The sequence below is a fragment of the Sulfuricaulis sp. genome, from assembly GCF_041499725.1.
Classification (GTDB): domain Bacteria; phylum Pseudomonadota; class Gammaproteobacteria; order Acidiferrobacterales; family Sulfurifustaceae; genus Sulfuricaulis.
Genome location: NZ_JBGQKW010000007.1, coordinates 1 through 55,675, shown reverse-complemented (window position 1 = coordinate 55,675; position 55,675 = coordinate 1). Strand labels below are relative to the sequence as shown.

General features: G+C 62.2%; 58 protein-coding genes and 1 other RNA gene (1 of these 59 cut by a window edge). 36 read left to right on the top strand and 23 right to left on the bottom strand.

Features of this window, described 5'->3' with window-relative positions; translation table 11 throughout:
- The 3 genes from ACC569_RS02610 to ACC569_RS02600 all read left to right on the top strand — a co-directional run.
- Positions 1-368, top strand: the 3' portion of a protein-coding gene (locus tag ACC569_RS02610; protein ID WP_372521938.1) for a phosphate/phosphite/phosphonate ABC transporter substrate-binding protein. It extends 574 nt beyond the left edge of the window; 368 of the gene's 942 nt are visible here — the last part of the coding sequence; its start codon lies off the left edge, out of view; its stop codon occupies positions 366-368.
- Between the two features lie 87 nt (positions 369-455).
- Positions 456-1,394 carry a phosphate/phosphite/phosphonate ABC transporter substrate-binding protein gene (locus tag ACC569_RS02605; protein ID WP_372521937.1) on the top strand — a complete coding sequence of 313 codons (939 nt, stop codon included), beginning with the start codon at positions 456-458 and terminating at the stop codon, positions 1,392-1,394.
- A 226-nt stretch (positions 1,395-1,620) separates the two neighbouring features.
- A complete protein-coding gene (locus ACC569_RS02600; RefSeq protein WP_372521936.1) occupies positions 1,621-2,571 on the top strand; it encodes a phosphate/phosphite/phosphonate ABC transporter substrate-binding protein in 951 nt (316 codons plus the stop codon).
- Here ACC569_RS02600 and ACC569_RS02595 read toward each other — a convergent pair.
- The 5 genes from ACC569_RS02595 to pepP form a co-directional block, all read right to left on the bottom strand.
- Positions 2,568-3,179: a cyclopropane-fatty-acyl-phospholipid synthase family protein gene (locus ACC569_RS02595; protein ID WP_372521935.1), complete on the bottom strand. Its 612-nt coding sequence runs from the start codon at positions 3,177-3,179 to the stop codon at positions 2,568-2,570. The two genes, ACC569_RS02600 and ACC569_RS02595, sit on opposite strands and share 4 nt — an antisense overlap.
- A 9-nt stretch (positions 3,180-3,188) precedes the next feature.
- The gene (locus tag ACC569_RS02590; protein WP_372521934.1) at positions 3,189-3,716 is read right to left on the bottom strand and encodes a PH domain-containing protein; all 528 of its coding nucleotides are present in this window, start codon (positions 3,714-3,716) and stop codon (positions 3,189-3,191) included.
- Between the two features lie 183 nt (positions 3,717-3,899).
- On the bottom strand, positions 3,900-5,135 hold the full coding sequence (locus ACC569_RS02585) for a UbiH/UbiF/VisC/COQ6 family ubiquinone biosynthesis hydroxylase (RefSeq protein WP_372521933.1): 1,236 nt from the start codon (positions 5,133-5,135) through the stop codon (positions 3,900-3,902).
- Positions 5,136-5,138: 3 nt separating this feature from the next.
- On the bottom strand, positions 5,139-6,359 hold the full coding sequence (gene ubiH / locus ACC569_RS02580; protein ID WP_372521932.1) for a 2-octaprenyl-6-methoxyphenyl hydroxylase: 1,221 nt from the start codon (positions 6,357-6,359) through the stop codon (positions 5,139-5,141).
- A 133-nt stretch (positions 6,360-6,492) separates the two neighbouring features.
- A complete protein-coding gene (gene pepP / locus ACC569_RS02575; RefSeq protein ID WP_372521943.1) occupies positions 6,493-7,794 on the bottom strand; it encodes a Xaa-Pro aminopeptidase in 1,302 nt (433 codons plus the stop codon).
- Between the two features lie 180 nt (positions 7,795-7,974).
- On the opposite strand from pepP, the gene ACC569_RS02570 reads away from it, so the two are divergent.
- From ACC569_RS02570 to ACC569_RS02560, 3 genes are all read left to right on the top strand, one after another.
- Positions 7,975-8,388: a PA2779 family protein gene (locus tag ACC569_RS02570; RefSeq protein WP_372521931.1), complete on the top strand. Its 414-nt coding sequence runs from the start codon at positions 7,975-7,977 to the stop codon at positions 8,386-8,388.
- Between the two features lie 47 nt (positions 8,389-8,435).
- Positions 8,436-8,846: a PA2779 family protein gene (locus ACC569_RS02565; protein WP_372521930.1), complete on the top strand. Its 411-nt coding sequence runs from the start codon at positions 8,436-8,438 to the stop codon at positions 8,844-8,846.
- Between the two features lie 295 nt (positions 8,847-9,141).
- On the top strand, positions 9,142-10,050 hold the full coding sequence (locus ACC569_RS02560; protein ID WP_372521929.1) for a PA2778 family cysteine peptidase: 909 nt from the start codon (positions 9,142-9,144) through the stop codon (positions 10,048-10,050).
- Between the two features lie 131 nt (positions 10,051-10,181).
- Here ACC569_RS02560 and ACC569_RS02555 read toward each other — a convergent pair whose 3' ends face one another.
- Entirely contained in the window at positions 10,182-10,739 is a 558-nt protein-coding gene (locus ACC569_RS02555) for a UPF0149 family protein (protein ID WP_372521928.1), read from the bottom strand.
- 114 nt (positions 10,740-10,853) lie between these two features.
- Here ACC569_RS02555 and ACC569_RS02550 point away from each other — a divergent pair, with 114 nt between their 5' ends.
- The 8 genes from ACC569_RS02550 to ACC569_RS02515 all read left to right on the top strand — a co-directional run bounded on the left by ACC569_RS02550 (position 10,854) and on the right by ACC569_RS02515 (position 14,794).
- Complete coding sequence (locus tag ACC569_RS02550; protein ID WP_372521927.1) at positions 10,854-11,078, top strand: TIGR02449 family protein; 225 nt, start codon at positions 10,854-10,856, stop codon at positions 11,076-11,078.
- Between the two features lie 52 nt (positions 11,079-11,130).
- Positions 11,131-11,391 carry a cell division protein ZapA gene (locus ACC569_RS02545; protein WP_372521942.1) on the top strand — a complete coding sequence of 87 codons (261 nt, stop codon included), beginning with the start codon at positions 11,131-11,133 and terminating at the stop codon, positions 11,389-11,391.
- A gap of 16 nt (positions 11,392-11,407) precedes the next feature.
- Positions 11,408-11,594, top strand: a non-coding RNA gene (gene ssrS / locus ACC569_RS02540) — 6S RNA.
- 26 nt (positions 11,595-11,620) lie between these two features.
- A complete protein-coding gene (locus ACC569_RS02535) occupies positions 11,621-12,211 on the top strand; it encodes a 5-formyltetrahydrofolate cyclo-ligase (RefSeq protein WP_372521926.1) in 591 nt (196 codons plus the stop codon).
- Positions 12,212-12,244: 33 nt separating this feature from the next.
- Positions 12,245-13,057, top strand: a complete 813-nt coding sequence (locus tag ACC569_RS02530) for a TIGR00282 family metallophosphoesterase (RefSeq protein ID WP_372521925.1) — start codon at positions 12,245-12,247, stop codon at positions 13,055-13,057.
- Positions 13,058-13,077: 20 nt separating this feature from the next.
- On the top strand, positions 13,078-13,734 hold the full coding sequence (locus tag ACC569_RS02525; protein WP_372521924.1) for a glutathione S-transferase family protein: 657 nt from the start codon (positions 13,078-13,080) through the stop codon (positions 13,732-13,734).
- The gene (locus tag ACC569_RS02520; protein ID WP_372521923.1) at positions 13,731-14,213 is read left to right on the top strand and encodes an EVE domain-containing protein; all 483 of its coding nucleotides are present in this window, start codon (positions 13,731-13,733) and stop codon (positions 14,211-14,213) included. The genes ACC569_RS02525 and ACC569_RS02520 overlap by 4 nt, the downstream gene beginning before the upstream one ends.
- Before the next feature lie 2 nt (positions 14,214-14,215).
- A complete protein-coding gene (locus tag ACC569_RS02515; protein ID WP_372521922.1) occupies positions 14,216-14,794 on the top strand; it encodes a peptidylprolyl isomerase in 579 nt (192 codons plus the stop codon).
- 94 nt (positions 14,795-14,888) lie between these two features.
- On the opposite strand, the gene ilvA is transcribed toward ACC569_RS02515, so the two are convergent.
- The gene (gene ilvA, locus ACC569_RS02510; RefSeq protein WP_372521921.1) at positions 14,889-16,403 is read right to left on the bottom strand and encodes a threonine ammonia-lyase, biosynthetic; all 1,515 of its coding nucleotides are present in this window, start codon (positions 16,401-16,403) and stop codon (positions 14,889-14,891) included.
- A 150-nt stretch (positions 16,404-16,553) separates the two neighbouring features.
- Between ilvA and rpiA the strand changes: the two genes are divergently transcribed.
- Complete coding sequence (gene rpiA / locus ACC569_RS02505) at positions 16,554-17,210, top strand: ribose-5-phosphate isomerase RpiA (protein ID WP_372521920.1); 657 nt, start codon at positions 16,554-16,556, stop codon at positions 17,208-17,210.
- Between the two features lie 20 nt (positions 17,211-17,230).
- On the opposite strand, the gene ACC569_RS02500 is transcribed toward rpiA, so the two are convergent.
- Together ACC569_RS02500 and ACC569_RS02495 are read right to left on the bottom strand one after the other, a co-directional pair.
- A complete protein-coding gene (locus ACC569_RS02500; RefSeq protein ID WP_372521919.1) occupies positions 17,231-18,625 on the bottom strand; it encodes a sigma-54-dependent transcriptional regulator in 1,395 nt (464 codons plus the stop codon).
- Positions 18,626-18,733: 108 nt separating this feature from the next.
- Positions 18,734-20,479 carry an ATP-binding protein gene (locus tag ACC569_RS02495; protein WP_372521918.1) on the bottom strand — a complete coding sequence of 582 codons (1,746 nt, stop codon included), beginning with the start codon at positions 20,477-20,479 and terminating at the stop codon, positions 18,734-18,736.
- Between the two features lie 232 nt (positions 20,480-20,711).
- On the opposite strand from ACC569_RS02495, the gene ACC569_RS02490 reads away from it, so the two are divergent.
- Complete coding sequence (locus ACC569_RS02490; RefSeq protein WP_372521917.1) at positions 20,712-20,957, top strand: hypothetical protein; 246 nt, start codon at positions 20,712-20,714, stop codon at positions 20,955-20,957.
- A gap of 77 nt (positions 20,958-21,034) precedes the next feature.
- Here ACC569_RS02490 and ACC569_RS02485 read toward each other — a convergent pair whose 3' ends face one another.
- Entirely contained in the window at positions 21,035-21,580 is a 546-nt protein-coding gene (locus tag ACC569_RS02485; RefSeq protein WP_372521916.1) for a hypothetical protein, read from the bottom strand.
- Positions 21,581-21,896: 316 nt separating this feature from the next.
- On the bottom strand, positions 21,897-22,862 hold the full coding sequence (locus ACC569_RS02480; protein ID WP_372521915.1) for a YbgA family protein: 966 nt from the start codon (positions 22,860-22,862) through the stop codon (positions 21,897-21,899).
- A 127-nt stretch (positions 22,863-22,989) separates the two neighbouring features.
- Here ACC569_RS02480 and ACC569_RS02475 point away from each other — a divergent pair, with 127 nt between their 5' ends.
- From ACC569_RS02475 to ACC569_RS02465, 3 genes are all read left to right on the top strand, one after another.
- Positions 22,990-23,733, top strand: coding sequence for a glycerophosphodiester phosphodiesterase family protein (locus tag ACC569_RS02475; RefSeq protein WP_372521914.1), 744 nt, complete (start codon positions 22,990-22,992; stop codon positions 23,731-23,733).
- Entirely contained in the window at positions 23,733-24,902 is a 1,170-nt protein-coding gene (locus ACC569_RS02470; RefSeq protein ID WP_372521913.1) for a glycerol-3-phosphate dehydrogenase/oxidase, read from the top strand. Before ACC569_RS02475 ends, ACC569_RS02470 begins: the two co-directional genes overlap by 1 nt.
- A gap of 188 nt (positions 24,903-25,090) precedes the next feature.
- On the top strand, positions 25,091-25,456 hold the full coding sequence (locus tag ACC569_RS02465) for an RNA recognition motif domain-containing protein (protein WP_372521912.1): 366 nt from the start codon (positions 25,091-25,093) through the stop codon (positions 25,454-25,456).
- Between the two features lie 121 nt (positions 25,457-25,577).
- Here ACC569_RS02465 and ACC569_RS02460 read toward each other — a convergent pair whose 3' ends face one another.
- The gene (locus tag ACC569_RS02460; RefSeq protein ID WP_372521911.1) at positions 25,578-26,711 is read right to left on the bottom strand and encodes a HupE/UreJ family protein; all 1,134 of its coding nucleotides are present in this window, start codon (positions 26,709-26,711) and stop codon (positions 25,578-25,580) included.
- A 47-nt stretch (positions 26,712-26,758) separates the two neighbouring features.
- Between ACC569_RS02460 and ACC569_RS02455 the strand changes: the two genes are divergently transcribed.
- Together ACC569_RS02455 and ACC569_RS02450 are read left to right on the top strand one after the other, a co-directional pair.
- Positions 26,759-27,640, top strand: coding sequence for a DUF4198 domain-containing protein (locus tag ACC569_RS02455; RefSeq protein ID WP_372521910.1), 882 nt, complete (start codon positions 26,759-26,761; stop codon positions 27,638-27,640).
- Positions 27,637-28,305 carry an ATP-binding protein gene (locus ACC569_RS02450; RefSeq protein ID WP_372521909.1) on the top strand — a complete coding sequence of 223 codons (669 nt, stop codon included), beginning with the start codon at positions 27,637-27,639 and terminating at the stop codon, positions 28,303-28,305. Before ACC569_RS02455 ends, ACC569_RS02450 begins: the two co-directional genes overlap by 4 nt.
- Positions 28,306-28,416: 111 nt before the next feature.
- On the opposite strand, the gene ACC569_RS02445 is transcribed toward ACC569_RS02450, so the two are convergent.
- The 3 genes from ACC569_RS02445 to nudE are packed head-to-tail and all read right to left on the bottom strand — an operon-like array spanning position 28,417 to position 31,221.
- The gene (locus tag ACC569_RS02445) at positions 28,417-29,859 is read right to left on the bottom strand and encodes an FGGY family carbohydrate kinase (RefSeq protein ID WP_372521908.1); all 1,443 of its coding nucleotides are present in this window, start codon (positions 29,857-29,859) and stop codon (positions 28,417-28,419) included.
- Positions 29,860-30,666, bottom strand: coding sequence for a 3'(2'),5'-bisphosphate nucleotidase CysQ (gene cysQ / locus ACC569_RS02440; protein WP_372521907.1), 807 nt, complete (start codon positions 30,664-30,666; stop codon positions 29,860-29,862).
- Between the two features lie 6 nt (positions 30,667-30,672).
- Entirely contained in the window at positions 30,673-31,221 is a 549-nt protein-coding gene (gene nudE / locus ACC569_RS02435; protein ID WP_372521906.1) for an ADP compounds hydrolase NudE, read from the bottom strand.
- A 116-nt stretch (positions 31,222-31,337) separates the two neighbouring features.
- Here nudE and ACC569_RS02430 point away from each other — a divergent pair, with 116 nt between their 5' ends.
- The 4 genes from ACC569_RS02430 to ACC569_RS02415 all read left to right on the top strand — a co-directional run bounded on the left by ACC569_RS02430 (position 31,338) and on the right by ACC569_RS02415 (position 33,915).
- On the top strand, positions 31,338-31,685 hold the full coding sequence (locus ACC569_RS02430; RefSeq protein WP_372521905.1) for an STAS/SEC14 domain-containing protein: 348 nt from the start codon (positions 31,338-31,340) through the stop codon (positions 31,683-31,685).
- 29 nt (positions 31,686-31,714) lie between these two features.
- Positions 31,715-32,371, top strand: a complete 657-nt coding sequence (gene yrfG, locus ACC569_RS02425; protein ID WP_372521904.1) for a GMP/IMP nucleotidase — start codon at positions 31,715-31,717, stop codon at positions 32,369-32,371.
- Positions 32,371-33,252, top strand: coding sequence for a lysophospholipid acyltransferase family protein (locus ACC569_RS02420; protein WP_372521903.1), 882 nt, complete (start codon positions 32,371-32,373; stop codon positions 33,250-33,252). The genes yrfG and ACC569_RS02420 overlap by 1 nt, the downstream gene beginning before the upstream one ends.
- 78 nt (positions 33,253-33,330) lie before the next feature.
- Positions 33,331-33,915, top strand: a complete 585-nt coding sequence (locus ACC569_RS02415; protein WP_372521902.1) for a hypothetical protein — start codon at positions 33,331-33,333, stop codon at positions 33,913-33,915.
- Here the strand turns inward: ACC569_RS02415 and ACC569_RS02410 are convergent.
- Positions 33,866-34,327: a YkgJ family cysteine cluster protein gene (locus tag ACC569_RS02410; RefSeq protein ID WP_372521901.1), complete on the bottom strand. Its 462-nt coding sequence runs from the start codon at positions 34,325-34,327 to the stop codon at positions 33,866-33,868. The genes ACC569_RS02415 and ACC569_RS02410 overlap by 50 nt on opposite strands.
- A 158-nt stretch (positions 34,328-34,485) precedes the next feature.
- On the opposite strand from ACC569_RS02410, the gene ACC569_RS02405 reads away from it, so the two are divergent.
- Positions 34,486-35,325: an ATPase gene (locus tag ACC569_RS02405; protein WP_372521900.1), complete on the top strand. Its 840-nt coding sequence runs from the start codon at positions 34,486-34,488 to the stop codon at positions 35,323-35,325.
- A 13-nt stretch (positions 35,326-35,338) separates the two neighbouring features.
- Positions 35,339-36,409, top strand: coding sequence for a homoserine O-succinyltransferase (locus ACC569_RS02400; RefSeq protein ID WP_372521899.1), 1,071 nt, complete (start codon positions 35,339-35,341; stop codon positions 36,407-36,409).
- A gap of 29 nt (positions 36,410-36,438) precedes the next feature.
- Here the strand turns inward: ACC569_RS02400 and ACC569_RS02395 are convergent, their stop codons facing one another.
- Complete coding sequence (locus ACC569_RS02395) at positions 36,439-36,867, bottom strand: thioesterase family protein (protein ID WP_372521898.1); 429 nt, start codon at positions 36,865-36,867, stop codon at positions 36,439-36,441.
- 326 nt (positions 36,868-37,193) lie between these two features.
- Here ACC569_RS02395 and ACC569_RS02390 point away from each other — a divergent pair, with 326 nt between their 5' ends.
- The 8 genes from ACC569_RS02390 to ACC569_RS02355 are packed head-to-tail and all read left to right on the top strand — an operon-like array spanning position 37,194 to position 47,602.
- Positions 37,194-38,078: a (Fe-S)-binding protein gene (locus ACC569_RS02390; protein ID WP_372521941.1), complete on the top strand. Its 885-nt coding sequence runs from the start codon at positions 37,194-37,196 to the stop codon at positions 38,076-38,078.
- Positions 38,075-43,087 carry a 2-oxoacid:acceptor oxidoreductase family protein gene (locus tag ACC569_RS02385; RefSeq protein ID WP_372521897.1) on the top strand — a complete coding sequence of 1,671 codons (5,013 nt, stop codon included), beginning with the start codon at positions 38,075-38,077 and terminating at the stop codon, positions 43,085-43,087. The genes ACC569_RS02390 and ACC569_RS02385 overlap by 4 nt, the downstream gene beginning before the upstream one ends.
- Positions 43,088-43,103: 16 nt before the next feature.
- Positions 43,104-44,444 (top strand): electron transport complex subunit RsxC, encoded by a 1,341-nt coding sequence (gene rsxC / locus ACC569_RS02380; protein WP_372521896.1) that lies wholly within the window; start codon positions 43,104-43,106, stop codon positions 44,442-44,444.
- 2 nt (positions 44,445-44,446) lie between these two features.
- A complete protein-coding gene (locus ACC569_RS02375) occupies positions 44,447-45,496 on the top strand; it encodes an RnfABCDGE type electron transport complex subunit D (RefSeq protein WP_372521895.1) in 1,050 nt (349 codons plus the stop codon).
- Entirely contained in the window at positions 45,493-46,173 is a 681-nt protein-coding gene (locus ACC569_RS02370; protein WP_372521894.1) for an FMN-binding protein, read from the top strand. Before ACC569_RS02375 ends, ACC569_RS02370 begins: the two co-directional genes overlap by 4 nt.
- Entirely contained in the window at positions 46,173-46,832 is a 660-nt protein-coding gene (gene rsxE / locus ACC569_RS02365; protein ID WP_372521893.1) for an electron transport complex subunit RsxE, read from the top strand. Before ACC569_RS02370 ends, rsxE begins: the two co-directional genes overlap by 1 nt.
- A complete protein-coding gene (locus ACC569_RS02360; RefSeq protein ID WP_372521892.1) occupies positions 46,819-47,403 on the top strand; it encodes an electron transport complex protein RnfA in 585 nt (194 codons plus the stop codon). The genes rsxE and ACC569_RS02360 overlap by 14 nt, the downstream gene beginning before the upstream one ends.
- A gap of 4 nt (positions 47,404-47,407) precedes the next feature.
- Entirely contained in the window at positions 47,408-47,602 is a 195-nt protein-coding gene (locus ACC569_RS02355) for a hypothetical protein (RefSeq protein ID WP_372521891.1), read from the top strand.
- A gap of 11 nt (positions 47,603-47,613) precedes the next feature.
- On the opposite strand, the gene ACC569_RS02350 is transcribed toward ACC569_RS02355, so the two are convergent.
- The 6 genes from ACC569_RS02350 to ACC569_RS02325 form a co-directional block, all read right to left on the bottom strand.
- Complete coding sequence (locus ACC569_RS02350) at positions 47,614-48,918, bottom strand: MFS transporter (protein WP_372521890.1); 1,305 nt, start codon at positions 48,916-48,918, stop codon at positions 47,614-47,616.
- A gap of 13 nt (positions 48,919-48,931) precedes the next feature.
- Entirely contained in the window at positions 48,932-49,588 is a 657-nt protein-coding gene (locus ACC569_RS02345; protein WP_372521889.1) for a fumarylacetoacetate hydrolase family protein, read from the bottom strand.
- A gap of 28 nt (positions 49,589-49,616) precedes the next feature.
- Positions 49,617-50,900: a TRAP transporter large permease gene (locus tag ACC569_RS02340; RefSeq protein WP_372521888.1), complete on the bottom strand. Its 1,284-nt coding sequence runs from the start codon at positions 50,898-50,900 to the stop codon at positions 49,617-49,619.
- Positions 50,897-51,397 (bottom strand): TRAP transporter small permease, encoded by a 501-nt coding sequence (locus ACC569_RS02335; protein ID WP_372521887.1) that lies wholly within the window; start codon positions 51,395-51,397, stop codon positions 50,897-50,899. The genes ACC569_RS02340 and ACC569_RS02335 overlap by 4 nt, the downstream gene beginning before the upstream one ends.
- Positions 51,398-51,421: 24 nt before the next feature.
- Entirely contained in the window at positions 51,422-52,411 is a 990-nt protein-coding gene (locus tag ACC569_RS02330) for a TRAP transporter substrate-binding protein (protein WP_372521886.1), read from the bottom strand.
- Positions 52,412-52,475: 64 nt separating this feature from the next.
- Positions 52,476-53,684, bottom strand: a complete 1,209-nt coding sequence (locus ACC569_RS02325) for an alanine--glyoxylate aminotransferase family protein (protein ID WP_372521885.1) — start codon at positions 53,682-53,684, stop codon at positions 52,476-52,478.
- Between the two features lie 428 nt (positions 53,685-54,112).
- Between ACC569_RS02325 and ACC569_RS02320 the strand changes: the two genes are divergently transcribed.
- Positions 54,113-55,675: DUF3683 domain-containing protein (locus ACC569_RS02320; protein ID WP_372521884.1), on the top strand; the 1,563-nt coding region annotated here is incomplete at its 3' end.

Here is a 55,675-nt window from a genome sequence, read left to right as displayed (position 1 = left end):
ATAACCCGTCGCGCCAACCGGTGATCGTCAGCACGAATGGCTGGGATAAAATCTACGACGGCGTGATCAGCGGCAAATGCGTGGGTGGCGTTTTGCCTATGCTCAATCTCAAGAAATACGACCGCGCCGGGCTGACACGGGTTGTCTTCAAGACCCAGGCCATGCCGAACCAGGCGTTTTCCGCCGGTCCGCGCGTATCACTTGAAGATCAGTCGAAGATCGCCCAGGCATTGGCGTCACCGAATGCCGCCGGGCCGACGGAAAAACTGCGTGCCGCTTTCAAGGTCGGTGACAGCTTTGCGCTGGCCAGCAACCAGGAATACCAGGGACTGGCGGAGTACCTACGCAACGAATGGGGTTACTACTGAGACGCGCGTGACGCGTGCGGACAAACCCTTTCAAGACACGTCAGCTGGTTGAAACAAGGAGGTACCGTGTTTGGATTTAACCGAACGATGACGACTGCCGCCGGCGTGATATCACTGGGTGCGATGGTTTTTGTCATGGGCGCCAGTGCCGCCGAACAGAACGTTCGTGAGAAAACCCCGACCGCCCGAAAAACCTCCTTTACTCCACCGGAGACGGCGGCGAGCCGACCATCACTCGAAGGCATCGCCCGAGGCATGCCAGCCGGCAGTGACAACATACTGGTGTTCAGCGCGCCGCCGCGCGAAACCGAGGAAGAAGGCATCCGCACCTATCAACCGATTGCTGAATACCTCTCCCACATCATCGGCAAAACCATCGTGTACAAGCACCCCGGCGACTGGCTCACCTACCAGACACAGATGCAGCGCGGCAGTTACGATCTCGTTTTTGACGGCCCGCATTTCAACAGCTGGCGCATCTCCAATCTTCAGCACAGTACACTCGTGAAAATTGCCGGTGAGCATGTATTCGCCGTCGTGGTGCGCAAGGACGACAACCGCATCACCGACATCAAGCAACTTGCCGGGCAGAGGGTGTGTGGCATGAACCCGCCCAACCTGGGCACACTCGCGGTGCTCGGCCAGTTCGATAATCCGGCGCGCCAACCACTCATCATGAACAACGTCGGCTGGACCAAGGCATATGAAGGCGTGGCATTCGAGAAAAAATGCACGGCCGCGATTGTGCCGATGGCAAACCTTAAGAAATTCTCCAATAGCGAAAACGTCGTGCGTATCGTGTACAAAACGAAGGTGTTGCCGAACCAGGCATTCTCTGCCGGTCCACGCATTTCCACGGCCGACCAGGCGCGGATAGCGGCGGCATTGATTTCCCAGGAAGGCTCTCCGGCCATGGCCCAGCTGATCTCAGCCCATGGCACCGGCAAGGGTCTGGCCTACGCAAGCAAGGACGATTACGCCGGGCTGGATGTCTACCTGAAGGACACCTGGGGTTACGGCCGTTAGAGCAAGCGGGATTCCTACCGCTCACACAAACAAACCGGCCGCTTGTCGGGCAGGAATGAACGCCATAATTGGTCACGTGGATTTGGCGCAAACCCCGGCTAAGCTTCTCTTCTTAATAGAGAACACGGTAGTTCGCGCGGTCTGACATGGCGTTCCTGCGGCTTCTGTGATTCTTTGACATCGACAAGAAGCAATTGGGGAAGCGCGTGCAACAAGGAGAGTCATCGTGAAGATCAGATCCGCACTGGCCGTTGTTCTGGCACTGTTCTTCGTTTTAATCTCGCGGCTGTCAATCGCGGAATCCACCGGAGCACAAAATCTCGCGCCAATGCAGGCTTCTGCCGCGGCCATGAAGAAGGTCTCGTTCACGCCTGCATCGCCCGCCTTCGCGAAAAGCAATCTCCCGGAACGCATTTCCGGGGAACAGGAAGCGCTGGTGTTCTCCGCGCCACCGCATGAAACCGAGGCGGAGGCCCTGCGCACCTATCGGCCCATCGCTGAATACCTGACGCGCGTCATCGGCAAAAAAATCATCTTCCATTACCCGAAAGACTGGCTCACCTACCAGAATAAAATGCAGCACGGAAGCTATGATCTCGTGTTCGATGGACCGCACTTCAACAGCTGGCGCATTTCCAACCTGCAACACAACACCCTGGTAAAGCTTGCCGACGAATACGCATTCGTGGTCGTGGTGCGCAAGGACGACAGGATTACCAATCTCAAGCAACTCGCCGGTCTGAGGATATGCGGCATCACACCGCCGGACTTCGGCACGCTGGCGGTGCTCGGCCAATTCGAAAACCCCGTGCGCCAGCCGATCATCGTCAACACCCTGGGATCGACGAAGGTCTATGAGGGCGTAGCGATCGAGAAACAATGCAACGCCGGCATCCTGCCCGCGGCCAGTCTGAAAAAATTCAACGAAAGCGCAAACCTCTTGCGGGCGATCTACATGACACAGCCCATATCCAACCAGGCGTTCTCTGCCGGTCCGCGCATTTCGCGGGACGATCAGGCGCGCATCGCCGCGGCTCTGGTATCACCGGAAGCCTCTCAGGTTTTGAGCCGCCTGATAGCGGCAAATGGCGCCGACAAGGGTCTGGTCTTCGCCAGCAAGAACGATTACGTCGGACTGGATGTCTACCTGAAGGACAGCTGGGGCTACGGCCGCTAGGATAAGGGCTTTCCTTTCACGATCAGCCTGACCACCGACGCCGTACCGCGGTGGTAAGGCCCTTCGTGTAAATCCGTCAACATCTGCTGCAGCAACAGGATTTCTCCCTTGGAAAATTCATCGCGCACCATCTCCACGGTATAGAGCATTTCCCTGACCGGCGGCCCGCCGGTTTTGTATTCGAGCTGTTCCGGCGTGAACGCCTCCATGATCAGCACACCGCCGGGCTTGAGCGCCCGCCGCATCTTGTCGTGCATGCGCGCGCGGTGTTCCGGCGGGAAGTGGATGAAAATCGCAACGACAATATCGAACTCGTTCTCGGGCCATTTCCATTTCGTGAGATCGGCTAATTCCGTACCGATCGAAACGCCTCGGCTCCTGGCCAGTTCCTGCGCCTTGCGCAAACCTACCTCAGAGCCATCCACCGACAACACGTCGAGTCCCTGCTGCGCCAGCCACACGCCGTTGCGCCCCTCGCCGTCCCCCACCGCGAGCGCCTTGAGGCCGGGCATCAAATAATGTTTCTGCGATACCAGAAAGGCGTTCGGTTCCGTGCCATAGGCGTAGCCCGGTTCAGAGAAACGGGAATTCCAGAAGTCGTTGGTCATGCCGGATAATCAATCGCCCGGACTGTTGCCTTGCCTGCGCTGCGCCAGTTGCTTGACCTGCAGGGGCTTGTCCACGCCGCGGAAAACGACCTCGATGCCGCTGCCACCGGCGCTGGAGAACTCCACATCGCCCACGCCCACAATGCGCTGCCACAGCGACTGGTTCACGTTGATGTTGCGCAGGTCCTGGATGCGGATAGATTTGACCTTGCGCGCGATCAGCCCCTCGCGGCTTTCGATGGTCTCGCTATCGATCGTGTAAGCCCACGAGTAGCGGCGGTAAATCACCACGGCGACCAGATACACGAACACCGCCACGATCACCACGTAAACCACGCGCAGGTTTTCCGAAGAAAAATACTGATGACCTTTCAGGTAGGCCAGAACAAAGATGACGGGCAACAACACTGCGATGCCGATCTGCCACCACTGGTTCAGCCACGCCGGACGCGCAAGATAGTTCATATTCTCCTTCTCCGGAGATTGTCCCTGGGGTTGTTCATTATCACGGGAAGCGAGGTATTTGTAGTCTTTCATATCGCTATTATTGTGCCGCCTGCAGCGGATTGAAAAGCTAATAGCGGGTGACTCCACCCGCAAATAGCTTTTGAGATCGCGCGCAAGGCGCGCGACACCATTTAATGCCTGGATGTCCGCCTTTGCGGGCATGACAACAAACATGGCTCTCGCGGGGATGAAAATGCTTTTTTCAGTATCCTGCTAATGCAATGTTCGCTTGGCGAGCTTGGGAAGATCCCCCTCCAACCCACTCGCCCTTCTCATAATAAAATTCTTGATCGGCGTCGCGGCATTGGTGAGATCGAGCCCCCAATTCCGCAACTGGCTCATCACCGGTAAATCATTCCCAAATAAATAGCGGAATCCGCCGGTAATCGAAACCATTGCAAAATTATCTCCCTTGCGCCAGCGCTCGTAGCGCCGCAACACCACGTGGGTGCCGATGTTTTTCTGATTGGCCACGGCCTCGAGCAATACCTCGGCCAGGGTCGCAGCGTCGAGGAAGCCGAGGTTCACACCCTGCCCGGCGAGCGGATGCACCGTATGCGCGGCATCGCCGACCAGGGCCAGATGCGGCGCGGTGTAAGCTTTGGCGTGCAACAGCGCCAGCGGAAACACCACGCGCGGACCCAGCGTTTGAATCTTTCCTAAAGAGTCACCGAAAGCTTTCTGCAATTCCGATATAAAGCCCGTGTCATCCAACGCCAGCAATTGATCGGCGCGCACCGTGTCCGCCGACCAGACGATGGAACAGGTATGCGGATCATCCAGCGGCAGAAAAGCCATTGGCCCGGTCGTGAGAAACCGCTGACGCGCGATTTGTTCATGCGGTTTCTCGGTGGTCACCGTGGCCACGATGCCTTTCTGATGGAGATTGAGCGACTGGGTGTCGATGCCGGCCGCGCGCCGCACCTCTGAATCCGCGCCGTCCGCACCCACCAACAGCCGCGCCTGCAACAGACGGTCGTCCTTGAGCATGACCGCCGCGCTGTTATCCGCCAGGGTGATATCGGTGACCTCGACCGGGCACAGATAATGGACGTTGGTGAACTGGTGCAGCCGCTCGATCAGAGCCGTCTGGATGACGCGGTTTTCGATGATCCAGGCGAGGCAGGGCTCGCCGATCTCGGCGGCGTTGAAATGAATCGAACCGCTGCCGCCTTCGCTCCACACCTGCATCTCCCGCACCGGTGAAACCCGGCGACGGACCATGCCATCCCACGCGCCGATGTTTTCGAAGAAACTCTGGGAGGCAAGCGTAATAGCGCTGACGCGCAGGTCGTAACCCGTGTCCGGTGTGGCGGGCGGCGCGCGATCCAGCACGGCTACCTTGAGTGATGAATTTCCCAGCGCGCAAGCGAGCGCCGCACCCACCATGCCGCCGCCGACGATTAATACGTCATAGGCAGCGCCAGATTTTTGTTTCGTGGCGGCCATGGTCTACAACGGCAACCCGCGCGCGAGACGCGGAAGCTTCCCCGCGAGCCCGCTGGTGACACGCACGAAACCACGCTTGATGCCCGGCATCAGGTCCACGGCGAGGAGACCGGCGTTGCGCAACAGCGTGAGCGGAAAAATATTGTTGGAAAAAATCCGGATCAGGCCGTTGGTGAACAGCGAGATCACCTGATTGTCGCGCCGGCGCCAGTCGGCGTAGCGGCGCAGAACCGTGAGGTCGCCAATGTCGTTGCCGGCGCGATGCGCGTCAGCGAGAATATCTGCCACTGCAGCCACGTCGCGCAGGCCCAGGTTGAAGCCCTGCCCGGCCACCGGATGCACCGTGTGTGCGGCGTTGCCGATGAGCGCGAGGCGCGCGCGTACCTGTTCCGGCACGCGCGTGAGCGCGAGCGGATAGGAAGCACGGCGGCCAAGTCGCGTGAAGTCGCCGAGCCGGTCGCCGAAACGCTCCTGAAGCTGGCGCAGAAATTCAGCGTCGCTCCAGCCGAGAATGGTCTTTACCTCCTCCGCGCGCGCGCTCCACACCACGGCGCAGTCGTTCTGCCGCTGCGGCAGCAACGCCAGCGGACCGGTATCGGTAAAGCGTTCGTACGCAGTGTTGCCATGCGGCTGGCTGGCCGTGACCGTGGTCACGATGGCGGTCTGGCGGTATTCGGTGCGCACCGCCTCGATGCCCATGGCCTGGCGCACCGCGGAATGCGCGCCGTCGGCGGCGATAACGAGCCGCGCCGTGAGCATCTTGTCCTTCCCTTCATGATGGACCGTGACCGCAGCGTGGTCTTGTGTAACTCGAATGTCGCGCATCTCCGCCGGGCACAGCCAGTCGATCTGGCGCGAACTCTCCAGGGCCTTGAGCAGCGCCGCGCCGAGCGCGCGGTTGGGCACAACATAACCGAGCGCCGGCAGCCCGGCTTCGGCGGCCGTGAGCCGCGTGACGCCGAAATGGCCGCGATCCGAGATATGAATGCGGTCGATGCGCGTGGTTTCCGGAACGATGCCTTCCCAGACGCCCAGGGTTTCAAAAATACGTTTAGAGCCGTAGGCCAGGGCCAGGGTGCGGTCGTCATAGCCGGGCTGGGAGGAAGCCGCGAGCGGAACCGCCTCGATCACGCCGAGACGCAGGCCACTCGCGCGCAGCGCGCAGGCGAGGCTGGCGCCGACCAGACCGCCGCCGATGATGAGAATGTCGTAATCAGTTTTCATATGATTTTTGAACCGCCAAGACGCCAAGAACACCAAGAAAATCAAAAGAGAACTTGGAGAATCGGACCTCTTAAATAAAACATTTAAATAAATATTGTTTCAGTTGGCGATCTTGGCGCCTTGGCGGTAAAAACTATTTCTTCATCAACAATTCAATTTCATCGACAGCCTTGGGTGCGTCGCGCGACAGCACCTCGCTGCCATCGCGCGTGACCAGTACGTCGTCTTCGATGCGCACCCCGATGTTGCGGAAGCCCGCCGGGATGTCCTTGGCGTCCGCGATGTAAAGTCCCGGCTCCACGGTAAGCACCATGCTGGGCTCAAGCAACCGCCAGGTATCGTCGAGCTTGTAGTCGCCGACGTCGTGCACGTCCAGGCCCAGCCAGTGCCCGGTGCGGTGCATGTAGAAACGCTTGTAATCGCCGCTCTCGATGTGACCGTCCACGCTGCCGTTGAGCAGGCCGAGGTCCCGGAGACCCTGCGTCAGGATACGCACCGCGCTCTCGTGCGGATCGTTCCAGTGCTTGCCCGGCCGCACCTGCTCGATGGCCGCCTTTTGCGCGGCGAGCACCAGTTCATAGACCGCGCGCTGCTCGCCGCTGAAACGCCCGGTGACGGGAAAGCTGCGCGTGATGTCGGCGGCATAGCCGTCGATCTCGGCACCGGCGTCGATCAGCAGCATGTCGCCGGGTTTCAGCTCGGCGCTGTTCTCGGTGTAGTGCAGGATGCAGCCGTTGGCGCCGCCGCCCACGATCGGCGGATAAGCGGGAAACGTGCTGCCGCCTTTCTTGAATTCGTGCAGCAGCTCGGCCTCGATCTCGTACTCCATCATGCCCGGCCGGCACACCTGCATGGCACGCCGGTGCGCCTGCGCGGAAATTTTGGCCGCGCGCTTCATCAGCCGGATCTCCTCCGGTCCCTTGAACAGGCGCATCTCGTGCAGGATGTGATCTAGGTCCACGAACTCGCCCGGCGCGTGCACCCCGTTGCGCGCCTTGCTGCGCACCTCGTTGACCCAGTTCATCAGGTGCGCGTCGAAATCCGGATAGCGCCCCATGCTGTAGAACACCTTCTCGCGGTTCTCGAGCAGACCCGGCAGGATCTCGTCGATGTCGTCGATCGGAAAGGCGTCATCCGCGCCGTAAAGCTCGCGCGCGTCGTCAAGCCCCGCGCGCCGGCCTTCCCAGGTCTCCTTCTCCGGATTGCGTTCGCGGCAGAACAGGATGTACTCGCCGTGTTCGCGTCCCGGCACCAGCACCGCCACCGCCTCGGGCTCGGGAAAGTGCGTGAGATAATAGAAGTCGCTGTCGGCGCGGAACGGATAATGCACGTCGCGATTGCGCACGCGCACCGGCGCGGTCGGCAGGATGGCGACGCCGGCGCGCATGTGGCTCATCAGCGTTTCGCGGCGCTTTTGAAAAACCTTCATGTCCATATCAGGCATTATGCCAAAATCGGGACCCGCTGGTGTGATTCCGGCGGCTTGCTATAATCCCCGCGCAATTGGGCGTATATCCGACAACCGGTATCCTTCGCAAGACCAAACAGGACCGTTACTCCGGTCCGGTCAAATTATGCTGTACCATCTTCATTCCACTCCGCAGGAGACATAACAATGGAAACAATGGAAAAACTTCGTCTTCTCACCAAACCCGTCGGTTATCTGATCATCTTCGGCTTGCTCATGCTGAGTCTGCCTCTGCCCACGGCGCACGCCGGCATGATCGGCACCGAGGCGGTGGTCAACGCCGCCCAGGTGCAACAGGATCGCGAGCGTCTGCGCAACGCCTTCAACCGTGACGACGTGAAGTCCCAGCTCATCGCCCGCGGCGTCGATCCAGCGCAGGTGCAGGCGCGCGTCGACAGTCTGACGGATCAGGAAGTGCAATCCCTGTCCGGCAAGATCGATCAGCTTCCGGCCGGTGGTGATGGCCTTGATCTGCTGGTGTTCATCTTCATCGTGTTGCTGATCACCGACATCCTGGGTTTCACCAACATCTTCCCGTTCGTCAAGCATCCCAAGCGCTGATTCGATTAATGCTTTATCGCATTGCCTACATTCAGGAGATTCGAATAATGGAAATACTTCGTCGTCTTGCCAAACCAGTCAGCCATCTGGTCGTCCTGGGTCTGCTTGCACTGAGTCTGCACTTACCCGCGGCGCACGCCGCGATGATTGGCACCGAGGCGGTGATCAACGCCGCCCAGGTGCAACAGGACCGCGAGCGTCTGCGCGATGTCTTCAGCCGCGACGATGTCAAGGCCCAGCTTCTCGCCCGTGGCGTCGATCCGGCGCAGGTGCAGGCGCGCATCGACAGTCTGACGGATCAGGAAGTGCAATCCCTGTCCGGCAAAATCAATCAACTACCGGCAGGCGGTGACAGCTTGCTCGGGGCGCTGGTGTTCATCTTCATCGTGTTGCTGATCACCGATATTCTCGGTCTCACCAACATCTTCCCTTTCGTCAAGCATCAAAAACGTTATTAATTCGCAGTTCTTCGCGTTAACCGAATGATTGACGTCCCAACCGCCCGGATTTTCTCGGGCGGCGCCTGCGCCCGACTCGCGGACGGTCGCATCCCCGCTTCGCGGGTACGCGCCGGAGCGTTGCCCGAGGGACCCGCGTAAGCGGGATCGGGCAGCGGAGGCGATAATGACGACCGCAATGAACACGGCGCGTTTACATTCCGCCTCGGGGTCGCATCCCCACTGCGTGGGGCCCCTGCTCCGCCCTCGGCGGGCGTCCTGCTCCCTGCTCGCGTGCGCTCTTTTCCTTTTCGTCATGCTGTTCACGTCGGGCTGTGCCACGCTGCAAACCGACCGGGTCCGCGCCACCGCCAACGCCTTCCCGCAACCGGTCGAGCTCACGACCGTTCCATTCTTCCCGCAGGAGGAATACCAGTGCGGTCCGGCGGCGCTGGCGACGGTGCTCAACTGGACCGGTGTCTCGGTCACGCCCGATCAGCTGGCGCCACAGGTTTATCTGCCCGAACGCCAGGGGAGTCTGCAAGTGGAAATGATCGGCGCCGCGCGCCGCCACGGGCGCGTGCCGTACGTGCTGCGGCCGGAGCTCGAGTCGCTGTTTGCCGAGGTGGCTTCCGGCAACCCGGTGCTGACACTGCAGAATCTGAGTTTCTGGTGGTATCCGAAATGGCATTACGCCGTGGTCGTGGGTTTCGACCTGCCGCACGACCGGATCGTGCTGCGCTCGGGGCGCGAGCAGCGTCATGATATCCCCATCGAAATATTTGAACGAACCTGGCGCCGCTCACATTACTGGGCGATGGTGGTTCTGCCGCCGGATCAATTGCCATTCACCGCCGAAGAGATCCCGTATGTGCAGGCGGTCGCGCCGCTGGAACGGATCGCGCGCTGGCCGGAAGCACAGACAGCTTATGCCATCGCGCTCAAGCGCTGGCCGAAGAGTCTTGCGGCAAGGATGGGTCTGGGCAACAGCCGCTACGCGCTGGGGGATGTGTCAGGCGCCGAAAAGGCATTCCGGGAAGCAACACAGGACCATCCCGAAGCCGCCCCGGCGTTCAACAATCTCGCGCAGGCGCTGGCGGATCAGCACAAATGGCCGCAGGCGCGCGCCGCCGCGCTACGCGCCGTGGAGCTGGGCGGGCCGCAGACCGAAACCTTCCGCGAGACATTGAAACAAATCGAGGCACGACTCGAAAACAACAATTGACAGGATTTTCAGGGTGAAGCGGGGATGTCGCCGAACGGGTGCAACGGTTTTTGTTGCACCCTGGGCCACAAAGTGTCTTCGTCTATTTCCGGCTCGTCCTGTTAATTCTGTCTATATTTTTCTCACTGCTCTTAGTGCTTCGCGGTGGGCGGCTGCAACTCCTCGAACACGAGCTGCACGCCCACGCGCAGGTATTCGACTATCTCGACGAGTGCCCTGGCCTCTTCCTCATCCGCCAGCGCGCCATCCAGTTCAGCTTCGGAGAGGCGGGTGATGTCGCGCACGACCTCGCCGGCGTCGCCCGGCAGCTTCTGTGATTCCTTAACGCCCCCGGCATACAGGCCGAAGAGATAACCGCGGCACCAATCCGTCAGCGCCTCGATCTGCTCGGCGAGGCTGTGGTCATCGCCGGGGAGCAACGGCACAAAATCGCATTCCACCCCGCTCAGGTGCGCGTAAGCGGATCGGTGCATCGCCGCCAGCAACTGCGCCAGCGCCTCCGGCGCTTCACGGCTTCTTCCTGCCTCGCGACCGAGGACCAGTTCCTGCCAGGCCACGCCGGCGCCTTGCGGCGCGCACAGCACGCCGGTGATGATGCCATGCGCCTCGGCCACGCCGGTGGTGACACCGGCTTCGTGCAGCAGACGCGCCGCATGGTCATAGGCGGGAAGATCGGGGGTAGTTTCCACAGTGCGCGAACGCCGCCTGGCGGCGGTCCGTATTGGGGGGAGGGAAAGTCTACACCCGCGCGGCCGGCTCCGGAAGCGTTGACCGATACCGGCGTCGGTCCTATAGTGGCACATATGGCCAACGACGATCGCGCGGAAAGCACGGACCTCAAGATTCTGGAAAGCCGCATTGATGAACTCATCGAGACCTGCCGGCGTCTCAAGAGCGAGAATCACTCGCTCAAGTCCGAGCAGAGCAACCTGAACGAACAGCACACGCGGCTGATGGAGAAAACCCGTGTCGCCCGCGCGCGCATCGAGACGATGATCGACCGCCTCAAGGCGCTGGAGCGCAGCTGACGTGAAAGAAACTCGCGACGGTGTGACCGTCACCATTCTCGGCAAGGAGTTCATGGTGGCCTGTCCCGAGGACGAGCGTGCCGCGCTGGTGGCGGCGGCCGGCTACCTCGACAAAAAGATGCGCGAGATCCAGACGAGCGGCAAGGTCATCGGCACCGAGCGCACCGCGGTCATGGCCGCGCTCAACATCGCGCATGAATTCCTCGACTTGCGCAACCGCGGCGGCATGGCTATTGACACCGTGCAGAAAATCAAATTCCTCCAGACCAAGATTGACGCCGCGTTGCGCTGGGATGCACAAACCCGCCAATAGGTATATATTTGTATTGCGCCCCCTGCGGTGTGCGTGACTGCTCCAGTTATCCTCTGAACCTATAAGTGCTTTTTACGGGAGCCGGATTGTAGATGCTGTTGTGCATGCCCGCCTCGTAGCGGGAAGCCTGATGCATCTCTGAGGCACCCACTTGAACCTCACGGTTCAAGGCTACGGAGCAACACGGCATCTGCGGAGGGCGCCTTTCTTTTTTTCCTTGACGAATTCCGTGCCCACAGAAAAATCCGACCTGCGCCGCACCCTGCGCACCCGACGCCAATCGCTGTCCGCCGAAGATCAGAAGCTCGCGGCGCGCGCGCTCGCCATGAACGTGGCGGGCACGCGCCTGTTTCTCGTGAGCCGGCGCATCGCCTGTTATCTCCCGAACGACGGAGAGATTGACACCCGCCTTGTCATCGAGCACATCCGCCGCCTGCGCAAAATCCTTTACCTGCCGGTGCTCTCGCCGCTGGCCCACGACCGGTTGTGGTTCGCCGAGGCCAAACCCAAGACCAAGCTGGTCCCCAACTGCTTCGGCATCCCCGAGCCGGCGGTGCCGGCGCGCAATCTGGTGCGGGCGCAGGAGCTGGATCTGATCCTCATGCCGCTGGTGGGCTTCGACGACCACGGCAACCGGTTGGGCATGGGCGGGGGCTTCTACGACCGCAGCCTGGAATTCCTGCGTCACCGTACCCGCTGGCACAAGCCACAGGTGCTCGGAATCGCGTATGATTTCCAACGGATCAACGGATTGACGCCCGATTCCTGGGACATTCCCCTGCAGGGTGTCATCACCGACCGGGCAGTCTATCTTTATTAACAGCTCATCGATTTATTCGAAAAGGTAAGCATCATGAATCTGCTTTTTATCGGCGACGTGGTCGGTCAACCCGGACGGCGCGCCATTTCCGATCAACTCCCCACCCTGCGCCAACGCTTCAAGCTCGATCTGGTCGTGGCCAACGCCGAGAACATCGCCGACGGCGCCGGCATCACCCGCAAGACAGCGAACGAGCTGTTCGCCGCGGGCGTGGACGTGCTGACCAACGGCAACCACGCCTGGGACAAGAAAGAAGCCCTCGAATACATCACTGCCGAACCGCGCCTGCTGCGCCCGCATAATTACCCGGACGGCACGCCCGGCACCGGCTGGTTCGTGGCCACAACCGCCGTCGGGCACAAGGTCGGCATTCTCAATCTCATGGGCAACGTCTTCATGCACCCGCATCTCGCCTGCCCGTTCGCCGCCGCCGAACGCGCCCTCGCGGCGAAACCGGACGACGTCAAGCTGGTGCTCGTGGACCTGCACGCCGAAGTCACCAGCGAAAAAATGGCCATGGGCTGGTATCTCGACGGACGCGTGAGCGCCGTCGTCGGCACGCATACGCATGTGCCGACCGCCGACGAGCGCGTGCTGCCGCGCGGCACCGGCTACATCACCGACGTCGGCATGACCGGCTGCTATGAATCCGTCATTGGCATGGATACGCAGAAATCCCTCAAGCGTTTCGTGCAGAAACTGCCCGAACGTTTCGAGGTGGCGGAAGGCCTCGGCACCATTTGCGGCGTGCTGCTCGACCTCGATGAAGGTACCGGCCTGTGCCGCACCATCACACGCCTGCGCGTTGACGAAAACATCTCTCAGGCCAAGATCAGGGTCGCCTAGTCTTCGGGATGCCGTCCGGGATGGACCTCACCCTCGTCATCGGCAACAAGAATTATTCCTCCTGGTCGCTGCGGCCGTGGCTGCTGCTGAAACAGGCGGGAGTTCCTTTTCGGGAAGTGTCCGTCTCGCTCTACACTGAAACTTCGGGCGCCGAGATCAGGAAGTACTCGCCCTCGGGCAAGGTGCCGGTACTGATCGACGGCAAAATCACGGTGTGGGAGTCGCTCGCAATCGGCGAATATCTCGCCGAAAAATTTCCGCACAAACATCTGTGGCCGACCGACCCGGCGGCACGCGCCATGGCGCGGTCCGTGGCCACCGAGATGCACGCGGGCTTCGGTGCCCTGCGCCAACACATGTCCATGAACTGCCGCAAACATCTCCCCGGCAAGGGCCGCACACCCGAGGTGCTGAAGGACATCGCGCGCATTACGGCATTGTGGAACGACTGCCGCGCGCGTTTCGGCAAGGGCGGCGGTTTTCTGTTTGGAAAATTCAGCGTTGCCGACGCCATGTACGCGCCGGTGGCGCTGCGCTTCATGACCTACGCGGTCGAGCTCGACCCGGTCTGCGCGGCCTATGTCCAGACCATCACCGCCCTGCCGGCGATCCAGCAATGGGTCGCTGACGCGCGCGCCGAAACCGAGGTCATCCCGCAATTCGAGCCGTACGCATGAACTACTGGCTGATGAAATCCGAACCCGAGGCGTTCAGCATCGCCGACCTCAAATCGCGCCCGAAAAAAACCGAGCATTGGGACGGCGTGCGCAACTACCAGGCGCGCAATTTCATGCGTGCCATGAAAAAAGGCGACCTCGCGTTTTTCTACCATTCGAGCTGCGCGGTGCCGGGTGTCTATGGCATCATCGAGATTGCGCGCGCGGCCTACCCCGATCCCACCGCCTGGGACCCGGAAAACCATCATTACGACCCGAAGAGCACGCCGGAACGGCCGTTGTGGGACATGGTGGACGTATGCTTCCAGCACGAATTCAAGCGGCCGGTCACGCTCTCCGCCATCAAGGCACAGACGGCGCTGAAAAACATGCGGCTGGTGCAGCGCGGCAGCCGGCTGTCGGTCATGCCGGTCACCGCCAAGGAATGGAACGTCATCCTGAAATTGGAAAAAATTGTTGAATCGACCCCGGAGGAATGAACATGAAAAAATTATTTGCCGTCGTGCTCGCCCTGACCGTCATCCTGCCTTTCGCGGCCATCGCCGCCGCCGCGGACAATCCGCGTGTGCGCATGACCACCAGTCTCGGCGTGATCGAGATCGAGCTGGACGCGAAGCACGCGCCGGACACGGTGAAAAATTTCATGAATTACGTCGAGAACGGTTTCTACAAGGACACGATTTTCCACCGCGTGATTCCCGGCTTCATGATCCAGGGCGGCGGCTTCCGTCCGGGCATGGACGAAAAGGTCAAAGGCCCGCCGATCCGCAACGAAGCCGACAATGGATTGAAGAACCTCGCCGGCACCATCGCCATGGCGCGCACGCCCGACCCACACTCCGCCGCGGCGCAGTTCTTCATCAACACCGTGGACAATCCCGCGCTCGATCACCGCGATAAAACGACGCCGGGCTGGGGTTATGCCGTGTTCGGAAAAGTGACGAAAGGAATGGATGTGGTGAAGAAGATCGAGTCAGTATCGACCCATAACGTGGGACCGTTTCAGAATGTACCGGTGAAGGATGTGGTGATAGAGAAAGTGGAATTAATTAAGAAATAATGGCGGGTGACTCGTCCCCCGCAATCATTCCTGTCATTCCCACGGAAACTCTCTTCGTCGTCATCCCCGCGTAGGCGGGCATGACAAAGAAGGATTAACTCAGAAACAGCTTATACGCCGGATTCCCCGTCTCCTCAGCATATTCATAACCGAGCGTATCCAGAAACTTCTGGAATTTCTTTTTGTCCTGCGGCGGGACCTGCATGCCGACCAGCACCCGGCCGAAATCGGCACCGTGGGAGCGGTAGTGAAACAGGCTGATATTCCAGCTTCCGCCCATCTTGTCGAGGAAGTTCATGAGCGCGCCAGGGCGCTCGGGAAATTCGAAGCGGTAGAGGATTTCGTTGACCGCGTTCGGCGCGCGGCCGCCGACGAGGTGACGGATGTGCAGCTTGGCCATTTCGTTGTCGGTCATGTCAAGCGTGGCGTAACCCTGGGAACGCAGCGTGGCCACGAGCTTTTTAGCATCCGCGGTGTCCGGCGGGATCTGCACGCCGACGAAAATGTGCGCCGCTTTGGGATCGGCGAAACGGTAATTGAACTCGGTGATGTTGTGATCGCCGAGGATGGTGCAGAACTGCTTGAGCGCGCCGGGGCGCTCGGGAATCGTGACCGCGAAGATCGCCTCGCGCCGTTCGCCGACCTCGGCGCGCTCGGCGACATAACGGAGACGATCGAAATTCACGTTCGCCCCGGAGGCGATGGCGATGAAATTCTTGTCCTTGAGTTTTTTTCCCTCGGCGTAGCGCTTCAGGCCCGCGTAGGCGAGTGCGCCGGCCGGTTCGAGGATCGAGCGGCGGTCCTCGAAGATGTCCTTGATCGCGGCGCAGATCTCGTCGTTCGTGACCACGACCATGTCGTCCACGAACTGCTTGCACAGCTTGAAGGTCTCCTCGCCGACCTGGCGCACGGCGACGCCGTCGGCGAAGATGCCGACGTGGTCGAGCAACACGCGCTTGCCGGCCTTAAGCGAGCGTTCCATGGCGTCGGCGTCTTCCGGCTCGACGCCGATGATCTTCACCTCCGGGCGCAGTTGTTTGATGTAAACGGCAATACCGGAGATCAGCCCGCCGCCGCCCACCGGCACGAACACGGCGTCGAGCGCGCCGGTGTGCTGCTTGATGATCTCCATGCCGATCGTGCCCTGCCCGGCGATCACCTCCGGGTCATCGTAAGGATGCACGAAGGTGAGCTTGCGCTGGGTCGCGATCTCGCGCGCGTGGGCGTAGGCCGCGTCGTAATTGTCGCCGTGCAGCACCACCTTGCCGCCGAAGCTGCGCACCGCATCCACCTTGATCTGCGGGGTGGTGCGCGGCATGACGATGGTTGTCGGGGCGCTGAGCCGGTAGCCCGCGAGCGCCACGCCCTGCGCGTGATTGCCGGCGGAGGCGGCGACCACGCCCTTTTTCAGCTCCGCGGCGGATAACCCCGCCATCTTGTTGTACGCGCCGCGGCATTTGAACGAGAACACCGGCTGCTCGTCCTCGCGCTTGAGCCAGACGCGGTTGCCGGTGCGGCGCGACAGGATCGGCGCGTAGTCGAGCGGCGTCTCGCGCGCGACGTCATAGACTCGGGTGGTGAGAATCTTTTTTAGGTATTTTTGCGGCATCTTGCTCTCTTACCTCGCCCTTCCCCTGTAAGGGCGAGCGGGAGGTTGGCGTGAATCCCTGATATGACCCGATAATCTAGCATGAAGGAGGCTTCATTATTACACGGATAATGGGTATTCTGGCGCCCTTTCAGGCATCTCGAGAACATCATGACCCCGGACGAAAAGAAGAAAGCGGTCGCGCTGGCGGCGCTGGAATACGTGGAATCCGGCTGGGTGATCGGCGTCGGCACCGGCTCCACCGCTAACTGTTTCATTGATGCGTTATCCAAGATCAAGGGCAAGCTCGACGGCGCGGTACCCAGTTCCAATGCCACAGCAGAGCGGCTCAGGAAAATCGGCATTCAGGTGCTCGATCTCAACACCACCGGCGACCTGCCGCTGTACGTGGACGGGACGGACGAGGCCACCAAGCACCTGCACCTCATCAAGGGCGGCGGCGGCGCGCTGACGCGCGAGAAGATCGTCGCGGCCGCGAGCCAGAAGTTCGTCTGCATCGCCGACGATTCCAAGCTCGTCGGCGTGCTCGGCAAGTTTCCGCTGCCGGTCGAGGTCATCCCCATGGCACGCAGCTATGTCGCGCGCCAGATTGTGCAGCTCGGCGGCCAACCGGTGCTGCGCGACAACTTCAAGACCGACAACGGCAACATCATTCTCGACGTGCACAATCTGAGCATCATGAACCCGGTGGAGCTCGAGGAGAAACTCGATCACCTCGCCGGCGTGGTCACCAACGGCCTGTTCGCGCGTCGCCCGGCGGACGTGCTGCTGCTCGCTTCCGACCAGGGCGTGCGCAAACTCACCTAGTCAGACTGACGCCGTGGCACTCAGTTGACCACGCGGTTGATCTGAATATTGAGCTTCTTGATGCGGTGCCACAGGCTGCGCTCGGTGACGCCGAGGCGCTTGGCGGCGTGCGCCTGCACGCCCTTGCATTGCGACAGCGCCTCGAGGATGGCGCCGCGCTCGACCTCCTCCAGCCAATGGTCCAGATTTTTTTCGCCCAGCTTGTTGAGTGAAAAGCGCTCCGCGCCGCCGGCCGGCACGCTGCCGGCGGCGATTGCTCCGGGCAGATCCTCGACATCGATCGTCTGTCCGCGGCACGACAACAACGAGCGCTCCACGGTGTTGCGCAGCTCGCGGACGTTGCCGGGCCAGCCGTAGCGCTCCAGAACCTCCAACGCCGCGGGCGTAAAGGCCGTCACCTTTTTGTCCATCTCGGTGGCCAGCTCACGCAGGAAGGTCTGCGCCAGCAGCGGGATGTCCTCGTGCCGCGTCCGCAGCGGCGGGGCGACAATGCTATAGACGTCCAGGCGGTAGAGCAGATCCTCGCGAAACTTGCCCTCGCGCACGTACTCCTTCAGATCGCGGTTGGTGGCGGCGATGAAGCGCACGTCCACGGTCCGCAACTGATTCGAACCGACCGGAGAGAATTCGCGTTCCTGCAGCACGCGCAGTAACTTGGCCTGCAGCGAGGCATCGAGATCGCCGATCTCGTCGAGAAACAGCGTCCCGCCCTGCGCCTGCTCCAACCGGCCCGGGCGATTCTGGCTCGCGCCCGTGAACGCGCCCTTGACGTAACCGAACAGCTCGGACTCCATGAGGTCGCGCGGAATCGCGGAACAATTGATCGCCACCCAGGAACGTTCGTGCCGCGGCGAGAGTTCGTGGATCGTGCGCGCCACCAGTTCCTTGCCGGTGCCGGATTCGCCCGTGATCAGCACGCCGGTCTTGTACGGTGCCACGCGCCGAATCTCCTCGAGCAACTGTTGCGCGACCCGGCTTTCGCCGACGAGGCGCTTGGTGCCGCGCGATTCGCTGACGGCGGCTTTGAGCTGGGCGTTCTCGCGCAGGATGTCGCGCAGCTTGATGGCGTTGTGCACCGCGATCTCGACCTGTTCGGGCTCGAAGGGTTTGGTGAGATAGTCTGCTGCGCCGTCGTGGATGCTCTTGACCGCGGAGCGGATGGTGCCGTGCGCCGTGACGATGATCACCGGCACGTCCGGCCGGTCCTTGCGGCAGCGGATGACGAAGGCCTCGCCGCCCATGCCGGGCATCTTGAGGTCGCTGAGCACCACGTCGAGGTTCGGGTTCTGTATGTGCGCCAGCGCCGCCTCGCCGCTGTCGGCGACGAGCACCTCGTGACCGGCGCCTTCCAGCACCATGCGCATCACCGCCTGCATGTTCTGTTCGTCATCCACCACCAGTACGGTTCGTTTCATGATGCTGCCTCCATTAATGCCTCACCGCACCTGATGCCCCGTTGTCGGCAGCCTGGCGGCAATTCGCCGGTCGCACCTGCCACTTCGTGGCAGGCACTGCTCTGCGGCTCATGCCGCCGCTCCTTCATGTACCTGAAACCGCATGACGAACCGGGCGCCGCTGCCCTCGGGAGGCATGGCCTCGAGCCGCCCGCCATTGGCTTCCACCAGCGTGAAAGCGATGGTGAGCCCGAGACCGGTGCCCTGTTCCTTGGTCGTGAAAAACGGCTCGAACAGACGCGGCATGATATCCGCCGGCAAGCCGGGCCCGTTGTCCTCGACCGACAGAGTGACCTGCCCGTTCTCGACACCGGAGCGGAGTTTGAGAATCGCCTCTTTCCCACTCATGGCCTGCAACGCGTTGGTGAAGACATTGCTCCAGGCTTGCTGCAGCAGACCGGGGTCGGCCTTGATCTTCGCGTCGCCGTGATCGAACTGCCTGTGCACCGTCACCGGGGGAGTGCCCGCCAGCGCCAGATCGAGCGCGCGCGTCAGCGGCTGTGCGGGGTCGATCACGGCAAACGACGGCTGACGGTGACGCGACAATTGCAGGAAGTCCTGCACCAGATTCGACACGCGCAGGCTTTCCTCGCGGATCATGCGCGTCAGTTCCGCCCGCTTCTCCGGCGCATAATCCGGCTTGTCGAGCAGCGCCGCCGAGGTGTTGATGATGCCGATGGGATTGCGGATTTCATGCGCCAGCGCCGCCGACAGCTCCCCCATCGCGGTCAGCTTGTCTTTCTGGAAACGCTGTGCCTGCTCGTCGCGCGCCTCGCGCAGGCGCGCGGCCATGGCGTTGAACGCCTTCGCCAGATCGCCCAGTTCGTCGTTGGACGTGATCGGCACGTTGGCGCTGAAATTCTGGCCCGCCAGCTGCATGACGCCGTTGCGCAGGTACTGAAGCGGTCGCACCACCAGACGCGACAGCAGCAGGCCGGTCAGGCCGCCGATAACGATTCCCAGCAACGAGATGGACAGAAACAAGGCGACACGGTTGGTGAGCACTTCCTGCACGCCGCGGCGCTCCAATCCGCTGAACATGATCGCCTCCACGCGTCCGGTGGGATCCACGATGGGCGTGTAGAGCCCGCGGTACTGTCCGTTCTCGGCCTCCAGGCTGTAGTAGGATTTCTTGCGCTTCTCCAGCCGGTCCAGTGCCGAAGCCGGAAGGTGTTTGAGTGCGATCACTTCGCCCGGTTCCGAGAAAAGATCGAAATAATTCTTGCCTTCGCGGTAATAGAGACGCGCCTTCAATCCGGTCAGTTGCGCCAACTCGTCGGTGAAATCCTGTCCCAGCAAGCTGCCCAGCACCAGGTAGTAGCGCGGCTTGCCGTGACGCGGGATCGGCGTGATGCCCACCGCCGCGAGCATGGTCTTCTGCTTGCGCACCACCTTGAGCACCGCCTCGGTCTGGCCGCGGTCCCACAGTGCGTTGACCTCCACGGGGATCGAGGAGTACAGCAGTTTTTTGTCCGGTGTGTAGAGCTGAATGAGATTGATGCTCAACTCCTGGGAGATGCGCCGCACCGGTAAGGGAATCGCTTCCTCGGGGTTGCGCTCGATATTGGCCACGTATGCCGGATCGTCGGCAAGCACCCGTCCGAGCATGACGGCGTCGTTCTGGTAGGCCTGCAGCCAGTTCTGGTTGGCACGGGCCGCATCCACGATCCACTGTTCCAGACGCTTTTCAAAACTGATCGAGACCCATTCGGCGGCCAACCAGCCGGCCACCAGCATGGGCACAATCACGATCACGGAAATTACCAACAACACCTTGCGCTGGAGACGGCCTAATCTGAAAAGTCTGGGTGGCATGAGTTTTTTTGAAATGTCGTGAGCTACAAATTTTGATGCTTGCTACAAAATCCAAGCATAGCGCAGTTCGGGAATTTTATATATCTACATGATTTTAAGCATATTAAATGTCATCTGATGTTGGCACAGCGATTGCTTTTGTAGTTAGCAATGGTGGCGGAAATCAAGCCGTATCTTCCATCAGATACTGATACTGAAAAACGATGTTCACCCTCTCAAGGAGTTTTTAAATATGAAAAAGTCACTGACCAGCCTGTTTGCTCTGGCGTTCGTCCTCATGTTTGGCCTGGTGCACGCTGCCGATGCCGAGAAGAGCACGGCCCCGGCTGCCAAGGCCGATGCCGCTGCTCCGGCTGATGCCAAGAAAGATGCAAAAGATGCCAAGAAAGAAAAGAAGATGAAGAAGAAGAAGGCCGCCAAGAAAGACAAGAAAGAAACGAAGGAAGCCGCTCCGGCCGCTCCGGCCCCGGCGAAGTAATCTTCCGCTTCATGTTGTAAAACAAAGCGCCCCAGTTGGGGCGCTTTGTTTTTTGTTTTGCGGTTCCCGGCAGACTGTTATTTCTTGGCCGGAGCCGCTTTCTGCTTCGAAGGCCTGGTGGCTTTTTTTCCAGCCTTTTTCGGCGCGCTATGTTTTGTCGCCGGTTTCTTTCCCAGCGCCTTGGCCGGAGCCGCTTTGAGGCGTTGCATCAGTCCGCGAATATATTCCATGCGTTCCTGCAGACGCTGGACAGCGGTTTTGGCGGCATCCGCGCCAGTTTCGCCGGGCTTGAGCATGCGATAGGCCATTTCAATCACGTCATCATCCAACGCGACAAAACGTCCCGACCGAGGTCCGGCCATTCGGCATACCTCCTCCACGTTCTGCTTGGCGCGCAGGTTGATCTCGTGTAATTGTTTCGCGCGGTCCGGACCAACCCAGCTGACAATCGTCCATTGATCTCCCGGCGCCCCCGGCTTGGCGAGATATCCCTGCCATACCTGCACCGCCGTCTGACATTCCTTCACTGCGGCATCCAGCCGGGCCAGCACGTCGGCACGCTGCTTCTGCCGGTCTGCTTTCCAGCGCATCACCAGTTCAATCGCTCGATCCAGGCTGTCCATTGTCGTCTCCATGTCCACTATTGGAAGAATGCGGTGCATTTCCGCGGTTCGGTTCATTTATTTTGAGACAAGGTTCCGGCACTGACAAGGTGAATGCCAACAAAAATATACCGCCCGTCTGCTGGATTTATAGTAGTCCAGATACTCAGCGCCGAGCCAGCTTTGCCTTGGGAAGGCGGCGCTTGCCGGCAAACCGGATGGCCAGTATGCCCGCCAGGCACGCCAGCACCGCGCCGACCAAGGACAGGATGTCCGGAATCCCGCCCTAGATACGCCTCCCGCGGATGAAGATTGTCGGAATGCACACGGCGGTGTTCTAGAGACCGCCGCGCAGCAGCAGCTCACGCGGGTCGGGATGAAGATATGTCTGGTGCATGATGGTCGGGTCGGGAAAGCGCCGGAAATAATGCCTGAGCAGCGTCAGCGGTGCCGCGAAGAGCGTCTCACCGCGCCGATAGGCATGGATCATCTCGAGCAATTCGGCCTTGTCTTCGGCGTCGAGTTGCAGTTTCAGATAACCCATCAAATGCATCATGACATTGGCGTGCCGCGCCGGCGACGCCGGCCGCTGGAGCGCAACCATTAACCGGTGAATGTAATCATGCCCAAACTCTTTCAGGTTGCACCGCCCGGTCTGAGCCACCAGCCGGCCGAGCGCGCGGTAGGCCTCGACGTCATGTGCCATGAGCGCGAGCTTGTGATGCGTGTGAAACTCCACCAGCCGCGAGGCGGACAGCCCGCGTGCCATGAGTTCCTGCCAGCGCCGGTAAACAAAAACGCGCTCGATGAAGTTTTCCCGCAGGCGCGGATTACTGAGCCGGCCTTCTTCCTCCGCCGGCAACCAGGGCTGCGCGGAAAGAAATGCGTCGGCGTAGATTCCGCGTCCGTTCGCGGCGGGTGCGCCCCCAGCCTGGTAAACCTTGACGCGTTCCAAGCCGCAACTGGGCGATTTGCTTTTGAAGATATAGCCGCTGAGGTTTTCAAGCGCGTGCGCTTGGCGCTTTCCGTAGGCGGCGAGCTTGTCCGTCACGTCGATTGACGCATCCTTCACACCCACGGCACGTGGTGACGCGGGTGAACCCACCAGCCGTATCGGCGGGCGCGGAATTCCCAGGCCGATGGCGACCTCGGGACAGACGGGTACCCATTCGAAAAACTGCCCGAGCGTGCCGGTCAGAAAACTGTCGTGCTTATGATTGCCGTCAAAACGCACCTTCTGGCCCAGCAGGCAACTGCTGATGCCAAGACGAATTCTGGAGCCGTGGCCGTCCGTGGTTTTCATGGTGTCTTTGAGCCGGTGTTGCGTCGCACCCATTCTAAATCAGATCGGTCATTATCGTCGTTTCAGGCAATTCAAAATCCATGGGGAGTAAGGAACGGTTTAAACAGATAGTGCTAAAGTTAGGTTCATGGTCATCCCGCAACTAGTGGGGCACAGGGGATACCCCCGGCATTACCCGGAGAACACCCTGGTCGGCATCGAGGCCGCCGTGGCCGCCGGTGCGCGCTTCGTCGAGGTGGATGTGCAGATCTCCCGCGACCGGGTGCCGGTGCTGTTTCACGATCGTGGCCTGAAGCGCATCTGCGGCGTGGACGGCAGAATACAAGATTACCGCTATGACGAGCTATGGGCGTTTCGCGCGCGCGAGCCGGATAAATTCGGCGACCGTTTCAACGACGTGCACATCACCCGTCTGGCCGAGCTCGGACATTTCCTGCAGCGCCACCAGGACGTCACCGCCTTCATCGAACTCAAGCGCTCCAGTCTCGAACACTTCGGCGTCGAAACGATGTTGAGCCTCGTGCGGCGCGCGCTCAAGCCGGTGCTCAAACAGTGCGTGCTGATCTCCTACGCCCTGGAAGCCCTGCTCACGGCGCGCCGTAACGGCTGGCGACAGATCGGCGTAGTCATCGATCGCTGGGACGAACGCCAACAGGAACTCATTGCCGCCATCCAGCCGCAGTTTCTCTTCTGCGACGTCGACGATCTGCCGCGGAAAGGAGAACTCCGGATCCAGGGCATGAAACTCGTCATCTTCGAAGTAGCGGAACCGCGCGTGGCGCTGGACCTGGCCGAGCGCGGCGTCGATTTCATCGAGACCTTTGCCGTCGGCGAGATGCTCCAGGAACTTGCGCGTCCGGACGCTCGCTGATGTCCGCGGCGGATTACGACGTCGTGGTCATCGGCGGCGGCATCCACGGCGTGGGCGTGGCCCAGGCGGCCGCGGCCACGGGTTACTCGGTATTACTGCTCGAACGCGCGGCATTGGCGAGCGGCACCTCCAGCCGCTCGAGCAAACTGATCCACGGCGGGTTGCGCTATCTTGAAAGCGCCCGGTTCGGGCTGGTGCGCGAATCACTGCGCGAACGTGAAATTCTCCTGCGGATCGCGCCCGGCCTGGTGCACCGGGTTCCGTTCCACATTCCCGTCTACGGCAATAGCCGCCGCCCAGCGTGGATGATCCGCGCCGGACTCAGCCTCTACGCCCTGCTCGGCGGACTTTCCCGTCATGCGCGCTTCGACACCCTGCCACGCGCGCGCTGGGACGGTCTCGACGGGCTCGATACCCGTGGCCTGCAAGCGGTGTTTCGCTACGAGGACGCGCAGACCGACGACGCTCTGCTGACACAGGCGGTGATGCGCTCGGCGCAGAAATTCGGAGCCGAACTGCACTGCCCGGCGAACTTCCTGTCGGCCAGGCGGACTGACGATATCTTCGTGGTGCATACTCTCGAGGGTGGGAATGAACACACCTGCCGCGCCAGAACCCTGGTGAACGCGGCCGGCCCGTGGGTCGGCACGGTGCTCGAACGCATCACGCCGCGTCCCGCGGTGCTGCCGGTGGATCTCGTCCAGGGTGCGCACATCGTTGTTGGAAACGAAACCCTCCATGGCATCTATTACCTGGAAGCGCCGCAAGACGGGCGCGCCGTGTTCGTCATGCCTTGGCAGGAGCACACCCTGGTCGGCACGACGGAAACCCCCTTCGACGACGATCCTTCGGCAGTGAGCGCGCGACCGGAGGAAATCACTTATTTACAGGAAACGCTGTGGCGTTATTTCCCCGGCCATCGCGGCAAGCTGCTCGGCAGCTTTGCCGGCCTGCGCGTGTTGCCGCATGGCTCCGGAGCAGCATTTTATCGCTCGCGCGAAACCATCCTGCACCCGGACAATACCGATCGTGTGCGGCTCGTTACCGTCTACGGTGGGAAACTCACGGGCTACCGCGCGACTGCGGTCAAGGTAATGCGCCTGCTGAAAAAATCCCTGCCCGCGCGCGCGCCGCGCGCCGATACGTCCGAAATCAGCCTTTCACCCTGACCTGTGCTTTTGTCGTTCAGCGGCCTGAAATGAGTCTTTTCAGGTTCGCAATTCGCATCGACATTGGTTCCAAACTCCTTGGTACACATGATATTTTTATCCGCACGGGAAAGACCACTTGTCAGCCCTGCATCGCATGCAGAGAATGATGCAAAATAATTAGATCATCAGGTCACCCAGGGGCGGGAATGAATATCTTCGTGGGCAATCTCACGGCGGCGGTCACGGCGGAGGATCTGCGCCGGTTGTTCGGCGGTTATGGCACGATCATCAACGCCATCGTCATGCGCGACACCGCCACCGGCTTGCCGCTGGGCTACGGCCATGTGTATCTGGTGCCGGAGCAGGCCGCCTGCGAAGCGCTCGTAAACCTGCACAACACCATGCTGAATGGCAGTCACTTATCCGTGCGCGAGTGTGTCTACCGTTCGCGTCCGGAACAACGCGTGAAGCGCCAATCGTGGCGAGGGGTGGAACGGCGCGTGGCCGGGGCGCGACGTCATAACGATTACGATCTCTCCGCGCCTTTATCCTGGCAACAGCGAACCGGCTAGGGACGTTCTGAATAATTCAAATCACCCGTGGACATGGAACTTTAAGCCTCTGATTTTGATAATGCGTTTTATATTCATGGAGCGAAAACCATAATTAATCAGAACGTCCCTAGGGTTGCGCTCAGCCGAAGATTCGCTGCACCGTCCAGTAAAATCCGACCGCGGCAATCAGGATCGAGAGCGGACGCACGATACGTTGGTGATACCACGGCTTATTCTTCCACCACATACCGACCAGCAGATAAGCCAAGGTGATGATGCTGAGCTGGCCCAACTCCACGCCGAGATTGAACGTCAGCAGCGCCGTCAGGAATTCCGAGCGCGGCAGGCCGATTTCACTCAACACCCCGGCGAATCCCATCCCGTGCAACAGGCCGAAGCCGAACACCACGAACGCGCGCCATGGTTTCAATTCGGAAGTGATTACATTTTCGATCGCCACGTACACAATGGAGGCGGAGATCAGCGGCTCCACGATCGCCGGTGACAACGAAATGAACCCGTAGATGGACAGACCCAGCGTGATGGTGTGGGCCACCGTGAAAGACGTGATTTGAATCAGCAGCGGCTTCCATTTCACGCTGAGCAGAAACAGGCCGAGCACGAAGAGGATATGATCCAGCCCCTTGGGCAGGATATGCGAGAACCCGAGCGCGGTGTACTGCTGCACGACCTCGCCGCGCGCCACCGGTTTCACTTCCCCGGCCAGTGGATACGGCTCGCTCCGAGTGCCTTCCTTTAGCCAGAACGCCGTCATGCCTTCACGGCCTTCCCGCTGCAAACGCAACACGCTGGAACCGAACTCCGGTGCGTAGGTCCAGCGGAACTCGCGTGCGCCGGCGGGCACGGTTCCCGCCAGATGCAGCGTGCTCAACCGCGCGCGTTGCAGATCGCCCGCGTCCGGCACCTCGATCGTTTCGAGTACCGGGCTGGCCCGCGCGCCGTCGAATTCAATGGCAATACCGGCGAGATAGTTCCTGGAAAAATCCTGGATGCGCGCCTTCAGTTCCGCGGCCGGCGACGCGCGCAGCTGATTGTAGGTGCGCGCATTCGGCGATTCATTGGTATCGGCGTGCTTCGGACTGACGCCGGCGAGCACCGCCTCCATGTTGGCGGAGATGTCGATTTGATAACGGCCGTCGGTCTTGAACGTGACCGTCACGATGGCCGGTCGGATTTCGTGCGCCATCGAACCGAACGGCCAGCACAACGCCGCCAGTGCGAGCAGGACACACCAGAAATGATCTTTCATCATGGCGACAACAAAGAGTTCCGCGTAGAGGTGTTCAGAGGGGCTGTGTTATGCTTGAACTGCTTCCGGTTCAACTGTCTGCCAGTCCACACGCCGCCATGTTCTCCCAAAAACACCGTCAGTCTACTGTAAAAAAAGCGCGCCGGCGCGCGACACTGTTCTATTTTGTTTGCTTTGTCCCGGCGGTTCAGGCCCATGATTTCTGGATCGAGCCCGAGAGCTTCCGTCCGGCCGTCGGACAGAAAGTTCCCGTGCATCTTTACGTGGGCATGGATTTCAAGGGGGAACCGGCGCCGTATATCCCGGAATGGTTCGAACGCTACGTTTATGTCAACGCCCAGGGAGAGAAACCCGTCTCCGGGCTGCCGGGCGACGACCCGGCCGGCACGGTGCCGATCACAGCGGCGGGCTTGACGGTCATCGGTTACCGCAGCGCGAAATTCTCCGTGAGCTTCGACACCGCGGAGGAATTCGAAAAGTACCTTATCAAGGAAGGGCTGGAGCGAAACCTGGCGCTGCTGAACAAGGGCAAACCGTCGCAAGGGAAAATCACGGAAAACTATTCGCGCTGCGCCAAGGCGCTGGTCATGAACGGCACTGCCGCGACACCGGCGGATCGGGTGCTGGGCTTCCGCATCGAGTTGGTCGCGGAAAAAAGCCCCTATGCCGGCAACGGACCGATTCCCTTCCGCCTGCTGTATGAAAACCGGCCGCTCGCCGGCGCGCTGGTGGTCGCCTTCAACAAGGCCGCGCCGCTCGACAAGCTCAAGGCACGCACCGACCAGGAAGGACGCGTCACCTTCGATATCAAGCCCCATGGCACCTGGCTCGTGACCGCCGTGCACATGATCCCGGCGCCAAGCGGCAGCGAAGCACAATGGGAAAGCATCTGGGCCTCACTCAGTTTCGAGCGGCCGGGAGGAAAACCATGAGCAAACCGAAGCTGCTGTTGTCGTGGTCGAGCGGTAAGGACAGCGCTTGGGCACTGCACATCCTGCGCGCGCAGAACCGACATGAAATTGTCGGTCTCGTCACCACCGTCAATGAAAATTTCGCGCGTGTGGCGATGCACGGCGTGCGCGAGGAGTTGCTCGTGGCGCAGTCCGCGGCGGCCGGCGTGCCGCTGTGGCGCGTGCCGCTCCCGCATCCCTGCCCGAATATCGAATACGAACAACGCATGCGCGTCTTGATTGAACGCGCGGTCGCGGCCGGCGTAACGCACATGGCCTTCGGTGATCTGTTTCTCGAGGACATACGAGCCTACCGTGTCAAACAGCTCGCCGACACCGGCATCACACCGGTATTTCCGATCTGGGGTCTGGACACGACGCGGCTGGCGCGTGACATGGTGCGCTCCGGGTTGCGCGCGAAATTGAGCTGCGTGGATCCCAAGTATTTGGCGCGCGAATTTGCCGGGCGCACGTTTGACGACACGCTGCTCGATGAACTGCCATCGGATATTGACCCCTGCGGCGAGAACGGTGAGTTTCACAGCTTCTGCTACGCCGGACCGATGTTCGCCCGACATATCGCGGTGCAGACGGGCGAGGTGGTGGAGCGCGACGGATTCGTGTTCGCAGATCTTCTGGCGGGATAATGACTTTTTCAAGGAGGCGACCATGAAAACAATTATCTTATTGGTGACAGCCCCGCGCCCGGCCCGAAGGACCGCATTCTGGTCGAGGACAAACCCTGACGATCGGCGGCTCTATAGTGCGCGTTGCATCTCCGCGCGCCAGCGCTGGTAGCGTTGCCTGAGTCCGGAATTTTGTTTTGGCTCGAACGGCGTTCCCGGTTTTTCCTCCGGCCAATCACCGGGAAATCCCGCCAACAGATACGCCGTCCCGCGCGCGGTGGCTTCATGCTCCGCCGGCCGATACAGTGCCAAACCACTTAAATCCGAAATCCGTTGACACAGGCCATCGTGGCGCGCCAGTCCGCCGCTCGCCACAAGACGCGCCGGGGCTGGCGGAAGTTTTTGCATGAGTTCAAGATTTGTCTGAAGCAAAAATACAATGGACTCGACCACCGCCACCGCCTTTTGCCACGGCTCACCGTCGCCGATCAAACGCGAGTCGAATTCCGCCACCCAGTACGGCGCACCCAGGCCGCCGATGCCATTGAGAAAAAGCGGAATATCGCCTGCACGTGCCAACCACCCTGGCAAACGCGCCTCGATATTTTCCAGCCCCCATTCCTGTTCTGTCCATTGAAGCGCCGCACCGGCACCGTTGACGGTGCCTTCCAGTACGAGGACGGCCCGGTCCACGTCACGATAAACCATGCCGGTGAGAAGACCGTCGGCTTCCGGCGCCTGGTTGAAGGCGCGCTGGATGAACGCGCCGGTTCCCATGTTGATATAAACGGCTTCCGGTTGCGGGGCGCCGAGCGAAAACAGCGCCGCTGACTGATCGCCGGTGGCGACGGTCAATGGAACGCGACGTTGATTCACAGTCAGGGTGCCGAAGGGATAATGCGTGGGCACACAGCGCGGCAGCAACTGCTTGGGCACGCCGAAGCGCTCGAGGAGCCACGGATCCCAATCCATGCTGCGGATATCCCACAGCAGCGTGCGCGCGGCGTTGGCGGGATCGGCCAGCAGCGGCTTTTCCTCGAGCAGCCGGAACAGCAGAAAGCTGGCGAGTGGTCCCATGGCGAGGCGTCCTTCGCGCCGGGCCGCCGTTACCGCCGGCAGATGATCGAGGCACCAGCGCAACTTGGAAGCGCCGTAATGCGCCGAAAGCCTGAGCCCGGTGCGCTGATGGACTTCGCCGGCATGTGCTGAAAACCGGCCGAGCCATTCATATGCGCGCCGGTCCTGCCAGCTGATGACGGGCGACAACGCCACGCCCGTGCGCCGGTCCCAGCAGACGATGCTCGCGCGCTGCGTGGCGATACCCGCGCTGGCGATATGATCGGCTCGATCGCCGAGAGAAGTCACCGCTTCCACGATTGAATCCTGAAGCGAAGCCACCAGTTCTTCCGGGTCCTGTTCCACCCGATCCGGCGGCAGTACCTGGACACCGACTTCGCGCAGCGAACTGGCGTGCAACACACCGCGGCCGTCAAACACCAGCGCGCGGCTCGCGTGTCCGCCCTGGTCGATACAAAGATAAAGTGGGTTTGGGGATATCGTCGGAGAGCGCACCATTCACGCGGCGGGAAGGTAGCGGTACCAGTCGTAATCGCCGGCGGCGCTCACCAGGAACCAGGGATTCAGCAGCGAGGGTTTGTTGTAGACCAGCGGCTGTCGGTGGAGATCAGTCACGCGCCCGCCGGCGGCCTCGACTACGCATTGCGCCGCCGCCGTGTCCCACTCCATCGTCGGGCCGAGACGCGGATACACGTCGGCCGCGCCTTCCGCGACCAGACAGAGTTTGAGCGCGCTACCCATGCTCACGATATCATGTTCGCCGATATTTTTTAGAAACGCCTCGGTTTCCTTGCCGGCATGCGAACGGCTCGCCACCACGATCGGCTTGCCGCCGTCAAAACGGCGCACGCGAGTGGGTTGAACCGCACACTCGCCTTTCTGTTTGTACGCCCCCTGTCCCGCGCAGGCGTAATAGGTGAGCGCCGGCACCGGCACGTACACCACGCCCAGCACCGGTCGGCTCTCTTCGATCAGGGCGATGTTGACGGTGAACTCGCCGTTACGGTTGATGAATTCCTTGGTGCCGTCAAGCGGGTCCACGAGCCAGAACCGTTTCCAGCCGGCGCGCGTATCGTAATCGACCGCGGCCGATTCCTCCGACAGCACCGGGATATCGGGTGTCAGCGCCTGAAGCTGTGAGACGATGATCTCATGCGCGGCGCGGTCGGCCTCGGTCAGCGGCGTACGGTCTTCCTTGTGCTCCACCTTGAACTCGCGCTCGTACACGTCGAGGATACACCGGCCCGCGGCGTGCGCGATCTCGCGCACCGCCTGCAGATGAACGCCGGGATTGAAATCCGTCACGCGCGCTCAGCGCCTTCCCGCCAGCTGATCGCGCACCAGAAACAGTCCGGCAATGGAACGCGCCTCGGTGCATTCCTCGCGCGCGCAAAGCTCGGTCAGACGGTCGAGCGACCACGGCACGACTTCGATCGCCTCCGGCTCATCGCCCTCGAGACGTTCGGGGTAGAGATCCTGCGCCAGCACCAGATGGGTGGCGTGGCTGAAATAGCCGGGCGCGAGCGTCACCGACTTGAGATGGGTCAGGCGCCGCGCCCCGTAGCCGATCTCCTCCATGATTTCGCGGTTGGCGGCCGCGACGATCGATTCGCCGTCCTCAATACGTCCCTTGGGCAGCGACAGTTCATAGCGTTCCACCCCGGCGGCGTATTCACGGATCAGCAGCACCGTGGTGTCATCCAGCATCGGCACCACCATCACCGCCCCGGCCGGGGAACTGCGCAGACGCTCGTAGCTCACTTCCCGTCCATTGGCGAAACGCAAACCAACCCGTTCGACACGGAAGAGACGTGTGTGTGCGATGGTTTCGGTGTTAGTGATGACGGGCTTTCGGCTCATGGTGGTGGGGAAGATTAATCCTTTTTAGCCCGGGAACAAAATTTGGGAATTTCATCCGCGGGGAATCGGGTATATGCTTGTACCGAAGGAAATTTCACGTCGCGAGACCTGCCCGCATGATCGTCATTGAGGAAGAAAAGGACCTGCTCAAGGTGTCGGTCTATGCCGAGCTTTCGCTCGCGGATTTCCGCGAATTCGAGACGGCCGTCAACAATGAATTGCGGGGGGCGCCCAAAATAAAACTGCTGCTCGACCTGACCAAGATGTCGGGCTACACCGTGGACGTCATGTGGGAGGACATCCGGTTCACCCGCGCTCACTCCCGCGACTTCAGGCGCATCGCCGTGGTCACGGGCAAGCTGTGGGCAACCTGGCTCGGCTGGCTGCCATCGGCGTTCACCGACGCCGAGATAAAACATTTCGAAGACGCGACGACGGCCGACGCCTGGCTGCACGGCCGCTGAGTCCGTTCTCCTTCCCGTTGTCCGCTTCCATGATCGCCTGGAACAAGCTCGATACCCTGCTGCTCGACCTCGATGGCACGCTGCTCGACCTGCATTACGACAACCACTTCTGGCTCGAGCACGTCCCACGCCGTTACGCCGAGACGCACGCGCTTCCCGCCGCGGAAGCCAAAGCCGAGGTGCTGGGACGGTACAAACGCGCGGAAGGCACGCTCGACTGGTATTGCGTGGACTATTGGAGCCGCGAACTCCGGCTCGACATTCCGCAACTCAAGGAAGAAGTCGACCATCTGATCGCCGTGCATCCGCATGTGCTGGATTTTCTCGAAGCGGTGAAGGCGCTCCAGAAACGCATCGTGCTCGTCACCAACGCCCACGGCAAGACACTGGCCATCAAGTTCCGCCGCACCGCGCTTGGCGAACATTTCGACGCCGTGGTGTGCTCGCACGATCTCGGCCTGCCGAAAGAGCACATGGATTTCTGGAACCGGATGCAGAAAATACAACCGTTCGACAAAAAATCCGCCCTGCTCATCGACGACAGCCTGCCGGTGCTGCGCTCGGCGCGAGCCCACGGCATCGGCCAGCTGCTCGCCGTGTACAAACCGGACTCGAAATTGCCGGAAAAGGACGTCGGCGAATTCCGGGGCATCCGCAGTTTCCGCGAGATCATGCCCGGCTCCTGATGCGCGCGTTTTTTCTCAAGCTCGTGTTTCATCTGTTCGCCGCGCTTCCCCTGCCGGTGGCGCATGCGCTGGGTGCCGTCTTAGGCTGGTTGTTTCTGGTCATCCCCAACAAACGCCGGCGCACCGCCGAAATCAACATTGAATTGTGTTTTCCCGAAATGAGTCGAGGGGCGCGCCAGCGGTTATTGCGGCGCAACATGATCGAGCTTGGCAAGTCCGTCACCGAGATCGGCGTGCTTTGGACACGCAACGAAAAAAAAATCCGCCGGTTGGTGCGGCGAGTCAGCGGTAAAGACAAGCTGGAAAAAGCGCTACACCGCGGCCAGGGACTGCTGCTCGCGGTTCCGCACCTGGGTGCATGGGAGATGATCGGACTCTGGGGCTCGCTGCACCACCCCATGACCAGCCTGTTCCGCGCACCGCCCATCTCGCAGATGGGGAAACTGATGCGCGCGACACGCGAGCGCTTCAGCGCGCGCCTCGTGTCCGCCGACAACACCGGCATCCGCGCGCTGTACAAGGCGATCGAGCGCGGTGAGATGGTCGCGATCCTGCCGGACCAGGTTCCGTCCACGCGCAGCGGCAGCGTGTTCGCGCCGTTCTTCGGTATTCCGGCGAGCACCATGGTGTTGCTGTCACGCCTCGCGATCAAAACCGGCGCGCCCGTGATGTTCGCCTACGCCGAGCGCCTGCCGCACGGGCGCGGTTATCACCTGCATTTTCTCCCCGCCTCGCCGGACATCAATCATGGCGGCATCGAATCTTCCGCAGCCACGGTCAATGCGATGGTGGAGAAATGCGTGCGCGCCGCGCCGGAGCAGTATCAGTGGGTGTACAAACGTTTTCGCGTGCGTCCCGCCGGAGAGAAGGCGTTTTATTGACGGCGGACCCGGCTGTCAGGTACCGGAAATTTAGCGTATCATTTCAGCCGATCGCGACGCCCCGGGATGGAGGTAGATATGCGACAGCTTATTCTCCTGTCCGTTGTTGCCTTCCTTACCGCCTGCCAGACAGCCGCCTACGAGGGCAACGAAAACTCGCCGTTTTATCTCGTTCCCACCGGCTCGACGCTGACGCTCACACGCACCGTTACCATTCCGGCCGATAAGGTGGCGGTATATTTGCAGGGCGGCGAGGTCGTGCCGGCGGGCCGGATCAACCAGTATTATCCGCACTGCAAATTCGAACTGATTCATCGCCGCGACACGGGGCAAACCGTGCAGCCCGACGATTTCGAGATCATCAAGGTGGTGCAGGAAACCGGTGATAGCGTCGCGCTCGACGGTCTTCAGACCGCGCAACTGTCGGTCGGCATCGGGATCAACGTCGGGATGAACCGCGACGGTTCCAGCACGCAGACGTACAGGACGCGGCTCATGCTGCGCTCCGCCAGGCAGCCTCAGGTGTTTCTTATGTCCTGCGGCCAGGAGGCCCTGCCGCATGAGGGCCAGCACGTCAGCATCAACGAAATGCGCAAGGCGCTGGGAAACATATTTACGCTTGAGCTTGCGGGGCGCGTGCCTGCTGCGGGCCAGCGTTCTTGAACCGCCGGTCCCAGTTCTTGAACTTCTTGCGGCAATGGGCGAGCAGCGAATCGTAGTCGCGAAAAAACAGTTCGAAATCCTCCTCACCGCTCGGTCCCTCAAATTCGCAGCCATCGTTTGAATGCTCGCGGCAAATCTGCGGGCGGGTCTCATAGATCCCGCAGCGCCCGCCGGGTTGCAGATGCCGGCAGGGGTTGTTGATCAGCAGAAACCAGCCGTCCTCGTCCCTGTACATCTGAGTGTTCTGGTGCGAGATTTGCCACAGCAGCAGGTCAAAATCCTCCATCGAACGCGGCGTATCGATGTGATGGGTAAAGTAGGTGCAGCAGGTCGCGCCCCGGCAGTAGGTGCATTTGTTTTCGGGGGTGATTTTTATATCGCCCTCGAGCTTGATCGGAATAGCGGTGGTCATGAATTTTTTGTCGGAACGGTCGCAAAAGGGCGGCCATTATAGCGGCGAGTCCCGGGAATAACGAGACGACCGGGCGCGACGCCGCGCGCCCCGACAGGCGCAGGCGATTCGGCCAATCCTGTCATACAATAGACAGACCATCGGCAGACAACCCCTGCATGAAATTAAGCGCCAAAGACTTCAAGGCCTGGGACAACAAGTGCGTCACCCTCCTCGGAATGTCCGGGGTGGGCAAGACGCGCCTGGCCGCGCGGCTGCGCAAGCGCAACTGGTTCCATTATTCGGGCGACTACCGCATCGGCACGCGCTATCTGGATGAGCCGATTCTCGACCACATCAAGCAACAGGCGATGCAGGTGCCGTTCCTGCGCGAGCTGCTGCGCTCGGACTCGATCTACATCCGCAATAACATCACCGTGGACAATCTCCAGCCGGTGTCGAGCTTCCTCGGCAAGCTGGGCAACCCGGAAAAGGGCGGTCTCGGTCTCAAGGAATTCAAGCACCGCCAGGAACTGCACCGGCAGGCGGAGATCGCCGCGATGCGCGACGTGCCGGAATTCATCCGCAAGGCCGGCGAGATCTACGGTTACCGCCACTTCGTCAATGACGCCGGCGGCTCGCTGTGCGAACTGGACGATCCGGCGACGATCCAGGTGCTGGCCGACCATACACTGATCCTGTATCTCAGGGCCAACGAAAAAGACGAGCAGGAACTGATCCGCCGCGCCGAGGACGACCCGAAACCGCTCTACTATCGCGAGGCGTTCCTCGACGAGCAGCTGGAGATCTACCTGCGCGACAGGGGCTGCGCCTACGTGGCACAGATCGATCCGGATGATTTCGTGCGCTGGATGTTCCCGCGCCTGTTTCATTCGCGCGTGCCGCGTTACCAGGCGATCGCCGACCAGCACGGTTACACCATCACCACCGACGAGCTCAAGGAAGTGCGCGACGAGGCGGGCTTCCTGCGACTCGTGGAAAAAGTTCTGGATAGGTAAGTCCGCTCCCGCCATGCCACTGGTTGCCAACTCCAAGCTGCCGACCTTCGATCGCCTCAAGCAGGAAGGCGAGAATGTCGTGTCGCGCGACGTCGCGCTGCATCAGGACATCCGCGAGTTGCATATCGGCCTGCTCAACATGATGCCGGACGCGGCGCTGGCCGCGACCGAGCGCCAGTTCTTCCGGCTCGTGGGCGAGGCCAACCAGATCGCGCAGTTCTACATGCACCCGTTCACGCTGAAAGAACTCAAGCGCAGTCCCGAGGCCGAGGCCTATGTCAGCCAGTACTACGAGAGCTTCGACCAGATCAAGGAACAGGGTCTGGATGCGCTGATCATCACCGGCGCGAACGTGACCCAACCGGATCTGGCGCTCGAGCCCTTCTGGAAACCGCTCAACAAGGTGATCGACTGGGCCTACGACAACGTCACGTCCACGCTGTGCTCGTGCCTCGCGACCCATGCTGTGCTCCAGTTCCGCTACGGAAAAAAACGCCGGCACCTGGGTTTCAAGCGTTGGGGGGTTTATTCCCATAGCGTGGTGGACCGCAAGCACCCGCTGGTGTCCGACGTGAATACCCGCTTCGACGTGCCGCACTCGCGCTTCAACCAGATCGACCGCGAGCAGTTCGAGGCCGCGGGGCTGCATATCCTGGCCGAAAGCGACGAGGCCGGCGTGCACCTGGCCGCGAGCGCGGACCGCTTTCGCATTATATTTTTCCAGGGTCACCCGGAGTACGACACCATCAGCCTGTTCAAGGAATACAAGCGCGAGATCACGCGCTTCGTCAAAAGCGAACGCGCGGATTACCCGCCGTTCCCGGAAAACTACTTCAGCCTCATTACCGAGGCGATTCTGGATGAGCACCGGGACGTAGTCGTCACGGCCAAGGCCAGGGGCGCTCCGGTTACCGGCCTGCCGGAATCCATCATCGTACCTAACCTCGATAACACCTGGCACGACACCGCCGAGGCCGTGATCAACAACTGGATCGGCAAGGTTTATCAGGTCACCAATAACGACCGCAAGAAACCGTTTCAGGATGGCGTGAATCCGGACGATCCGCTGGGGTTAAAGCGCTGATCCTGGTTTGACGCCGCCGCTGAAACGCGTCACACGCCGCCGGCTGTCGTCTTCTGCCGTACTTTTTGAATGAATCTCTCCGCGTCGATAACGAAACGCTCGTGCGTGCCGCGACTGATCACGTCCACGCCGTCGCTCGCCTCTATCTCGAATACCAGTCGCCGGCCGTCCACCTCGACGAGCCGTACCCGCGCCACGACTTCCAGCCCCGGTGGCGTCGCCGCAAGGTGGCTGATATTCACGTGCGTGCCCACGCTCTGTTCGCGCGGCCAGTCGAGATGCGCGTGCACTGCCTGGATGCAGGCCCACTCGATGAAGCCGACCAGGAAGCCGGTGGCGAACACGCGCGGCATCGCCTGGAATTCCGCCGCCTCCGGATAGAGATGCGGGACAGTCTTGGATTCCGGCAAGCGGAATCTAAGCTCGTGAGTTATGCCGGGTTTGAGGGATACTTTCATGCAGCCTCCCTATATTCCGAATCATGATCATTAAAGATTAATCCGTGGAACCAAGTGGAACCGCCGCTCACCACTTTCCCGCGGCGGCGCGTGGTATCACGCATCGTTTCAAGCTCACAGACATAAGCGCAAAAGAATATCCGACCGTTTCGGTCAATCAGCTCGAACAAGTCTAAGAATGATTATCACTTGCTCGACGCCCCGTTGAATATTAGTAATGCATTAAATGCTACTCAAGCTCCCTGGTTTTCATTATATTGATTCCGAATCCGGTGCAAGTACCTGCATCGGTGCAGCTCGGTTTCCGATCGGAGGAACCAGCCATGATGACATCGGCGGCGATGTTGGCCACCGCAGGACTGTTCATGACGGGGCTCGGTGTTTCACTCGCCGCGCTGCTCTCGGCTGCGAACAAAAAACTCTATGTCTACGAAGACCCGCGCATCGACGAAGTCGAGGCGCTGCTGCCACGCAATAACTGCGGCGCCTGCGGCACCGCCGGCTGTCGCGCGTTTGCCGAAGCCGCGATCCGCGGAGATATTGCGCCGGGCCAGTGCACCGTGTGCACGCCGGCGCAGGCCCAGACGATTGCCAGTCTGCTGGCCGTGACCGTGGGTGCACAGGAAAAACGCGTGGCGCGTATTGCCTGCGCCGGGGGGCGTCAGGTCGCCATCAACCGCGCGCGCTACGCCGGTCTGGAAAGCTGCCGCGCGGCGCATCTCGTGGCGGGCGGCGGCAAGGGCTGCGCCTGGGGCTGCCTCGGCTTCGGTGACTGCGTCGACGTGTGCGACTTCGATGCCATCCACATGGATCCGTTCCAGCTCCCGGTCGTGCACGACGCATACTGCATCGCCTGCAACGACTGCATCGAAGTGTGCCCCAAGAATCTCATTTCACTCCAGAACGAAAGTTGCAAGCTTTGGGTCGCGTGCAGCAACCGCGACTTCGGGGCCGAGGCCGAGGCGCAATGCGAGGTGATCTGCAACGCCTGCGGCCGCTGCGTGGCGGACGCACCCGCGGAACTGATCGCGATCAAGGAAAACCTCGCGGTTATCGATTACACAAAAAACGTACGCGCGACGCGCGACGCCATCGAGCGCTGCCCGACCGGCGCGATCGTGTGGATGGAGTCCGGTGAAAAAGTCATCAAGGGCCGCCGTGCCGCCAAAATCCTGCGCAAGGAAGCATTGCCTGTGGAGAAAACCCCATGACCAAAAATACAACCGATAACATCCCGATGGATATGGATGCCGTTGAGACAGTGGCGGAGGGAGCGGTCAAGGTGGCGACCAAGCGCGGGCCCTTCGCGGTTTTTCGCAAACCGCCGAAATTCAAGTATCCCGGCATCCGCAAGGCGCTGGACGGTAGTGCCGCCGTGGTCATGTGCGAGCGCGACGCGAGCGATGCCGCGGGCGCCTACCCGATCACGCCTTCCACCCAGATGGGCGAGTACTGGGCCGAAGCCGCGAGCCAGGGGCATCTCAATATCTCGAACCGTCCGCTCATCTTCATCGAGCCCGAAGGCGAACACGCCGCCGCCGGCGTGACCGCCGGACTCGCCATGAGCGGCCTGCGGGCCACGAACTTCTCCTCCGGTCAGGGCATCGCGTACATGCACGAGTCGCTGTACGCCGCCGTCGGCAAGCGCCTGACCTACGTGCTCAACGTCGGCAGCCGCGCCATCACCAAGGCGAGCCTGAACGTACACGCGGGTCATGACGACTACCACGCCGTGGATGACACCGGATTCTTTCAGCTCATGGGCAAGAACGCGCAGGAGGTGTGCGACCTGGGCCTGATCGCGCACAAAATCGCGGAACTCGCGCTCAATCCCGGCCTGGTCGCCCAGGACGGATTTCTCACCACGCACCTGATCGATTCGCTGCTGCTGCCCGAGCGCGAGCTGATCGCCGAGTTCCTCGGCCGGCCGGACGACCTCATCGACACCCCGACGCCGGCCCAGCGCCTGATCTTCGGCGCGCACCGCCGGCGCATTCCGGCGCTGTGGGACGTAGACAACCCCATGACCTCGGGCTGCGTACAAAATCAAGACGCCTACATGCAGGCGGTGGCGGCGCAGCGGCCGTATTTCTTCGATCATGTAGCAACCTTGGCCGACCGCACCATGGCCGAGTTCCACGAATTGACCGGCCGGCGTTACCGGCGCGTTCTGACCCACCGCGTCGAGGACGCCGATTATCTCATCCTCGGTCAGGGCAGCATGGTGAGCACCGCCGAGGCCGTGGCCGACTACTTACGCGAACAACGGCGCCTGCGCGTGGGGGTGGTGAACCTCACCATGTTCCGTCCGTTCCCCAGCGATCTGCTGGGTGAATTGCTCAAGGGCCGCAAGGGCGTCACGGTGCTCGAACGCACCGACCAGCCGCTCGCCGAGGACCTGCCGCTGATGCGCGAGGTACGCGCCTGCGTCAGCAAGTGCATCGAGAATGGGCTGGCGCGCGACGGCGCACTGCCTTATCCGGGTTATGCCATCTACGCCAAGTCGTCACACATCCCGCTGCTGTATTCCGGCTCGTTCGGACTGGGCAGCCGCGACCTGCAACCGGAGGCGATCATCGGCGCAATCGAGAACATGCAGCCCAAAGGCGCGAAGAAGAAGTTTTTCTACCTTTCGATCGACTTCGTGCACCCCCATCCCGACTCGCCGAAACAGGAGCTGCATCAACAGGCGCTGCTCGACGCCTACCCGCGTATTCGCGAACTCAGCGTGCGCGGCAGCGAAAATCCCAACCTCATGCCTCCGGGTTCGATCACGGCGCGCATGCACTCGGTGGGCGGCTGGGGCGCCATGACCACGGGCAAGAACCTGGCGGTGACGCTGTTCGAGCTGCTCGGTTATCACATCAAGGCCAACCCCAAGTACGGCTCGGAGAAGAAGGGCCAGCCCACGACGTTCTATCTCGCGGCCGCGCCCGAGCCGATCCGCATCAACTGCGAATATACACACGTCGACGTGGTGCTGTCGCCCGACCCGAACGTGTTTCGTTATTCCGACCCGCTGCACGGACTGCGGCGCGGCGGCGTGTTCATCGTTCAGAGCGACCTGACCACGCCCGAAGCGGTGTGGCAGTCGATGCCGGCGGCGGCGCAGAAGTTCATTGTCGAACAGGACATTCGCGTGTTCTATGTCGACGCCTTCAAAATCGCACGCGCCGAGGCGAGCGATGCGGAGTTGCAGATGCGCATGCAGGGCAACGCGTTTCAAGGGTCGTTCTTCGCCGCCTGCGATCACGCCGGCATCGCACGTTTTCCGGAAGACGAACTGTTCCGCGCGATCGAAGACCAGCTGCGCGAAAAGTTCGGGGCCAAGGGAACCCACGTGGTCGAGGACAACCTGCGGGTGGTGCGGCGCGGCTACGAGGAGCTGCATGAGATCACGGACAAAACCGTCGGCGCACCGGCCGTGGTCGCGCTGCGCAGGAAGCCCGCCTTGCCGATCCTGCTCAAGCGAATGCCGGCGAGCAACGACCGCCGCTCGGACATTCATCGCTTTTGGGAACAAACCGGCAGCCTCTACACCAACGGCGACGGCAGCGACAACCTTGCCGACCCCTTCATGGCCCTGGGCCTGATGCCGGCCGCGACCGGGGCGTTGCGCGACATGACCCAGATCCGCTTCGAGGTTCCGCGCTGGGTCCCGGAGCGCTGCACCGCCTGCGGCGACTGCTACACGGTCTGCCCGGACAGCGCCATTCCCGGGTTGGTGAACAGCATCAGCGAGGTCTGCAACACCGCGATCCAGCGCATCGAGACCGGCGGCCGGCCGACGCGCCACCTGCGCCGCGCCGTGCGCGGCGTGGAAAAAAAGTTGCACGCCGCGATCGCCACGGCGGGTGCGGAGGTCAAGGTGCGCGCGCTGCTCGACCGGGCCATAGACGACACGCTGGCCGAATCCACCCTGACGTCTGACGAGCGCGAGGGGCTGGCGCAGGAATTCCAATGGTTCCGCGAGGCCCTGGGTGATTTTGAGTTCGCCGTCACGCGGCCTTATTACCACGTCAAGGAAAAGCGCGCCGCCGGCAGCGGCGGGCTGTTCTCGCTCACGGTCAATCCGTACACCTGCAAGGGCTGCATGGAGTGCGTCGCCGTGTGCGCCGACGGCGCCCTCGAGAGCGTCAAGCAGACCCCCGAAGCCGTCGAACAATTGCGCCGTCGCTGGGACCTCTGGCTCGATCTGCCGAGCACCGCGCCCGACTATATCCGCATTGACGATCTCGACGCGCGCATCGGCGCGCTCGAGACGCTGCTGCTCGACAAAGCCAACTACCGCTCCATGGTCTGCGGCGACGGCGCGTGCGTGGGCTGCGGCGAGAAGACCGTGATTCACCTGTTTACCGCGACCGTGAATGCACTGATGCAGCCGCGGGTGAAACAGCATCTCGAGCATCTCGACGGACTCATCAACAAACTCGACACCCACATTCGCCTGAAGCTCGCCGAGGGCATGGACCTGAACGATCCGCAGGCGATCCAGGCGGCCGTGGCCTCGAGCGCCACCCAGGACCTGACCCTGGCGCGTCTGGCCGCGCGTCTCGACGCGCAGCGGACCACCCAACCGCTCGATCCGGAGTGGCTCACGCGCGTCACCGGCTTGCTGGAGAAACTCCACGCACTCAAAGACCAGTACACCGCCGACGCCAACCACAGCGGCCGGGCCACGCTGGGGGTGATCAATGCCACCGGCTGCACCTCGGTGTGGGGTTCGACCTTTCCGTACAACCCCTACCCGTTCCCGTGGAGCAGCCATCTGTTCCAGGACTCACCGTCGGTGGCCATGGGCGTGTTCTCGGGTCACATGGCCAAGATGGCCGAGGGCTTCAAGGCGATACGCCGCGCCGAGCTCGAGCTGAACGGCGAGTACGAACCGGCCAAGCACGACCCGTTCTTCGCCCGCTTCGACTGGCGCCAGTTCAGCGACGCGGAGTTCCATCTGTGTCCGCCCGTGGTGTCGATCGGCGGCGACGGCGCGATGTACGACATCGGCTTCCAGAATCTCTCGCGCATGATGATGACCGGCATGCCGATCAAGGTGCTGGTGCTCGACACCCAGGTGTACTCCAACACCGGCGGCCAGGCCTGCACCTCGGGTTTCCTCGCCCAGGTGTCCGACATGGCGCCGTTCGGCAGCGCGCGCAAGGGCAAGAGCGAGATCCGCAAGGAGATGGGTCTCATCGGCTTGGCGCATCGTACCGCCTACGTGATGCAGGGATCGATCGCCAACGTCACCCACCTCATCGAGAGCTACATCGAGGGCCTGAACAGTCGCCGTCCCGCGGTGTTCAACGTGTACGCCGTGTGCCAGACCGAACACGGCGTGGCCGACGATACCGCCGCGCGCCAGAGCAAGCTGGCGCTCGAGGGGCGCGCCTATCCGCTGTTCCGTTACAACCCGGACAAGGGGCCCACGCTCAAGGAGTGCACCGATCTCGACGGCAATCCCGCGGTCGAGGCCGACTGGCCGATGTACAAGCTTGGATACCTGGATGAAAACGGCAACGCCGTGTCCATGGAGCTGCCCCTGACCTTCGCCGATTTCGCCCTCAGCGAGGGCCGGTTCCGCAAACATTTCCGGCCGGCGCCGCGCGAACTCGGGGACGACAACCTGGTGCCGTTGAGCGAATACCTCGATCTTTCCGAGGACCAGCACAAAGGCCGCTTCCCGTTCGTGTGGGCGGTCGACAAACACAACCATCTCACGCGCGTGCTGGTGGCGCCGGAAATGGTGCGGGCGTGCGCGGAGCGGCGCGGGTTCTGGCGGCTGCTCAAGTCGCTTGCGGGCGTCGGCAACGACATCGACGCCGACGCCATCGCCGCCGCGGCGCGCAGCGAGATGGCGCAACAACTCGAAGCGGCGATTCATTCGATAACCGGCGATGGTCATGGCGCTGCCGTGGGCGCCGCGCCCGGCGGCGCCGGCGCGCCGCGGCCGGCCACGACGGGTGCCGCGGCGTTCGAGCCGGTATGGGTCGAAACGCCGGAGTGCACCGCCTGCGACGAGTGCACCACGATCAATCCCCATATCTTCGCCTACAACGATGAAGAGAAGGCCTACGTGCTTGACCCGCGCGGCGGGCCGTTTCGCGACATCGTGCGCGCCGCCGAGAAATGCACCGGACGCATCATCCATCCGGGCACGCCGGCTAACCCGAAAGAGCCCGGTGTGGATCAGCTGATCCAGCGCGCGGCCAAGTATCAGTAACGAGCGAGGAATAACGATGGCGTTTTTTGAGGCTTTCACGCGCAAGACCTTCGGCCACGGGGTACATGCGCCCGAACACAAGGACCTGACGCGCGCCCGGCCGATCCGCCGCTTTGCCTTTGCCCCGCGCCTGACGGTCCCGTTGTCCCAGCATATCGGAAGCCCGGCCGTGCCCTGCGTGCGTCCGGGTCAGGAGGTGGCACGCGGCGAACCGATCGCGCTGGCCGACGGCTTTCTCTCGTTGCCGATCCATGCGCCGGTGACGGGCGTGGTCGAGGCCATCCGGCTGATGCCGAGCGCGCGCGGGCCGAAAACCGAGGCCATTGTCATCAAGACCTATGCGGCGGACAACCAGCAGGTGCTCTACGGTGCGCCACGCACCATCGACGACCTGACGCCGGCGGAACTGATCCGCGCCATTCAGGACACCGGCATGGCGGGACTGGGCGGTGCGTCATTCCCCACCCATGCCAAGCTCTCAGTGCCTAACGGGTATGCAATCGACACGCTCGTGGTCAACGGTTGCGAATGCGAACCGTACCTCACCGCGGATCACCGCGTAATGCTTGAGCACGCCGACGAACTCCTCGCCGGGATCCGTATCGTGCTCAAAGCGACCGGCGCGCAACGCGCGGTAATCGGCGTCGAGGACAACAAACTCGATGCACTCGACGCGATCCGTGAGCGGCTGCCGGCCGATGGCTCAATTAGCGTACAAGCCGTGCGCAGCAAGTATCCGCAAGGCTCGGAAAAGCTTCTGATCAAGGTCCTGCTCGATCGCGAAGTCCCCTCGGGCGGCTTTCCCTACCACATCGGGGTCGTGGTGCAGAACGTGAGCACCCTCGCCGAACTCGGCGCACTGCTGCCCAACGGTCATGGCCTGATCGAGCGCGTACTCACCATCACCGGCCCCGGCGTCAACAAGCCCGGAAATTACCGCGTCCCCATTGGCACGCCCTTGCGCTTCGTCTTGGATGAGGTTGGCTTCGTGGGTGATGCCGGGCGCGTTCTTCTCGGTGGTCCGATGATGGGCACGGCCATTGCGTCACTCGATGTGCCCATCACCAAAGCGGTTTCGGCTATTGTAGTGCTGCCGGTGCAGTCGTCCACAGAGAGGGCGTCCAAGATCTATCCGTGCATTCGTTGCGGTCGCTGCATCGCCGCCTGTCCCTTGCGTCTCAATCCCTCGCAGCTCGGGCTGCTCGCCGTCAAGCGCGAGTACCAGGTGATGCAGGAGCGTTTCCACCTGAACGACTGCTTCGAGTGCGGCTCCTGCACTTATGTATGCCCGGCGCACATCCCGCTGGTGCAATACATGCGCATCGCCAAGGCTCTGAACCGCGAGCAAGCGGCTTAGCCATGGCGGGACCACCGCGCATCGAGATTCGCAGCTCACCGCACATCCACGATCCGGTGAGCGTGGACGTGATCATGCGCCACGTCGTGTATGCGCTGGTGCCGGTCTGTGTGTTCGCGGTTTATCTCTTCGGGCTGAGCGCGGCGCTGCTGATCGTCACGGTGCTGGGTGCCTGCCTGCTGACCGAGCATCTGTTCAACCGCTTCGCGCAAAAGCCGAACAGTCTGGGCGATTTCAGCGCGGCGATCACCGGCCTGCTGCTGGCACTCACGCTGCCACCGGGATTTCCCTTATGGATGGGCGCCACCGCGGGCTTCATCGCGATCGCGCTCGGCAAGGTGCTGTTCGGCGGGCTCGGTCAGAACGTGTTCAATCCCGCGCTGGTCGGGCGCGCCTTCGCGCAGGCTGCGTTTCCAGTGGCGATCACCACCTGGTCACCGGCCTTGGCCCCGTGGCGTTTATCGGCGTTGATCCCGTCCACGCTCACACCCCCGTTCATGTTGCCGGCAGCGGGAATGGCTGGGCCCGGCGCCACGGTGGACGCGGTCAGCAGCGCAACGCCGTTGGCCCTGCAGAAATTCGACCACGTCACCACCAATACCCTGGATCTCTTTACCGGCATGACCAGCGGCTCGACCGGCGAGACCGCGGCGCTGCTGATCCTGTTGTGCGGCGCTTATCTCGCGCTGCGCCGCATGCTCGACTGGCGCATTCCGGCGGGCATGCTGGGGAGCGCGTTTGCGGTCTCCGGCGGCTTTTATCTGATCGACGCCGTGAAGTATCCCGACCCGCTGTTCACGCTGTTCTCCGGCGGCCTGATGCTGGGCGCGGTGTTCATGGCCACGGACGTCGTCGCCTCGCCGCTCACGCCGCGCGGGGTGTGGATTTACGGGGCCTTGATGGGAGTGCTCACGGTCCTGATCCGCCTGTTCGGCGGCCTTCCAGAGGGCGTCATGTACGCGATCCTGATCGGCAACGCGGCATCGCCGCTGATCGCCGTGCTCACTCAGCCGCGGGCGTTTGGCGAAGTCAAACGCAAGAAACCGATATGAGCTCGACCCAACCCATGGCGTCACATTCCCCGGCAAGCCGCGCGATGATTATCACGCTCGGTGGCGTGGCCTTGCTGTCCGGTTTTCTCCTGACGCTGGTTTATCAACTGACGCTGCCCTATATCGAGGCCAACCAACGCCTGGCGGTCGAGCGCGCGGTACTAAAAATCTATCCGCAAACGGAAACGCGCGTGGGCTTCGTGCTCAGCGCGAACGGTCTGCGACCGGCGGAAACTGCCGCACCCGGGGAAATTCTCGTGCACGCCGCTTATGACAAAACCGGCGAACTGCACGGCCTCGTTGCCGAGGCGGCGGCTCACGGCTACTCGGGCGTGATACGCCTGTTATACGGCTACTCGCCCGAATGCCAGTGCATCACCGGCATCAGCGTGCTGCAAAGCACCGAAACTCCAGGATTCGGCGACAAGATCAGCACCGATCCGGATTTTCTCGCCAACTTCCGCGCCCTGGACGTGCGCCTCAATCCCGAGGGCAGTGCGCTGCGGCATTCCATCGTCACTGTCAAACACGGCACCAAGACCGAGGACTGGCAGGTGGATGCGATCTCGGGCGCCACCATCACCTCCAAGGCCGTGGGTCGCATGCTCAATCAAAGCGCGCAAGCGCTGCTGCCAGGCGCGACGCGCGATCTCGATAAAATCCGGAGCAAACCGTAGTGGCAAACACTTCTCCCCAGCCACCACCGGTGACCATGGATACCTTCCTGGAAGGAATCTGGCGGGAGAACCCGGTGTTCGTGATGATGCTCGGCATGTGCCCGACGCTGGCGGTGAGCAATTCGGTGATCAACGCCGTCGCCATGGGGATCGCCACCGCCCTGGTGCTGGTGGCCGCTGCGGCCTTCGCATCCGTGACGCGCAAGCTGATTCCGCATCAAGTCCGGCTGGTCACCTATGTCGTCGTCATCGCCACCTTCGTGACCGTCATGGACTACGTGATCCACGCGATCAGCCTCGATCTTTACAACGCGCTCGGCGCCTTCATTCAGCTGATCGTGGTCAACACGCTCATCCTCGGCCGCGTCGAGGGCCATGCCTCCAAGCACCCGTTGCTGCCGGCCGTGGTCAACGCCGCCGGCGTGGGCGCGGGATTCGTGCTCGGGCTGTTCTGCCTGGGAGCGGTGCGCGAACTGCTCGGCAACGGGACGTTCGCGGGATTCCATGTCTTCGGCGCGCAGTTCCAGCCGTGGCTGGTGATGATGCTGCCGCCGGGCGGGTTCTTCGTGCTCGGTGCCTGGCTGCTGCTGCTCAACTGGATCAAGGCGCGCGGCGCGCGCCATATCGCCGAGAAGGAGGCCGCTCATGGGATCGGATGAATCGCTGTGGACTATTTTTATCAACGCCGTGCTGGTCAACAACTTCGTCCTGAGCTTGTTTCTCGGCTTGTGTTCGTACCTGGGCGTGTCCGCCAAGTACAACACCGCGTTGCCGATGGGCATCGCCGTCACATTCGTAATAATGGTGGGCTCGCTGTGCGCCTATTTTCTCAACGAGCTACTGACGTATTTCGATCTCGAGTTCCTGCGGCTCATCAGCTACATCGTGGTCATCGCCTCCGCGGTACAGCTGGTCGAAATGGTGATGAAGAAGTACGCCCCGGCGGTATTTCGCGCGCTCGGAATCTATCTGCCGCTGATCGCCACCAACTGCGTGGTGCTGGCGCCGCCGCTGTTCCAAACGGCGCGCGGATACGACCTGGCGCAATCGCTGGTGTTCAGCCTGGGGGCGGGTTGCGGCTATATCCTGGCGATCGTCCTGTTGGCGGGTTTGCGTGAGCGGCTGCATCTCGCGAATGTGCCCAGCGTGGCCCAGGGCGGCGCCCTGACCGTGATGCTGGCCGGTATCCTGTCGCTCGCGTTCATGGGCTTCGCCGGCCTGGGAGGATAAACCGATGCTGCGCTACCTCATTCCCACCGCGATCATCCTGGTACTGCTGCTGGGATGGATCCTGGTACAACATCTCGCGCGCCAGTACGCGGCGCGCCACCCGGAATTCGGCCCCGCGCGCGAGGAGGGTCTTGGCTGCGACGGAGGCTGCGGCTGCCGCGCCAGACACTGCGAGCGCGAAAAACACGACCACGGGTAACGCCGGACAAGTCAGCGCTGGAGATATCGACAATAGGTTTCGCGCACGCGCAGGCTGCCGACAAATCCAAACACGACACAAGCAAAGAAGATCAGCATGCCGGCGTGATACTGCGCCGCGGCACCTGGTGCCAGGCCCGCGCGGTCAATCGTCCAACCGACCAGCGGCTGCAGGATGCCGGTGCCGAGAAACACTCCGGTGTTGGCAACGCTGGTGGCGATGCCGGAGAGCGCGTGCGGGTTCACCTCCTTCACACACGCCCAGCTCAGGGTGAAACTCGCGGCGCTCAAGCCCATGAACAGGAATAATGAATAACTCACCAACCGCGGCATCGGCAGGGAAAATACCAGCGGCAACCAGCACAGCAGATGAACCAAGGCGGTCGCAATCAGCACCGGCTTGCGCCGGCCCACACGATCGGACAGCGTGCCCACCGAAATCGCGCCGATGGCGAAGCCCGCCAGCATCAGGCTCGTGTGCTGCGTGGCCGTGGCGCGATCCATGCCGTACACGTCGCGCAGGAACGGCACCGCCCACAGGCCGGCAAACGCGAGAAACGATCCGCCGATGCCGAGATTCATCCAGAAGCTCGGCCAGGTGAGGCGGTTGCGGAGCACGGTCATGAGCCCCTCGAACCAGTGACCCTCGTGGCGCGGATGCGCCGCCTCGCCGTCCAACTCACGCAGGCTCGGCAGGCCGGCCTCGCCCGGATGATCGCGCACGAACAGCCAGGTGAGCACGGCGGTCACGAACGACACGCCGCCGAGAACCGCGAACACCGTGCGCCAGGACGTGAACTGCAACACCCACGCGAACGGCGCGGCCGCCAGCACCGCGCCGATGTTGCCGAGCAGCAGCGTGAGCCCGACCGCGGTGCCGAAGTGGCGGTCGTGGAACCACGCGGCGTTGAGCTTGAGCAGCGCGATGAAGGCCACCGACGCGCCCAGCCCGATCAGCAACCGGCCGATCGAGGCATCGGTCAGCGTCGCCGCATAGGCGAACAGGATCGAGCCGGCGCCGGCCACGATGCCACCCAAGGTGACGATGCGGCGCGGCCCGAGGGTATCCACCAGGATACCAGTCGGGATTTGCATCACGGTGTACACGTAGAAATATGTCGCGGCCAGACCGCCCAGCGCCGCGGCGCTGGCACTGAATGCCTGCTGCAGATCGGAAGCGATGGCGGCCGGCGCCACGCGATGGAAGAACGCCAGCATGTAGGACACGGTCACGAGCCCGAACGCGGTCCAGCGCAGCCGCCGTACCCGCGCCCGCACGTCGTGAGGCGAATCGGTTTTCGCGCGCGTGTGGGTCATGGCCGAAAGTCGATCAGGCCACGTGAAATTCGGCGCGGAGCAGCCCGTTGTAATCGAGCCGGAGGCGGTCGCCGCGTGCCAAGGGTCCCGCGCCCGCCGGCGTGCCAGTGTAGATCACGTCGCCGCGATGCAGAGTAAACACACCGCTCAGGTAGCTGATAATGCGTGCCATGCCGAAGACCATCTGGGACGCATCGCTGCGTTGACGCGGCACGCCGTTCACGTCGAGCGTAAAGCCGGCGCGTTCGGGCTCGGCCACGCGGCGCGCGTCGATGAACGCGGACAGCGGCGCCGCGGTATCGAAACCTTTGCATAGCGTCCACGGCAGACCCTGTGCCTTCGCCTGCTGATGCAGATCATGCGCGGTGAGATCCAGACCGACGCCATATCCCAGCACATGGTCGAGCGCTTTTGACTCGGGAATGTTCCGGCCGCCGGCACCGATCAGAATGACGAGCTCGATTTCGAAATGCACCTCGCGGGAAAACTCCGGCAGCACGATTTCCCGGCCCTCGAAGATCACCGCCGACGTGGGTTTGAGCGACACGACGGGATCGCGCGCCGCGACTTTCTTGCGCTCGTCCGGATCGGCGATGTAGTTGCGGCCGATCAAAAAGATATTGTTGAGATCGACCTTGTCCTGCTGCGGCAGCAGCGTCGCCTGTGGCATGCGCGTCCCCGTGCGGTCGGCGGCGGACTCAGCCGTAGAACACATGCACCAGCGACATCGGGATCGCCGGAACGTAGGTAACGAGAATCAGCACCAGCAGCAGCACGCCGATGAAATAGATGTTGACCTTGGTGGTCTCCCAGATGTCGGACTTGGCGATGGAGCAGGCCGTCATCAGCACGCTCGCGACCGGCGGGGTCTGCTGGCCGATGCCGAGGTTGACCGTAACGATGAGCCCGAAGTGCACCGGATCGATGCCCACCGCCTGGATCAGCGGCATCACCACCGGCACCACCAGAATGATCGCGGCCGCCGAGTGCAGGAACAGCCCCAGCACCAGGAACAGCAGGTTCAGCAGCGCCAGCACCAGATAGCGATTATCGGTGAGGTGCGCGACCGCGGCGGCGAGTTTCTGCGGCGCCTGTATCTCGGTCAGGTAGGTGCCCAGCAACGCGGAGGCCGCCACCAGCAGCATTACCACGGCGGTCTGAATGCCGCCCTCGATCATGGCCTGCTTGAGATGCGGCCAATCGAGCTCGCGATAAATAACCACGCCGATGAATAGCGCCGCGACCACCGCGAGCGCCGCGCCTTCGGTGGCGGTAACCACGCCGCCGAAGATGCCGCCCAGGATAATGAGCGGCAGCAGCAGCGCCCAGGCGGCCTCCTTGAACGTCACCCAGACACGCGCGAGCTTGAACGCCTGCTCGACCGGAAAGTTGTTTTTCACCGCGAACCAGTAGGCCACCGCCATGAGCAGCAGCCCGCCGATGATGCCCGGGACGATGCCGGCGACGAACAGCTTCACCACCGAGGTGTCGGCCATGGCGGCGTACAGGACCATAGGGATCGAGGGCGGGATGATGACCGCGAGCGTGGCTGAGGACGATACCACCGCGGCGGCGAACTCCTTGCTGTAGCCCTTGCGCTTCATCGCTGGGATCAGGATCGAGCCAATCGCCGCCACGTCGGCCACCGCCGAACCTGAGATCTCGGCGAAGAACAGCGAGGCGCCGATGCTCGCCAGCGCCAGCGCGCCGCGGATGAAGCCGAGCAGGGCCGAGGCCAAGGCTACCAGCCGGTGCGAGATACCGGAGGCGTTCATGATCGCGCCGGCGAGAATGAACAGCGGGATCGCGATCAGCGGAAAGCTGGTCGCGCCGGTATACATCACGAGCGGCAGGTTGAGCAGCGCCTCGTTCCCATGCGAGGCAACCATCGCCACGACTGCCACCACGCCAAGGGCGATCGCAATCGGCACGTTGATAATGACCAGCGCGAGGACCGCGATGAAGAGGACGAGAGCGCTCATAGATCAACGCCCGCGGCTGTGCGGCGATGACCCCGGCAGGAATGGATGGTCTCGGGCAGGTTGAGCAGCTCGGCAGCGATAAACAATAGCGCGCCGATCGGGATCACCGACTGCGTTACCAGAACCGGCAGGTCAACCGTGGCCAGGGTGTCGCCGGCGAGCATTTGCAGCACGCGCACGCCAAACCAGGCAAGCAAAGCGAAGAACGTCAGAATACAGGCTTCACCGAGCAAGACCGCGGCGAGCCGCGGCCGCGCGGACAGCGTGGTGACAAAACCGGGAACGCCGATATGGGCGCGCTTGAGCGCGGCGAGCGCCGCGCCATAGTACGTGACCCAGGCGAGCAGCACCGAGGCAATCTCGTCATACCAGACGATCGGGTTGCCGAGATAGCGGTAAACCACGCCGAGGATCACTTCCAGCGCCAACAGCAGCAGTAGCGCGATGACGATCCATTCCAGCGCGCGCTCGAAGGCGCGGTGCAATCGCGCAAGCATGGCAGCTCCGTTTCGGGCCCGCGGTTATTTCGATCCCGCGAGCTTCAGGGCCTTGTCGATCATTTCCTTGCCGCCCGGCACGTCGCGGGCGAACTCCTCGAAAATCGGAGCGCTGGCCTTGACGAACGCCTGGCGGTCGGCGGTATTCACCTGCATGCCGGCGGCCTTGAGCTTCTCGAGCAAGTCCTTGTCCATGCGCGCCGCGGTTTCGTACACATAGGCCTGGGTCTCCTTGGCGGTTTGCTCCAGCACCCGGCGCACATCGGGCGGCAGCGTCTCCCACTTCTTGGCCGAGACCACCACATAGGCCGGTGTGTACACGTGTTCGGTCAGCGACAGGTATTTTTGCACTTCCTGGAACTTCATGGCGAAGATCTGCGGGAACGGATTCTCCTGTCCATCCATCACACCGGTCTGCAACGCCACGAAAACCTCCGACAACCCCATGGCCGAGGGGCTCGCGCCGTAAGCCTGGAACATTTTCACGCGCCACTTGCCCTTGGGCACGCGCAGCTTCATGCCCTTCAAGTCGTCGGGCGTCACGATCGGACGCTTGCTGTTGGTGATCTGGCGAAAGCCGTTCTCCCACACCGCGAGGATTTTGTAGCCCTGCTTCTCCGCGAGCGGCGCGAGCGTGGGCCAGACGATATCGCGCTCGATGCGCTGCATGTGTTGACGGTCCTTCACCAGGTAGGGCATTTCAAACAGGCCGAAGGCCGGCACCGCCGAGGACATGATGGTCGAAGGGATGGCGAAGTCCACGGTGCCAACCTTTACCTTCTGCAACACCTCGGTGTCGTCGCCCAATTGGCTTGAGCCGAACACGAGCACCTTGGCCTTGTCACCGAGCTTGGCGTTGGCGCGCCGGGCGAATTCTTCGGACGACGCCGCGAACAGCGACCCGGGGGCGCCGTCGTGGCCGAATTTGAGTTCCAGCGTTTCGGCGCACGCGACCGCCGCGATGAATAGGCCGAACACGCCCAGGACCAGCTTGAATAAGACCCGCAATTTCATTTTCGTTCCTCCTCGTTGTGATTCCGATGTTCGTTGTTTGGCGGTCGTGACGCCGGCATCGGACTTACGATGCGCTGCGTCGCCTGGCTGTTTGTTGCTGGCTCGCGTTCTCGGCCGCGAGATAAGCCATGGCCGCCGCCACCCCGCCCTGCTGGTGCGGCACGCCGGCGAGTGCCAGGCCCATCTCGACGCCGCACAGAGTGCCGCACAGCATGAGGTCGTTGAAATCGCCCAGATGCCCGATGCGGAACACTTTGCCCTGCACCTTACCGAGGCCACTGCCGAGCGACATGTTGAAGTTCTCCAGGATCACACGGCGCAGTTCGACCTCGTTGTGGCCCTCGGGCAGTAGCACCGCGGTGAGCGAGTTGCTGTACTCCCGGGGATCGAGGCCGAGCAGCTCAAGACCCCAGGCGCGCACGGCGCGCCGTGTCGCCTCGCCGAACCGCGCGTGCCGCTTGAACACATTGTCCAGGCCTTCTTCCCTGAGCATCGTGAGCGCTTCGCGCAGCCCGAAGAGCAAATTCGTCGCGGGCGTGTACGGGAAAAAGCCGCTGCTGTTGGCGGCGAGCATGTCCTCCCAGCTCCAGTACGACTTTGGCAGCCGCGCGGTTTTGGCGGCGTCGAGCGCCTTCTCGCTCATGGCATTGAAGCTCAGGCCCGGCGGCAGCATCAGGCCTTTCTGCGAGCCCGCGACGGTGACGTCCACGCCCCATTCGTCCTGGCGGTAATCCAGAGAGGCGAGCGAGGAGATGGTGTCGACCATGAACAGCGCCGGATGCCGCGCGCGATTCATGGCCTGGCGAATCTCGGCGATGCGGCTGGCGATGCCGGTGGAGGTCTCGTTGTGCACCACCAACACCGCCTTGATGCGGTGCGCGCGATCGGCGTTCAGTTTTTCTTCCACTGCCGTCGGATCCGCGCCGTGGCGCCAGTCGCCCGGGACGAAGTCCACCTCGAGTCCAAGCTTGCCGGCTATCCGGCGCCACAGCGTGGCGAAGTGACCGGTCTCGAACATTAATACGGCATCGCCGGGGGATAAGGTATTCACCAGCGCCGCTTCCCAGGCGCCGGTGCCGGAGGCGGGATAGATCACCGCCTTGCCGGTAGTCTTGAAGACGCTCTTGAGGCCTTCGAAACATTCGCGCGCGAGCGCGGCGAACTCGGGACCGCGGTGATCAATGGTAGGGCGATCGATGGCGCGCAGCACGCGCTCCGGGATATTGGTCGGTCCGGGAATCTGCAGGAAGTGGCGGGCGCTCTGTAACGGCACGGCCGATCTCCATCGCAACACCGCTGACGCTTTGTCGTTATCGTTATGCGCCGGGATCATCCTTTATAACGCTCTTTACCAACCCACGCAACCCGTGCCGCGGCGCTCGCCTGAAATGTCAGTTGCAATTCGGAAGCGATGGCGGCCGGAGCACTCGCGCTCACACGCTGTGATGCGAATCGGTTTTAGCGTGCAATCGTTTCGTATCGTGGAAAGCTTTGGAATTTTTTGCTGGGAAGCAGTTGGTGCGCGCGCACGGCGCTAGGACCATCGCGTCCCGTATATCTGACATCCTTGACACCATGGTGGTACCTCCGTGAAATGCAGGGCTTTACGCGATTGGAGAGTCCGCGCGGCTACCATATATAGGAATCGGCATCTTTAATCGCGCCCCACGCGGACGGCAGGAAGCGTATTATTCGCTATCTATGAAATCCATTTCCCCGAACACCGCGGCGCCCGACGGCATCAGCGAGGCGCTCGCCAGCCGGCGCATCCGCGAGATTCCGTACAACTACACCTCGTTTTCCGACCGCGAGATCGTCATCCGCTTTCTCGGCGAGGAGACGTGGCGGGTACTCGACACCCTGCGCGAGCAGCGCCGCACTGGGCGCTCCGCACGCATGCTCTTCGAGGTGCTGGGCGACATGTGGGTCATCACCCGCAACCCGTTCATCCAGGATGACCTCATGGAGAACCCGAAGCGCTGGGAGTCGCTCACGCACGCGCTGCATCACCGCCTCGACCAGATCCTGGCGCGCGCCGAGGGCAATGAACTCGCGCTCCGGCTCGAGGACGCGGCGCGCGTGGCGGTGCGCCGGTTCGAGACCTGGCTGCCGGAGCAGAAAGAACTGCGCCGCAAGGCACTGAAGCGATTGGCCAAGGTCACCCGCCGCGACAACATCGGCTTCGACGGTATGGCGCGCGTGTCGCACGTCACCGACGCCAGCGACTGGCGCGTCGAGCTGCCGTTCGTGGTCATCTCGCCCGACACCGAGGACGAAGTGGTGCACATCGTGCGCGCCTGCATCGATCTCGGGCTCACCATCATCCCGCGCGGCGGCGGCACCGGCTACACCGGCAGCGCCGTGCCGTTGTTCGCCGATACCGCCATCATCAACACCGAAAAACTGGAAGGCCTGGGCGCGGTGGAAATGCGCGCCCTGCCCGGCGTCGCGCAGCCGGTGCCGACGGTGCGCGGCGAGGCCGGCGTGGTCACGCGGCGCGTCGCGGAAATCGCCGGACAATCGGGTTACGTGTTCGCGGTCGATCCCACCTCGCAGGACGCCTGCACTCTCGGCGGCAACGTTGCGATGAACGCCGGCGGCAAGAAGGCGGTGCGCTGGGGCACAACGCTCGACAACCTCGCCGCGTGGCGCATGGTCACGCCGGACGCGCAGTGGCTCGAGGTCGAACGGCTCGACCACAACCTCGGCAAGATTCACGAGCAGGAGACGGTGCGCTTTCGTCTCACCCGTTACGCCGCCGACGGCCGCACGCGTCTCGGCGAACCGGCGGAACTGAAAATTCCCGGACGCGAGTTGCGCAAGCCCGGTCTCGGCAAGGACGTCACCTCGAAGTTCCTCGGCGGGCTGCCGGGCGTGCAGAAGGAAGGCTGTGACGGGATCATCACCTCGGCGGTGTTCGTGCTGCACCGGATGCCGCGTTTCCTGCGCACGGTGTGTCTCGAATTCTTCGGCGCCGACATCGCGCCGGCGGTGGCGGCGATCGTGGAGATAAAGCGTCACATTGACAGCGAACCGGGCGTGGCGCTGACCGGGCTTGAGCACCTCGACGAGCGCTACGTGAAGGCAGTGAACTACAGCACCAAGGCGGCGCGGCGCGAGCGTCCGAAGATGGTGCTGATGGCGGATATCGCCGGCGACGACGAGGACGCCGTGGCGCGCGCCGCCGCGCACGTGGTGCAGCTGGCGAACCGGCGCGACGGCGAGGGCTTCATCGCCGTGAGCCCCGAGGCGCGCGCCCGTTTC

Excerpts from the sequence above, each read along its gene's own strand:
- ACC569_RS02400 (WP_372521899.1), top strand. The coding sequence starts at position 35,339 with ATGCCACTGGTTGCCAACTCCAAGCTGCCGACCTTCGATCGCCTCAAG.
- ACC569_RS02370 (WP_372521894.1), top strand. The coding sequence starts at position 45,493 with ATGAGCTCGACCCAACCCATGGCGTCACATTCCCCGGCAAGCCGCGCG.
- ACC569_RS02330 (WP_372521886.1), bottom strand. The coding sequence starts at position 52,411 with ATGAAATTGCGGGTCTTATTCAAGCTGGTCCTGGGCGTGTTCGGCCTA.
- ACC569_RS02470 (WP_372521913.1), top strand. The coding sequence starts at position 23,733 with ATGTCCGCGGCGGATTACGACGTCGTGGTCATCGGCGGCGGCATCCAC.
- ACC569_RS02410 (WP_372521901.1), bottom strand. The coding sequence starts at position 34,327 with ATGACCACCGCTATTCCGATCAAGCTCGAGGGCGATATAAAAATCACC.
- ACC569_RS02340 (WP_372521888.1), bottom strand. The coding sequence starts at position 50,900 with ATGAGCGCTCTCGTCCTCTTCATCGCGGTCCTCGCGCTGGTCATTATC.
- ACC569_RS02595 (WP_372521935.1), bottom strand. The coding sequence starts at position 3,179 with ATGACCAACGACTTCTGGAATTCCCGTTTCTCTGAACCGGGCTACGCC.
- ACC569_RS02450 (WP_372521909.1), top strand. The coding sequence starts at position 27,637 with ATGAGCAAACCGAAGCTGCTGTTGTCGTGGTCGAGCGGTAAGGACAGC.
- ACC569_RS02605 (WP_372521937.1), top strand. The coding sequence starts at position 456 with ATGACGACTGCCGCCGGCGTGATATCACTGGGTGCGATGGTTTTTGTC.
- ACC569_RS02520 (WP_372521923.1), top strand. The coding sequence starts at position 13,731 with ATGAACTACTGGCTGATGAAATCCGAACCCGAGGCGTTCAGCATCGCC.
- ACC569_RS02405 (WP_372521900.1), top strand. The coding sequence starts at position 34,486 with ATGAAATTAAGCGCCAAAGACTTCAAGGCCTGGGACAACAAGTGCGTC.
- ACC569_RS02455 (WP_372521910.1), top strand. The coding sequence starts at position 26,759 with ATGCTTGAACTGCTTCCGGTTCAACTGTCTGCCAGTCCACACGCCGCC.
- pepP (WP_372521943.1), bottom strand. The coding sequence starts at position 7,794 with ATGGACATGAAGGTTTTTCAAAAGCGCCGCGAAACGCTGATGAGCCAC.
- ACC569_RS02475 (WP_372521914.1), top strand. The coding sequence starts at position 22,990 with ATGGTCATCCCGCAACTAGTGGGGCACAGGGGATACCCCCGGCATTAC.
- ACC569_RS02350 (WP_372521890.1), bottom strand. The coding sequence starts at position 48,918 with ATGACCCACACGCGCGCGAAAACCGATTCGCCTCACGACGTGCGGGCG.
- ACC569_RS02335 (WP_372521887.1), bottom strand. The coding sequence starts at position 51,397 with ATGCTTGCGCGATTGCACCGCGCCTTCGAGCGCGCGCTGGAATGGATC.
- ACC569_RS02590 (WP_372521934.1), bottom strand. The coding sequence starts at position 3,716 with ATGAAAGACTACAAATACCTCGCTTCCCGTGATAATGAACAACCCCAG.
- ACC569_RS02355 (WP_372521891.1), top strand. The coding sequence starts at position 47,408 with ATGCTGCGCTACCTCATTCCCACCGCGATCATCCTGGTACTGCTGCTG.
- ACC569_RS02500 (WP_372521919.1), bottom strand. The coding sequence starts at position 18,625 with ATGAAACGAACCGTACTGGTGGTGGATGACGAACAGAACATGCAGGCG.
- ubiH (WP_372521932.1), bottom strand. The coding sequence starts at position 6,359 with ATGAAAACTGATTACGACATTCTCATCATCGGCGGCGGTCTGGTCGGC.
- ACC569_RS02495 (WP_372521918.1), bottom strand. The coding sequence starts at position 20,479 with ATGCCACCCAGACTTTTCAGATTAGGCCGTCTCCAGCGCAAGGTGTTG.
- ACC569_RS02390 (WP_372521941.1), top strand. The coding sequence starts at position 37,194 with ATGACATCGGCGGCGATGTTGGCCACCGCAGGACTGTTCATGACGGGG.
- ACC569_RS02430 (WP_372521905.1), top strand. The coding sequence starts at position 31,338 with ATGATCGTCATTGAGGAAGAAAAGGACCTGCTCAAGGTGTCGGTCTAT.
- ACC569_RS02485 (WP_372521916.1), bottom strand. The coding sequence starts at position 21,580 with ATGGACAGCCTGGATCGAGCGATTGAACTGGTGATGCGCTGGAAAGCA.
- rpiA (WP_372521920.1), top strand. The coding sequence starts at position 16,554 with ATGACCCCGGACGAAAAGAAGAAAGCGGTCGCGCTGGCGGCGCTGGAA.
- ACC569_RS02515 (WP_372521922.1), top strand. The coding sequence starts at position 14,216 with ATGAAAAAATTATTTGCCGTCGTGCTCGCCCTGACCGTCATCCTGCCT.
- ACC569_RS02530 (WP_372521925.1), top strand. The coding sequence starts at position 12,245 with ATGAATCTGCTTTTTATCGGCGACGTGGTCGGTCAACCCGGACGGCGC.
- rsxC (WP_372521896.1), top strand. The coding sequence starts at position 43,104 with ATGGCGTTTTTTGAGGCTTTCACGCGCAAGACCTTCGGCCACGGGGTA.
- ACC569_RS02360 (WP_372521892.1), top strand. The coding sequence starts at position 46,819 with ATGGGATCGGATGAATCGCTGTGGACTATTTTTATCAACGCCGTGCTG.
- ACC569_RS02465 (WP_372521912.1), top strand. The coding sequence starts at position 25,091 with ATGAATATCTTCGTGGGCAATCTCACGGCGGCGGTCACGGCGGAGGAT.
- ACC569_RS02420 (WP_372521903.1), top strand. The coding sequence starts at position 32,371 with ATGCGCGCGTTTTTTCTCAAGCTCGTGTTTCATCTGTTCGCCGCGCTT.
- ACC569_RS02385 (WP_372521897.1), top strand. The coding sequence starts at position 38,075 with ATGACCAAAAATACAACCGATAACATCCCGATGGATATGGATGCCGTT.
- ACC569_RS02585 (WP_372521933.1), bottom strand. The coding sequence starts at position 5,135 with ATGGCCGCCACGAAACAAAAATCTGGCGCTGCCTATGACGTATTAATC.
- ACC569_RS02445 (WP_372521908.1), bottom strand. The coding sequence starts at position 29,859 with ATGGTGCGCTCTCCGACGATATCCCCAAACCCACTTTATCTTTGTATC.
- ACC569_RS02415 (WP_372521902.1), top strand. The coding sequence starts at position 33,331 with ATGCGACAGCTTATTCTCCTGTCCGTTGTTGCCTTCCTTACCGCCTGC.
- ACC569_RS02550 (WP_372521927.1), top strand. The coding sequence starts at position 10,854 with ATGGCCAACGACGATCGCGCGGAAAGCACGGACCTCAAGATTCTGGAA.
- ACC569_RS02460 (WP_372521911.1), bottom strand. The coding sequence starts at position 26,711 with ATGATGAAAGATCATTTCTGGTGTGTCCTGCTCGCACTGGCGGCGTTG.
- ACC569_RS02545 (WP_372521942.1), top strand. The coding sequence starts at position 11,131 with ATGGTGGCCTGTCCCGAGGACGAGCGTGCCGCGCTGGTGGCGGCGGCC.
- ACC569_RS02525 (WP_372521924.1), top strand. The coding sequence starts at position 13,078 with ATGGACCTCACCCTCGTCATCGGCAACAAGAATTATTCCTCCTGGTCG.
- ilvA (WP_372521921.1), bottom strand. The coding sequence starts at position 16,403 with ATGCCGCAAAAATACCTAAAAAAGATTCTCACCACCCGAGTCTATGAC.
- ACC569_RS02560 (WP_372521929.1), top strand. The coding sequence starts at position 9,142 with ATGCTGTTCACGTCGGGCTGTGCCACGCTGCAAACCGACCGGGTCCGC.
- ACC569_RS02345 (WP_372521889.1), bottom strand. The coding sequence starts at position 49,588 with ATGCCACAGGCGACGCTGCTGCCGCAGCAGGACAAGGTCGATCTCAAC.
- yrfG (WP_372521904.1), top strand. The coding sequence starts at position 31,715 with ATGATCGCCTGGAACAAGCTCGATACCCTGCTGCTCGACCTCGATGGC.
- ACC569_RS02565 (WP_372521930.1), top strand. The coding sequence starts at position 8,436 with ATGGAAATACTTCGTCGTCTTGCCAAACCAGTCAGCCATCTGGTCGTC.
- nudE (WP_372521906.1), bottom strand. The coding sequence starts at position 31,221 with ATGAGCCGAAAGCCCGTCATCACTAACACCGAAACCATCGCACACACA.
- ACC569_RS02375 (WP_372521895.1), top strand. The coding sequence starts at position 44,447 with ATGGCGGGACCACCGCGCATCGAGATTCGCAGCTCACCGCACATCCAC.
- ACC569_RS02490 (WP_372521917.1), top strand. The coding sequence starts at position 20,712 with ATGAAAAAGTCACTGACCAGCCTGTTTGCTCTGGCGTTCGTCCTCATG.
- ACC569_RS02570 (WP_372521931.1), top strand. The coding sequence starts at position 7,975 with ATGGAAACAATGGAAAAACTTCGTCTTCTCACCAAACCCGTCGGTTAT.
- ACC569_RS02395 (WP_372521898.1), bottom strand. The coding sequence starts at position 36,867 with ATGAAAGTATCCCTCAAACCCGGCATAACTCACGAGCTTAGATTCCGC.
- ACC569_RS02480 (WP_372521915.1), bottom strand. The coding sequence starts at position 22,862 with ATGAAAACCACGGACGGCCACGGCTCCAGAATTCGTCTTGGCATCAGC.